General features: G+C 52.0%; 65 protein-coding genes (2 of these 65 only partly in view). 32 read left to right on the top strand and 33 right to left on the bottom strand.

Annotation, left to right across the window (positions count from 1 at the left end; translation table 11 throughout):
- From BM025_RS02365 to BM025_RS02375, 3 genes are all read right to left on the bottom strand, one after another.
- On the bottom strand, nt 1-636 hold the beginning of the coding sequence (locus tag BM025_RS02365; RefSeq protein WP_085847090.1) for a mechanosensitive ion channel family protein. The gene continues 720 nt to the left of window position 1, outside the view; 636 of the gene's 1356 nt are visible here — the first part of the coding sequence; its start codon is at nt 634-636; the stop codon falls past the left edge of the window.
- A 105-nt stretch (nt 637-741) separates the two neighbouring features.
- Entirely contained in the window at nt 742-1620 is an 879-nt protein-coding gene (locus BM025_RS02370) for a trypsin-like serine peptidase (RefSeq protein WP_170842092.1), read from the bottom strand.
- A gap of 112 nt (nt 1621-1732) precedes the next feature.
- A complete protein-coding gene (locus BM025_RS02375) occupies nt 1733-2557 on the bottom strand; it encodes an ABC transporter permease (RefSeq protein WP_244515393.1) in 825 nt (274 codons plus the stop codon).
- Between the two features lie 269 nt (nt 2558-2826).
- Here BM025_RS02375 and BM025_RS02380 point away from each other — a divergent pair, with 269 nt between their 5' ends.
- The 4 genes from BM025_RS02380 to BM025_RS02395 all read left to right on the top strand — a co-directional run bounded on the left by BM025_RS02380 (nt 2827) and on the right by BM025_RS02395 (nt 6067).
- Nucleotides 2827-3408, top strand: coding sequence for a GcrA family cell cycle regulator (locus tag BM025_RS02380; RefSeq protein ID WP_085847088.1), 582 nt, complete (start codon nt 2827-2829; stop codon nt 3406-3408).
- A 172-nt stretch (nt 3409-3580) separates the two neighbouring features.
- Nucleotides 3581-4507 carry an ABC transporter ATP-binding protein gene (locus BM025_RS02385; protein ID WP_085847087.1) on the top strand — a complete coding sequence of 309 codons (927 nt, stop codon included), beginning with the start codon at nt 3581-3583 and terminating at the stop codon, nt 4505-4507.
- Complete coding sequence (locus BM025_RS02390; RefSeq protein WP_085847086.1) at nt 4504-5265, top strand: ABC transporter permease; 762 nt, start codon at nt 4504-4506, stop codon at nt 5263-5265. Before BM025_RS02385 ends, BM025_RS02390 begins: the two co-directional genes overlap by 4 nt.
- Nucleotides 5266-5491: 226 nt before the next feature.
- Nucleotides 5492-6067, top strand: a complete 576-nt coding sequence (locus BM025_RS02395; protein ID WP_085847084.1) for a YceI family protein — start codon at nt 5492-5494, stop codon at nt 6065-6067.
- A gap of 141 nt (nt 6068-6208) precedes the next feature.
- On the opposite strand, the gene BM025_RS02400 is transcribed toward BM025_RS02395, so the two are convergent.
- Entirely contained in the window at nt 6209-7432 is a 1224-nt protein-coding gene (locus BM025_RS02400; RefSeq protein ID WP_244515394.1) for a cytochrome b/b6 domain-containing protein, read from the bottom strand.
- 194 nt (nt 7433-7626) lie between these two features.
- Here BM025_RS02400 and rimO point away from each other — a divergent pair, with 194 nt between their 5' ends.
- The 4 genes from rimO to BM025_RS02420 all read left to right on the top strand — a co-directional run bounded on the left by rimO (nt 7627) and on the right by BM025_RS02420 (nt 11182).
- Complete coding sequence (gene rimO / locus BM025_RS02405; RefSeq protein ID WP_085847082.1) at nt 7627-9033, top strand: 30S ribosomal protein S12 methylthiotransferase RimO; 1407 nt, start codon at nt 7627-7629, stop codon at nt 9031-9033.
- 96 nt (nt 9034-9129) lie between these two features.
- Nucleotides 9130-10233: an SIR2 family protein gene (locus BM025_RS02410; RefSeq protein ID WP_085847081.1), complete on the top strand. Its 1104-nt coding sequence runs from the start codon at nt 9130-9132 to the stop codon at nt 10231-10233.
- 124 nt (nt 10234-10357) lie between these two features.
- Nucleotides 10358-10750: a rhodanese-like domain-containing protein gene (locus BM025_RS02415; protein WP_085847080.1), complete on the top strand. Its 393-nt coding sequence runs from the start codon at nt 10358-10360 to the stop codon at nt 10748-10750.
- 36 nt (nt 10751-10786) lie between these two features.
- On the top strand, nt 10787-11182 hold the full coding sequence (locus tag BM025_RS02420; RefSeq protein ID WP_085847079.1) for a thiol-disulfide oxidoreductase DCC family protein: 396 nt from the start codon (nt 10787-10789) through the stop codon (nt 11180-11182).
- Here BM025_RS02420 and BM025_RS02425 read toward each other — a convergent pair.
- Both BM025_RS02425 and BM025_RS02430 read right to left on the bottom strand, forming a co-directional pair.
- Entirely contained in the window at nt 11179-11526 is a 348-nt protein-coding gene (locus tag BM025_RS02425) for a YigZ family protein (RefSeq protein ID WP_085847078.1), read from the bottom strand. The genes BM025_RS02420 and BM025_RS02425 overlap by 4 nt on opposite strands.
- A gap of 5 nt (nt 11527-11531) precedes the next feature.
- On the bottom strand, nt 11532-12365 hold the full coding sequence (locus tag BM025_RS02430) for a M48 family metalloprotease (protein WP_085847077.1): 834 nt from the start codon (nt 12363-12365) through the stop codon (nt 11532-11534).
- Nucleotides 12366-12462: 97 nt separating this feature from the next.
- On the opposite strand from BM025_RS02430, the gene BM025_RS02435 reads away from it, so the two are divergent.
- Nucleotides 12463-12702 carry a hypothetical protein gene (locus BM025_RS02435; protein WP_085847076.1) on the top strand — a complete coding sequence of 80 codons (240 nt, stop codon included), beginning with the start codon at nt 12463-12465 and terminating at the stop codon, nt 12700-12702.
- Here the strand turns inward: BM025_RS02435 and BM025_RS02440 are convergent.
- Nucleotides 12699-12986 carry a DUF167 domain-containing protein gene (locus BM025_RS02440; protein WP_085847075.1) on the bottom strand — a complete coding sequence of 96 codons (288 nt, stop codon included), beginning with the start codon at nt 12984-12986 and terminating at the stop codon, nt 12699-12701. The genes BM025_RS02435 and BM025_RS02440 overlap by 4 nt on opposite strands.
- Nucleotides 12987-13099: 113 nt before the next feature.
- Here BM025_RS02440 and BM025_RS02445 point away from each other — a divergent pair, with 113 nt between their 5' ends.
- Together BM025_RS02445 and BM025_RS02450 are read left to right on the top strand one after the other, a co-directional pair.
- Nucleotides 13100-13678, top strand: a complete 579-nt coding sequence (locus BM025_RS02445; protein WP_085847074.1) for a nitroreductase family protein — start codon at nt 13100-13102, stop codon at nt 13676-13678.
- A complete protein-coding gene (locus BM025_RS02450; protein WP_085847073.1) occupies nt 13678-14391 on the top strand; it encodes an EI24 domain-containing protein in 714 nt (237 codons plus the stop codon). Before BM025_RS02445 ends, BM025_RS02450 begins: the two co-directional genes overlap by 1 nt.
- Here the strand turns inward: BM025_RS02450 and BM025_RS02455 are convergent.
- On the bottom strand, nt 14388-14669 hold the full coding sequence (locus tag BM025_RS02455) for a DUF1467 family protein (RefSeq protein ID WP_085847072.1): 282 nt from the start codon (nt 14667-14669) through the stop codon (nt 14388-14390). The two genes, BM025_RS02450 and BM025_RS02455, sit on opposite strands and share 4 nt — an antisense overlap.
- Nucleotides 14670-14695: 26 nt before the next feature.
- A complete protein-coding gene (mce, locus tag BM025_RS02460; protein ID WP_085847071.1) occupies nt 14696-15100 on the bottom strand; it encodes a methylmalonyl-CoA epimerase in 405 nt (134 codons plus the stop codon).
- A gap of 196 nt (nt 15101-15296) precedes the next feature.
- Between mce and BM025_RS02465 the strand changes: the two genes are divergently transcribed.
- On the top strand, nt 15297-16016 hold the full coding sequence (locus BM025_RS02465) for a response regulator (RefSeq protein ID WP_090875140.1): 720 nt from the start codon (nt 15297-15299) through the stop codon (nt 16014-16016).
- Nucleotides 16017-16019: 3 nt separating this feature from the next.
- Here BM025_RS02465 and BM025_RS02470 read toward each other — a convergent pair whose 3' ends face one another.
- Together BM025_RS02470 and aspS are read right to left on the bottom strand one after the other, a co-directional pair.
- Nucleotides 16020-16535, bottom strand: a complete 516-nt coding sequence (locus tag BM025_RS02470; RefSeq protein WP_085847069.1) for a DUF1993 family protein — start codon at nt 16533-16535, stop codon at nt 16020-16022.
- A 94-nt stretch (nt 16536-16629) separates the two neighbouring features.
- Nucleotides 16630-18408 (bottom strand): aspartate--tRNA ligase, encoded by a 1779-nt coding sequence (gene aspS / locus BM025_RS02475; RefSeq protein ID WP_085847068.1) that lies wholly within the window; start codon nt 18406-18408, stop codon nt 16630-16632.
- 441 nt (nt 18409-18849) lie between these two features.
- Between aspS and carB the strand changes: the two genes are divergently transcribed.
- The 3 genes from carB to BM025_RS02485 all read left to right on the top strand — a co-directional run bounded on the left by carB (nt 18850) and on the right by BM025_RS02485 (nt 23802).
- Nucleotides 18850-22131, top strand: coding sequence for a carbamoyl-phosphate synthase large subunit (carB, locus tag BM025_RS02480; protein WP_085847543.1), 3282 nt, complete (start codon nt 18850-18852; stop codon nt 22129-22131).
- 70 nt (nt 22132-22201) lie between these two features.
- Complete coding sequence (locus BM025_RS19065) at nt 22202-22378, top strand: hypothetical protein (RefSeq protein ID WP_170842093.1); 177 nt, start codon at nt 22202-22204, stop codon at nt 22376-22378.
- Between the two features lie 110 nt (nt 22379-22488).
- Nucleotides 22489-23802, top strand: a complete 1314-nt coding sequence (locus BM025_RS02485; RefSeq protein WP_085847067.1) for a DEAD/DEAH box helicase — start codon at nt 22489-22491, stop codon at nt 23800-23802.
- Nucleotides 23803-23868: 66 nt separating this feature from the next.
- Here BM025_RS02485 and BM025_RS02490 read toward each other — a convergent pair whose 3' ends face one another.
- Nucleotides 23869-24327: a hypothetical protein gene (locus BM025_RS02490; RefSeq protein ID WP_085847066.1), complete on the bottom strand. Its 459-nt coding sequence runs from the start codon at nt 24325-24327 to the stop codon at nt 23869-23871.
- Between the two features lie 365 nt (nt 24328-24692).
- Here BM025_RS02490 and BM025_RS02495 point away from each other — a divergent pair, with 365 nt between their 5' ends.
- On the top strand, nt 24693-25283 hold the full coding sequence (locus tag BM025_RS02495; protein ID WP_085847065.1) for a thymidine kinase: 591 nt from the start codon (nt 24693-24695) through the stop codon (nt 25281-25283).
- A gap of 73 nt (nt 25284-25356) precedes the next feature.
- On the opposite strand, the gene BM025_RS02500 is transcribed toward BM025_RS02495, so the two are convergent.
- From BM025_RS02500 to BM025_RS02520, 5 genes are all read right to left on the bottom strand, one after another.
- Nucleotides 25357-26301: a 2-hydroxyacid dehydrogenase gene (locus BM025_RS02500; RefSeq protein WP_085847064.1), complete on the bottom strand. Its 945-nt coding sequence runs from the start codon at nt 26299-26301 to the stop codon at nt 25357-25359.
- Nucleotides 26298-26639: a tRNA-binding protein gene (locus tag BM025_RS02505; RefSeq protein WP_085847063.1), complete on the bottom strand. Its 342-nt coding sequence runs from the start codon at nt 26637-26639 to the stop codon at nt 26298-26300. Before BM025_RS02505 ends, BM025_RS02500 begins: the two co-directional genes overlap by 4 nt.
- Nucleotides 26636-27442: a pyrroline-5-carboxylate reductase gene (gene proC / locus BM025_RS02510; protein WP_085847062.1), complete on the bottom strand. Its 807-nt coding sequence runs from the start codon at nt 27440-27442 to the stop codon at nt 26636-26638. Before proC ends, BM025_RS02505 begins: the two co-directional genes overlap by 4 nt.
- Before the next feature lie 115 nt (nt 27443-27557).
- On the bottom strand, nt 27558-28058 hold the full coding sequence (locus BM025_RS02515) for a type III secretion system chaperone family protein (RefSeq protein ID WP_085847061.1): 501 nt from the start codon (nt 28056-28058) through the stop codon (nt 27558-27560).
- A 375-nt stretch (nt 28059-28433) separates the two neighbouring features.
- Complete coding sequence (locus BM025_RS02520) at nt 28434-28703, bottom strand: accessory factor UbiK family protein (RefSeq protein ID WP_085847060.1); 270 nt, start codon at nt 28701-28703, stop codon at nt 28434-28436.
- Between the two features lie 144 nt (nt 28704-28847).
- Between BM025_RS02520 and lgt the strand changes: the two genes are divergently transcribed.
- The 5 genes from lgt to BM025_RS02540 all read left to right on the top strand — a co-directional run bounded on the left by lgt (nt 28848) and on the right by BM025_RS02540 (nt 33168).
- Nucleotides 28848-29726 carry a prolipoprotein diacylglyceryl transferase gene (gene lgt, locus BM025_RS02525; protein WP_085847542.1) on the top strand — a complete coding sequence of 293 codons (879 nt, stop codon included), beginning with the start codon at nt 28848-28850 and terminating at the stop codon, nt 29724-29726.
- Nucleotides 29723-30820 carry a class I SAM-dependent methyltransferase gene (locus BM025_RS02530; protein ID WP_085847059.1) on the top strand — a complete coding sequence of 366 codons (1098 nt, stop codon included), beginning with the start codon at nt 29723-29725 and terminating at the stop codon, nt 30818-30820. Before lgt ends, BM025_RS02530 begins: the two co-directional genes overlap by 4 nt.
- 27 nt (nt 30821-30847) lie before the next feature.
- Nucleotides 30848-31606 (top strand): peptidoglycan editing factor PgeF, encoded by a 759-nt coding sequence (gene pgeF, locus BM025_RS02535; RefSeq protein ID WP_085847058.1) that lies wholly within the window; start codon nt 30848-30850, stop codon nt 31604-31606.
- A gap of 281 nt (nt 31607-31887) precedes the next feature.
- Nucleotides 31888-32040 (top strand): hypothetical protein, encoded by a 153-nt coding sequence (locus BM025_RS19070; RefSeq protein ID WP_170842094.1) that lies wholly within the window; start codon nt 31888-31890, stop codon nt 32038-32040.
- Nucleotides 32041-32340: 300 nt separating this feature from the next.
- Nucleotides 32341-33168 carry a Hint domain-containing protein gene (locus BM025_RS02540; protein ID WP_085847057.1) on the top strand — a complete coding sequence of 276 codons (828 nt, stop codon included), beginning with the start codon at nt 32341-32343 and terminating at the stop codon, nt 33166-33168.
- Between the two features lie 81 nt (nt 33169-33249).
- Here BM025_RS02540 and BM025_RS02545 read toward each other — a convergent pair whose 3' ends face one another.
- Nucleotides 33250-33750, bottom strand: coding sequence for an Lrp/AsnC family transcriptional regulator (locus BM025_RS02545; RefSeq protein ID WP_085847056.1), 501 nt, complete (start codon nt 33748-33750; stop codon nt 33250-33252).
- 269 nt (nt 33751-34019) lie between these two features.
- Between BM025_RS02545 and trxB the strand changes: the two genes are divergently transcribed.
- Nucleotides 34020-34964 (top strand): thioredoxin-disulfide reductase, encoded by a 945-nt coding sequence (gene trxB, locus BM025_RS02550; RefSeq protein ID WP_085847055.1) that lies wholly within the window; start codon nt 34020-34022, stop codon nt 34962-34964.
- A gap of 219 nt (nt 34965-35183) precedes the next feature.
- Here the strand turns inward: trxB and BM025_RS02555 are convergent, their stop codons facing one another.
- A complete protein-coding gene (locus BM025_RS02555; RefSeq protein WP_085847054.1) occupies nt 35184-35411 on the bottom strand; it encodes a DUF1150 family protein in 228 nt (75 codons plus the stop codon).
- 5 nt (nt 35412-35416) lie between these two features.
- Entirely contained in the window at nt 35417-35830 is a 414-nt protein-coding gene (locus BM025_RS02560; protein WP_085847053.1) for an Hsp20 family protein, read from the bottom strand.
- A 175-nt stretch (nt 35831-36005) separates the two neighbouring features.
- Here BM025_RS02560 and BM025_RS02565 point away from each other — a divergent pair, with 175 nt between their 5' ends.
- From BM025_RS02565 to BM025_RS02575, 3 genes are all read left to right on the top strand, one after another.
- The gene (locus tag BM025_RS02565; RefSeq protein WP_085847541.1) at nt 36006-36224 is read left to right on the top strand and encodes a YdcH family protein; all 219 of its coding nucleotides are present in this window, start codon (nt 36006-36008) and stop codon (nt 36222-36224) included.
- Nucleotides 36225-36308: 84 nt separating this feature from the next.
- Complete coding sequence (gene purE, locus BM025_RS02570; RefSeq protein WP_090875142.1) at nt 36309-36797, top strand: 5-(carboxyamino)imidazole ribonucleotide mutase; 489 nt, start codon at nt 36309-36311, stop codon at nt 36795-36797.
- The gene (locus BM025_RS02575) at nt 36790-37863 is read left to right on the top strand and encodes a 5-(carboxyamino)imidazole ribonucleotide synthase (RefSeq protein ID WP_085847051.1); all 1074 of its coding nucleotides are present in this window, start codon (nt 36790-36792) and stop codon (nt 37861-37863) included. Before purE ends, BM025_RS02575 begins: the two co-directional genes overlap by 8 nt.
- 4 nt (nt 37864-37867) lie before the next feature.
- Here BM025_RS02575 and BM025_RS02580 read toward each other — a convergent pair whose 3' ends face one another.
- From BM025_RS02580 to BM025_RS02600, 5 genes are all read right to left on the bottom strand, one after another.
- Complete coding sequence (locus tag BM025_RS02580) at nt 37868-38695, bottom strand: DMT family transporter (protein WP_085847540.1); 828 nt, start codon at nt 38693-38695, stop codon at nt 37868-37870.
- Nucleotides 38696-38908: 213 nt separating this feature from the next.
- The gene (locus BM025_RS02585; protein WP_085847050.1) at nt 38909-39415 is read right to left on the bottom strand and encodes a GNAT family N-acetyltransferase; all 507 of its coding nucleotides are present in this window, start codon (nt 39413-39415) and stop codon (nt 38909-38911) included.
- Nucleotides 39416-39611: 196 nt separating this feature from the next.
- Nucleotides 39612-41258 (bottom strand): chaperonin GroEL, encoded by a 1647-nt coding sequence (gene groL, locus BM025_RS02590; RefSeq protein WP_085847049.1) that lies wholly within the window; start codon nt 41256-41258, stop codon nt 39612-39614.
- Between the two features lie 84 nt (nt 41259-41342).
- Nucleotides 41343-41630 carry a co-chaperone GroES gene (locus BM025_RS02595; protein ID WP_085847048.1) on the bottom strand — a complete coding sequence of 96 codons (288 nt, stop codon included), beginning with the start codon at nt 41628-41630 and terminating at the stop codon, nt 41343-41345.
- Between the two features lie 209 nt (nt 41631-41839).
- On the bottom strand, nt 41840-42508 hold the full coding sequence (locus BM025_RS02600; protein ID WP_170842095.1) for a DUF2161 domain-containing phosphodiesterase: 669 nt from the start codon (nt 42506-42508) through the stop codon (nt 41840-41842).
- Nucleotides 42509-42635: 127 nt separating this feature from the next.
- Between BM025_RS02600 and BM025_RS02605 the strand changes: the two genes are divergently transcribed.
- The 6 genes from BM025_RS02605 to BM025_RS02630 all read left to right on the top strand — a co-directional run bounded on the left by BM025_RS02605 (nt 42636) and on the right by BM025_RS02630 (nt 47584).
- Complete coding sequence (locus BM025_RS02605; RefSeq protein WP_085847047.1) at nt 42636-43556, top strand: manganese-dependent inorganic pyrophosphatase; 921 nt, start codon at nt 42636-42638, stop codon at nt 43554-43556.
- Nucleotides 43557-43695: 139 nt separating this feature from the next.
- Entirely contained in the window at nt 43696-44571 is an 876-nt protein-coding gene (locus BM025_RS02610) for a TIGR01459 family HAD-type hydrolase (RefSeq protein ID WP_085847046.1), read from the top strand.
- Nucleotides 44572-44701: 130 nt separating this feature from the next.
- Nucleotides 44702-45145, top strand: a complete 444-nt coding sequence (locus BM025_RS02615; protein WP_085847538.1) for a MaoC family dehydratase — start codon at nt 44702-44704, stop codon at nt 45143-45145.
- Nucleotides 45146-45174: 29 nt separating this feature from the next.
- Nucleotides 45175-46101: a bifunctional riboflavin kinase/FAD synthetase gene (locus BM025_RS02620; protein ID WP_085847045.1), complete on the top strand. Its 927-nt coding sequence runs from the start codon at nt 45175-45177 to the stop codon at nt 46099-46101.
- Nucleotides 46098-46547: a YcgN family cysteine cluster protein gene (locus BM025_RS02625; protein ID WP_085847044.1), complete on the top strand. Its 450-nt coding sequence runs from the start codon at nt 46098-46100 to the stop codon at nt 46545-46547. The genes BM025_RS02620 and BM025_RS02625 overlap by 4 nt, the downstream gene beginning before the upstream one ends.
- On the top strand, nt 46547-47584 hold the full coding sequence (locus BM025_RS02630) for a threonine aldolase family protein (protein WP_085847043.1): 1038 nt from the start codon (nt 46547-46549) through the stop codon (nt 47582-47584). Before BM025_RS02625 ends, BM025_RS02630 begins: the two co-directional genes overlap by 1 nt.
- Nucleotides 47585-47599: 15 nt before the next feature.
- Here the strand turns inward: BM025_RS02630 and BM025_RS02635 are convergent, their stop codons facing one another.
- Nucleotides 47600-48202, bottom strand: a complete 603-nt coding sequence (locus tag BM025_RS02635; protein ID WP_085847042.1) for a 2-hydroxychromene-2-carboxylate isomerase — start codon at nt 48200-48202, stop codon at nt 47600-47602.
- 110 nt (nt 48203-48312) lie between these two features.
- Between BM025_RS02635 and BM025_RS02640 the strand changes: the two genes are divergently transcribed.
- On the top strand, nt 48313-49329 hold the full coding sequence (locus BM025_RS02640) for a ribose-phosphate pyrophosphokinase (RefSeq protein ID WP_085847041.1): 1017 nt from the start codon (nt 48313-48315) through the stop codon (nt 49327-49329).
- Between the two features lie 131 nt (nt 49330-49460).
- On the opposite strand, the gene BM025_RS02645 is transcribed toward BM025_RS02640, so the two are convergent.
- The 7 genes from BM025_RS02645 to BM025_RS02675 form a co-directional block, all read right to left on the bottom strand.
- On the bottom strand, nt 49461-49808 hold the full coding sequence (locus tag BM025_RS02645) for an H-type lectin domain-containing protein (protein ID WP_085847040.1): 348 nt from the start codon (nt 49806-49808) through the stop codon (nt 49461-49463).
- Between the two features lie 185 nt (nt 49809-49993).
- Nucleotides 49994-50404, bottom strand: coding sequence for a F0F1 ATP synthase subunit epsilon (locus BM025_RS02650; RefSeq protein ID WP_085847039.1), 411 nt, complete (start codon nt 50402-50404; stop codon nt 49994-49996).
- Between the two features lie 136 nt (nt 50405-50540).
- The gene (atpD, locus tag BM025_RS02655; RefSeq protein ID WP_085847038.1) at nt 50541-51965 is read right to left on the bottom strand and encodes a F0F1 ATP synthase subunit beta; all 1425 of its coding nucleotides are present in this window, start codon (nt 51963-51965) and stop codon (nt 50541-50543) included.
- Nucleotides 51966-51983: 18 nt separating this feature from the next.
- Nucleotides 51984-52856 carry a F0F1 ATP synthase subunit gamma gene (locus BM025_RS02660; protein ID WP_085847037.1) on the bottom strand — a complete coding sequence of 291 codons (873 nt, stop codon included), beginning with the start codon at nt 52854-52856 and terminating at the stop codon, nt 51984-51986.
- A 21-nt stretch (nt 52857-52877) separates the two neighbouring features.
- Nucleotides 52878-54413 carry a F0F1 ATP synthase subunit alpha gene (gene atpA / locus BM025_RS02665; RefSeq protein ID WP_085847036.1) on the bottom strand — a complete coding sequence of 512 codons (1536 nt, stop codon included), beginning with the start codon at nt 54411-54413 and terminating at the stop codon, nt 52878-52880.
- Complete coding sequence (locus BM025_RS02670; RefSeq protein ID WP_085847537.1) at nt 54413-54973, bottom strand: F0F1 ATP synthase subunit delta; 561 nt, start codon at nt 54971-54973, stop codon at nt 54413-54415. Before BM025_RS02670 ends, atpA begins: the two co-directional genes overlap by 1 nt.
- Before the next feature lie 393 nt (nt 54974-55366).
- Nucleotides 55367-55829, bottom strand: the 3' portion of a protein-coding gene (locus BM025_RS02675) for a methyltransferase domain-containing protein (RefSeq protein WP_085847035.1). It continues 296 nt past the right edge of the window; only the last 463 of its 759 coding nucleotides appear in the window; its start codon lies off the right edge, out of view; the stop codon is at nt 55367-55369.

The raw sequence follows: 55829 nt of genomic DNA on the forward strand, positions 1-55829 counted from the left end.
AGTGCGACTTTGCCCCGTGGACCACCGCCCCAACCAAAACAACACAGATCCCGCCAAAAGACCGCGGATCACAGATAGTAGTGAAAACTTGATATTCCCTGCGCCAACAATGGTTTGCGAAAGTTTGAGCACGGCAGGGTCCAATAGGCCCAGCGTGTATAGTATCATGATCGGCATCAGGGCATATTTGCCCAACACCTTAAGAAACGGGTCTTTAAGAATGGAATTGACCAAAGCGCGGGCGGCCAAAAGCAAAAACACCCGCTTGCCAAAAGCGATGACCGCACCGGAGCCAAAAATCGACCGCGTAACGTTCTCGCCCAGCCCCGTAAACACATAGGCCAAAAGCGGCAAACCAAGCGGCAAAAACCGCACAGCGACACGACGTGCCTCGCTCAAAGCGCCTTTGGCACCCGCATCAGCAGGGCGTAAAAGTGTTTCAACTTTGGGCAAAAACCGCGCGGCTAAAAAGCGGGCCACCAAATAGGCGACCACCAAAAGCGCGAATTGTGACCATGCAGCGGGGCTTAGAATCCAACCTTGCGCCACCTCAATACCCTCCCGCACATACCCGTAAGCCGTGTGAATGGATGGCGGCAGATCAGCGGGCAAAGGCGATGAAGGCGTCTGGGTCATAATGGGCTCCGAAGTGTGCATTGACACTTCGTTACATCAGACGCCGCCGGTGCGAAATGCTTAACCTAGCGTCTTGTGCTGCAAGACGGGGCCAATCTTGCTGCGTCAATTCGCAGAAATGAATTTTGAATTGCCCACCTTGCGCTTTTCCCCTGACGCATCGCCCACAACGCTGCGCCGCATGACCATAGGTTTGGTTGCAACGGCGGGGGACCCATTGGCAATTTCTCGTTTTAGGTCGGTGACAATATCGATCAAAGACATGCCATGCCCAATAGTGCGCCCGTCGCGCGAAGACATCGCTGACACCACCGATACAATCCGTTTGCGCCCACCATCCAATGCGAAAACTGGCGCGCCTGACGACCCGAACGTGATGTCGCAATCAAAGTCAAACAGGCCTCGTCCAGCATACAAAATATTGCAGGCACGCTGCACGGACAATGTTCCATTGCGCCCCTGCCCATATGAGGCGACAGCCAATTCTCCTTTTGAAATCATCGCACTGTGAATCAAAAAAGGCTGCGCAAGAGCGTTGGGGATAGGATTGGCCAATTGGATGACCGCCACATCACGGCGTACCATGTTGCCGGTGATCTTTTTGGGGTTGAAATGATAGTCAGCAGGGACAGCAACGCGCAGCCCCTTTGAGGATGCGATAAAGTCACCATTGCGCAGCCCTGCACGAAAATACAAATCGCTTGCGGGGACTTTATTGCTTTGATCATCCACCACGCAATGCGCCGCCGTCAGAACCAAATCAGCAGCAATCAAAGCGCCCGAACAGGTGCCCTTGCCTTTGATATCAATGCGCCCCACGGCTTCCCAGCCGATCAATTCTGCACGTCGATCCAGCCGGTCCAGATCTTTGGCCAACGTGTCTGCACTATGCATGATCTGCGGCGAGATCAGCATGACAACGAAGATCAATAAGCTAGATAAAAGCGCCCCGTATGAGGGCTTTAAGAAATCAAACGTCAACATGCCAAACCTGCGTCCCATAGTTTATGACACAGGTGTACTGTCGAAATCTGGCAATATTTGGGACGCAGCCGTGCTTTTATATGCGCACGCCCGCGCCAAAACATTGCTTAGATCAAGACTTCAGCTTTGTTCCGCGCTTGAACAACACCCAGCACGCCAGCAAGATCGCAAATGTCACACTGCCCACGACCAACAACCCAAACAAAGGCGACGTGTCAGAGCGCCCGATGATGCCATAGCGCACGCCATCAATCAGATAAAAAATCGGGTTGAAATGAGTGAGCGTCCGAAACCAACCAGGCAGACTTTCAACCGAATAAAACGTACCAGACAGAAACGACAAAGGCGTGATGATGAAATTGGTAATCGCAGCCATTTGGTCGAACTTTTGCGACACAATACCCGCAATCAAGCCCAGTCCGCCCAACAGCAAAGCACCCAAAGTGATGAACGCCAATGCGTAAATCGGATGCGCCAGCCCAAGCCCAAAGGCAGCGGCCATACCCGCCCAAATAGCAATAGCCACAACCAAGCCACGCGCCAAAGCACCTGCCATATAGCCCAGCACCAATTCCAGCGGTGACAGCGGGGGCATCAGCGTGTCAACAATGTTGCCTTGCACTTTCGACACCAGCAAAGAGGACGACGTATTGGCAAAGGCATTCTGAATCACCGTCATCGTTAAGATGCCCGGTGCTAGAAAGTGAATGAACGGCACGCCCATCACATCCCCACGATTGGGGCCAATGGCCAGCGTGAAGATCGTCAAAAACAGACCCGCAGTCATCAAAGGTGCCAGCAAAGTTTGCGTCCACACCGTCGTAAAGCGCAACACTTCGCGCAGGGCCAAGGTGTAAAGTCCCAGCCAATTCACGCGGCCAAAGCGCCGAACACCCATCCCTGCCTCTGAATGGGTCGAATTAATTGCTTTTGCCATCGGATATTCTCCTCTTGAGTCTGTGCACGCCTTGTAACCTGCGACAGCGTGCTTAAAATAGGGGGATAAAGAAGTCTTGGGGGGTTTCTTGTGCAAACGTGCTTTGCACAAAGGCTCAAAGCGCGGCAGTTTGCGCACAAGCGCTTGCCCGTCTGCCCTGCCCCGTGTAGGACTACAGGCCAATTGAGCGAGGAACCTCTCGCGGCTATTAAGATGCTTTGCCTACGGCACCGTGCCGTTTTGGTTTTGCCGAAGTACAAGGAACGACCATGTCCTGGACCGATGATCGCGTCGAGCTGTTGAAAAAAATGTGGGGCGAGGGCCAATCTGCCTCGCAAATCGCCAAGGAACTTGGCGGTGTCACACGCAATGCGGTGATTGGCAAAGTGCATCGGCTTGGCTTGTCCAACCGTGCGGGCACAACATCGCCAGCAAAGCCAACAGCGGCCAAACCAAAAGTTGCAGCAGCCAAGCCCAAAGTGGAACCGGCAGCACCTAAAGCAAAAGCAAAACCTGCTTCGGCCCCTGCTGAACCGTCAGCCCCCGCGCCAAAGCCGAATTTGCCTGCGCGCCGTGCAATTATCCCTGCGGGCCAGCCTTTGCCTCCACAGCCTTCTGCCAATGAAATTCCTGCCGAAGCATTGGCAAAAGTTTCTGAGATCGAAAAGAAAGCTAAAAAGATTTCCGTCATGGAACTCACCGAGCGCACATGCAAATGGCCCATTGGTGACCCTGCGACTGAAGATTTCTGGTTCTGTGGCCTGCCATCACAACAAGGCAAACCATACTGCGAAGCGCATGTTGGCGTGGCATTCCAGCCCATGTCATCCCGCCGCGACCGCCGCCGCTAACCCGCGCCGGATTACAGTTTGAAAAGCCGCTCTTAGGGGCGGCTTTTTTGTTGCAAAAACTTCTTGTGCGCAGGCAGCGTATAGCATGTGCACTGTGCGGGGTTATAAACATGCCGCGCAGTCATTAGTTTCCCCATACACAATCACAAAATTCAAGCGGGAAAGGCCCAATATGGCGCCCATTATCTCAATCAAAGACCTTACCAAGACCTATGCTTCGGGCACTTTTGCGCTTGATGCCGTCGATTTGGACATCTCCAAGGGTGAAATCATCGCGCTGCTTGGCCCCAACGGGGCTGGCAAAACCACACTGATTGGCGCGGTGTGCGGTATGGTCAAAATCACATCGGGAACAATCACTGTTGACGGCTTTGATGTGGTCAAAGAACCGCGCAAAGCTCGGGCTCAAATAGGCCTTGTTCCGCAAGAAATTGCGCTGGATATTTTCGAGACCGTCTGGAATTCAGTTAAGATGACGCGCGGCTTGTTTGGCTATAAACCAGACGACGCCTATCTCGAAGAACTGCTGAAATCCCTGTCTTTGTGGGATAAAAAAGATGCCAAAAACATGGCATTGTCTGGCGGTATGAAACGCCGTGTGATGATTGCGAAAGCTTTATCACATGAACCCAAGATCCTATTTCTGGACGAACCGACCGCAGGCGTCGATGTCGCTTTGCGCCGCGACATGTGGGACGTTGTGCGCAAGCTGCGGGATCGTGGCGTGACCATTATTTTGACCACCCACTACATTGAAGAAGCCGAAGAAATGGCCGACCGCATTGGTGTGATTAATGCAGGCAAAATACTGTTGGTCGAAGACACCGCAACATTGATGAAAAGCTTTGGCCGCAAGACGCTGAAACTCTCATTGGCAGACCCATTGTCGACCATTCCAGACGCGCTGTCGGACTATGATTTGCACCTGTCTGAAGACGGCAAAACTTTGACCTACGCTTATGACACCCGCGCCGCGCGCACGGGAATCACCCGTATGATTGCCGATCTGTCTGCTGCGGGCGTGTCGGTGCGTGATTTGGAAAGCCACCAAAGCTCGCTTGAAGATGTGTTCTTGACGCTCTTGGAGGAAAAAGCATGAATTGGCTTGCTATAAAATCAATCTATACTTCTGAAATGAAACGGTTCTTTCGCACTTTGAGCCAATCGATCATCTCACCTGTTTTATCCACCGTTTTGTATTTCGTCGTCTTTGGTGCTGCAATTGGCGGGCGCATTCAAGAGGTCGACGGCATCCAATATGGAGCCTTTATCGTACCCGGTCTTGTGATGCTCACCGTGCTGCAACAATCCCTGTCTAATGCATCTTTCGGGATTTATTTTCCCAAATTTACCGGCACAATTTTTGAACTGTTCACCGCGCCTATATCCTTTGTGGAAATCTTGATCGGATATGTGGGGGCGGCTGCCAGCAAAGCAATGCTCATTGCTTTCGTGATTTTATTTACGGCCACATTCTTTGTCGATATGCACATCATCCATCCGTTTTGGGCACTTGGATTTTTGGTTTTAACAGCCGTAAGTTTTTCACTTTTGGGCTTTATCATCGGCATTTGGGCAAGCAACTTTGAACAGCTTCAAATCATCCCGCTTTTGGTCGTCACACCGTTGGTATTTTTGGGTGGGGCATTTTACTCGGCGGATATGTTGCCCGGATTTTGGGAAACCTTGGTCAAATTCAACCCTGTGCTTTATCTGATATCAGGATTCCGCTGGTCATTTTTTGAGGTCTCTGATGTGCCTGTCGGCGTGTCCTTGGCCGCGATTTCGATATTCTTGTTTCTGTGCATCAGTGCTGTGGCTTGGATTTTCAAAACAGGATGGCGTTTAAAGGAATAAGCGCATCACATCTGCGTGACGATAAAGGGGCCATATGGCCCCTTTTTTTTGCAATTTTACGCAATGAACCACCGCAATTAACCCAAACGCACAGAGAAGCCTCTGTAATGTTCGCCAGCGCGCAGAACATGTTTGTACGCTGGGAATTGTTCATTCACATTTAATCTCTAAATATAAGATCAATGCAACCGACCTAAAACTATTTCAACAGAGAGCAACCTGACTTATGAAAAACCTTCTTCTTTCCACATTGATCGGCCTTGGCTTTGCGACTGCAGCTGTCGCAGACACATCCGAGTACACACTCGACGCGTCCCACAGCCAAATCGTGTTCACCTACAACCACTTGGGCTACTCATCCACCAGTGGTGTTTACTCTGGTTTCGACGGCAAAATCATGTTCGACGATGCCGATGCTGCGAACTCTTCTGTCGAAGTGTCATTTCCAACAGACAGCCTGTACACAGGTTGGGCAGAGCGCACAGCGCACTTCCTAGGCGATGACTTTTTTGGCGCACAAACCAACCCAACGATTTCATTCAAATCAACAGGCATTGAAGTGACTGGCGAAAAAACAGGCCTGATCACTGGTGATTTGACCATCAATGGCATCACAAAATCCATCGTCTTGGACGCCACATTGAACCAAATGGGCGACCACCCAATGGCGAAAACACCGTGGGCAGGCTTTGACGCGACAACAACCGTTTTGCGCTCTGACTACGACATGGGCATGTTTGCCCCCTACGTTTCTGACGAAGTTGAAGTAGCGATTTCAATCGAAGCCATGAAAGCTATGTAAGCCTGTCATCACACACTATAGACAAGGCCGCCGGATCAGTTCGGCGGCCTTTTTTTGTGATCATTTTTACAACGTGCTGACCCCAGTCATAATAAAGAGCGACCCTAAGAGCCGCTCTTTTATTTGAAGTGTAGTGAGTTTCTATTGAGACAGCTGAGCCGTCAGATTGACGGTGACATCAACGGCAAAACCAACCGTGCTTTCATCTGCATAGCCAGCCCCCATCCCGAAATCACGACGATCAAGCGCGGCCGTGCCACTCATTGTCGCGGTCGTGCCATCCGTTTCAAGTACAAACTCTAGTGTCACGGGCACGGTTTGTCCGATCAAAGTCAAAGTGCCGTTCGCTTGGTGCACAGGGCCAGCATCAAGCCGCACAATATCCGCCTCAAAAACAGAAGTCGTAAAGGCGCTGGTATTGAAAAACTCAGGGCCAATAGCTGTCGAGGTCACAGATCCAAGCGTCAAAGTCGTCGTGTCGATGTTGACCTGCGTGGTTCCCGCTCCAGTCTCTACATCATAAGCGATCTTGGCATTCCAAGTGCCAAACACCCCCTCAATAGGCGCACCTGATTGGGCGACTGAAAAGGTGAGACTGCCATCGGTGACAGTCCATTCTGGAACTTCTGATAAGACCTCACTCGGCGAATCGCTTGCTGACGATGTGGTACTTTCAGACGCATCTGTGGTTGCTGGCGCAGCCCCTTGGGCAGTACCAAACATCAAAGCACCGCCAATCACGACACCCCACATAAGCAACGCTGCAAAAGGCGCCAATTTATCATGTGCCACAACTGTAGGATCGCCTGCCTCGGCACCTTTTGTCATCCGCGCCAAAGTTGCATCTTTATCGATCACCACATGTTTCAGCGCCCCTGCGATGTGCGCTGCCACTGCGCCAAGCAAAACAAAAACAGCCGTGCCATGCACAGCTTTGGCAGCGTGTGCGACAAATTCAGATTTTGGCACGAACGGCAAACTTTGCCCAAAGGGCCACCAAATCGGCGCAAAGCCCACTTCGGCGGCATGCATGATCCAGCCAGACAACGGCACGACCACAAGTGTGCCATAAAGCGCCCAATGCACAATCTCTGCGGCAAGCGTCTCAAGCCGATTATCGGGATGCAACGGCACAGGACGTGGCTGGGACAAAGCCCACAAGATACGCAACACAGCCAGCAAAAAAACCGTCACTCCCATGGTTTTATGTACGGAGTATAGGGTTTTCAACGTGCCTATCGTGTCGGCGTTACGCGGCAAATTATCACCAATGATGCCCAGCGCAAAGGCCGTGACAATCAAAAGCGCAATCGTCCAATGGAAAAAACGGGCTACGCCACCGTATCTGGTTTTGGTATTGGTCATCATAGGATCACTATCCGAATAAAGTTAAAACATTTTTACCACCCTACGCCATTTCCGATAAATGCATCAGCGCTATTCGCGCACATCATCCGACACCTCATGCACACTGCGATGCCAACGACACAACGCGCACATCGTTACGACATCGTCAAAGCACGCTTCACCCAACCACCAAACCCGTGTATGGCAAGGATATGAGCACAAATCCTCCGAATCTCCGCCCCGATCTGGCCCCCAAAGCCATCTTTGATCCCAGCAAACGAGACGGCCAGCCGACCATCGGCATGGTGTCCCTCGGGTGCCCAAAAGCGCTTGTCGACAGCGAACGTATTTTGACGCGTTTGCGCGCAGAGGGCTATCAGATGTCCGCCGATTACACCGGCGCGGATGCTGTGATCGTCAACACCTGTGGATTTTTAGACAGTGCCAAAGCCGAAAGTCTTGAGGCAATCGGCGAAGCATTGCAAGAAAACGGCAAGGTGATTGTCACCGGCTGTTTGGGCGCGGAACCCGACTATATCACGGGCGTTCACCCGAAAGTTTTGGCCGTCACTGGCCCGCATCAATACGAACAGGTGCTGGACGCTGTGCACAAAGCTGTGCCGCCCTCGCCCAATCCCTTTGTTGATCTACTGCCTGCGCAAAGCGTGTCTTTGACGCCGCGCCATTTCAGCTATCTGAAAATTTCCGAGGGCTGCAATCACGCCTGTAAATTCTGCATCATCCCTGACATGCGCGGCAAATTGCAGTCGCGCCCTGTGCACGGGATTTTGCGCGAGGCCGAAAAACTGGTCGAGGCTGGCGTGAAAGAATTGCTGGTGATTTCGCAGGACACCTCGGCTTACGGTTTGGACCGTCGCTATTCGACGCATCCTTGGAAAGATCGAGAAGTGCGCTCACATATCACCGATCTGACCCGCGAGCTGGGGCAACTGGGTGCGGCGGATGATCTTTGGGTGCGTTTGCATTACGTTTACCCCTACCCCCATGTGCGCGACTTGATCCCGATTATGGCGGATACGTCGAATGCGATTTTGCCCTATTTGGACATTCCGTTCCAGCATGGCCACCCTGATGTGTTGAAACGCATGGCGCGACCTGCTGCGTCCGCTAAGGTTCTCGACGAGATTGCCGCGTGGCGTACGGATTGCCCAGACATCACCCTGCGGTCCACGTTTATCGTTGGCTACCCCGGTGAAACAGAAGCCGAATTTGACTATATGCTCGATTGGCTGAAAGAGGCCAATCTGGACCGTGTGGGCTGTTTCAAATACGAAAACGTCGCTGGCGCGCGCTCGAATGCTCTGCCAGATCACGTTGCGGAAGAAGTGAAACAAGAGCGCTGGGATCGCTTCATGGAAGCGTCGCAGGCGATTTCAGAGGCCAAATTGGCAGCGAAAGTCGGCCAAACGATACAGGTTATTGTCGATGATATCGACGAAGACGGCATCGCCACCTGCCGCACCAAAGCCGACGCGCCCGAGATTGATGGGAACTTGTTTATTGATGAGGGCACGCAAGCTTTGAGCGTGGGGGATTTGGTGACAGTCGAGGTCGATGAGGCTGGGGAGTATGATTTATGGGGGTGCATTTCGAAGTAGAAAACAGTCTGAGAGACTGTTTCCGAAATGGAAGATATTGCTTTCAAGGAAGTTTCTCCATAATTTCACAGGACATTTCTTAAGAGAATTTAACAGATGGATTTCAAAACCTTAACTGAGCTACTTGATGATGCTCCCGTAACTTTGGTCCTAGGCGCTGGCGCGTCGAAAGACTACGGACTGCCCGACTGGAACGAGCTCAAAACTCACATCATCGATGAAGCACGCGAAAAACCTCTGAGCCTTAACATCTCTGACGGGGTATTCGACATCATAATTCAAGCATTAGAAGAGGCCGGCGATAAGACTCTAGACAATGTCGCAGGAAGCTTGGGGCGCCAACTTGATGGTTTCGCAGCCAGATGCGGCCTGCAGAAGCTAATTGCTTATTGCCTTATCGACGCGGAAAAATCTTGTCTAGAAAAAAACGAACTCGGATGGATCGAGTTGTTTTGCTCTGAATTACAGAAATATTTAAGAAGTGCATCCGATCAAACACCCGAACGGAAATATGATAAACGCCTGCAGAACCTAAAGAATTTAAATGTAGTTTCTTTGAATTATGATCGTGTTTTCCTATATAATTTTTTCTATGCGGCAAGTCACACGCTAAACAACAATAACCAAAGCTTTCGCGAGCGAATTACGCTAGAGCGATCACCGCCATACGTATATTTTGGATTATGTCAACCGCATGGAGTTCTAGGAACCTTACCTAAGCTCTCGACCCCCTTAGCCAAGGTTACATCTTCAAACTTGAAGTTTTTTGGTGGAAAATCCTCAAATATTGGCTTCCAATGGCTTCCCTACTCGCCACTTTCATCCCGATCCTTAGCTGTAACTGCGTTGCCGTTCGGTGAGACCGCTGCCTTCTTAAAACTTTGCGAAGCAAACTCCATCGATGACCATATCGACTTAAATATCGCGGCTGTAGACGACTTTGATGACGAAGTAGACTCCAGAAACTATGTTCATTCAAACCAACAGATAAAGTCATCTCACGTAGTTTGCATTGGGCTCAGTGACTTGGGCTTCAATCAATCGCAACTCAACTTTTCAGCCGCTAAGTCGGTTACACTTACCAACACTTCCAAAGAACTAAGAAAATTTGATAATAACAGGCTGCCTACACCAAATGTTGTGTATTTTGACGCAGATGGAATCTACGCCACGCCTCTTATCAAAAAGATGGCCGAATAGCATTACAAACGCTCCTCAAAACAATCCCCCTAGGGTCAGGCGCTTAGCGATGCTAGCATCGCTAAGGTGATACACTTGACGGACATACAAACCTTCAAGCAAGCTCCCCCAAAGGGAGCGCATCATGACCAAGACCTATCAAGACCTGCTGAGTGAAGCTTACGACCAGATCACCACGATCCCGACAGAGCTCGCCATCGATCTGGCCGATGACCCCGACACCCTCATCGTTGATCTGCGCGACAGGCGGGAATTGGAGCGCGAGGGCAAGATCGCAGGCGCGTTTCATTGTCCGCGCGGGATGCTTGAATTTTGGATTGACCCCTCCAGTCCGTATCATAAACCCGCATTGGCCGAGGCGAAACAAATCGTGTTTTACTGCGCTTCTGCGTGGCGGTCCGCACTTGCGGCCAAAGCAGCGCAAGACATGGGATTTCAAAACATCGCGCATATTGAGGGCGGGTTTACCGCGTGGAAAGACGCGAGTGGTATGATCGAAAATGTCGCAGCGAAATAACGTGGCTCTTTGACGAATACGCCCTATCTTAACAAAATGACTGACACAGATATCGCTTCAGACACCCAAGTGCTGTTCAACGCGAATTGCCCCGTGTGCAATTTCGAGATTTCGCATTACGCAGACTACGCGGGGCGCAATGCTCTGCCGATCAGTTTTGATGATCTCAATTCTTGTGCCTTGGAACGATGGGATTTGACGGCGGATCAAGCCGCGCGACGGCTGTATGTGGCACACAAAGGTCAGCTTTTATCGGGCATCCCCGCGTTTCGGGTGCTGTGGCAACAAATGCCGAAATACCAATGGCTGGCGCGCGTGACGGGGTGGCCTGTGGTCTTGCCGATCAGTGAATGGCTCTATGATAACGTGCTGGCACCTGCCATTTACCGTTGGCACATTCGGCGTCAAAGCCGTGCTCAGCGCAAAACTTAGAGCCGATCCAGATAATAACGCACGGCGTCTTGGACGTGGCGAAACCGGTCACCGCCCAAATGTTTACCACCATACCAACGCGTCACAACAATGATGTGATTGCGCAACTCTTCGCGTTCAAGCATTCGCAAAATCACCATGCCAGCGCCACTTTCGCCGTCATCATTTTTGATCGGAGTATCGCCCGCCAAAAGCCCCCAAGTGTTATGGGTGGCCTTAGCAAACTTTTTGGTTTTGCGCAGGGTTTTGAGAAAGACCTTGGCCTCATCAGCAGAGGTACACGCCCCGCCTGACACCGCGTATTTTGAGCCACGATCAGATATGATGCCATCAAAGGTTTGCACGAGGCCTAGAGCGTTGCCATGGTCCGACGCACGGTTTCGATGCGTTGATCATTTGGCGGGTGCGAGCCAAGGAACTGATCGCCGGGATCAGGAATGCGGGTGAAAAATGCAGCGCCCCGTACAGGGTTGTAGCCCGCACGGTAAGCAATGATTGTGCCCAATTGGTCGGCCTCAAGTTCGTACGATTTCGAATAGCGCCGCGCACCGACAGTGGCACCAAGGTTTTGTGCAACCTCAACAGTCGAAGCATCAGCTCCAATCGCAGCAGCCAGAACCCCACCCAAAAGCCCACCGACAGTGGCGCTTTCTTGGGTTCGGTTCAAATGGCCTGCAATATGGTGTGACGCCTCATGGCCCAAAATAAACGCCAGCTCGTCAGAGTTTTGCACATCGGCCAGCAAAGCCACCGTGAACGTCAACACGGGGCGGCCACTGCTATCGACCGATTGATAGGCATTCGAGGGCGCTTTGGCGTTGCTGTCTACAACGATTTTGAAATCACAATTCGCGCCTTTTGTACGGTTGCGACACTCGGATTCGGCGATAGGTTCGATATGACGCACGAGGGCTGCAAAGCTTTCGACCGTCACAGGGCCATTGGTGCTGGCTGGCGCGGGCGAGACCTGCGGCGCATTCGAGGGCGTGGGCGCAGAGGTCATAGGCACATCAAGACAAGCACTGAGCGCTGCGATGGCGACACAGCCCAAAACCGCACGCGAGGCTTTCAATGAAAAACGATCAAACACAGCATATCCTTGTTTTGTACCGAATCTTGCAGGCAGATGCCCTGCCAAAGGCTGCGAGCGTTGCCACCAATCTAGGCGTTTCTCCCAGATCATACCAGTCGCATTAGCAAGAACAAGAGTGCGGTACATCAAACATAAACAGGCACGTTATGACGCTTGCAAATCTACTTTGCTGCGCTAGCATCAAGGCATGTTTACAATAGAACACGAATTTGATGCGACCATTATCACGTTGGTAGATGACGGCGCTGTGCCGTTGCAAGAAGACGTGGTTGTTGCCGCCTTTGCCGAATGCATCACTGTTGAGCAATATGACCCGCGCACGCGCAAGACGCACAAGATAACACTATCGATGGAACAACTGCGTGACCTTGGCGCGGCTTTGGATTTGCCAGAAGGGGCCTATACACTTAAGTCGCTGAAAGACTAAAGCCCTGTGATTTGAAATACCTTATCGCGGCTGATGGCCCCGCGCAGCAATGCGATTTGGGATTTTGACACCCCGAGAGTTTTGGCCAAAAGTTTCACCACCTCTTTGGTGGCTTTACCATTTTCAGGCACGCAGGTGACATACACACGCACAGCACCATCTTGCATCAAAACCGCATTGCGCGACGCTTTGGGTGTGACACGCACGTGCACAGTATTTTCTTGTACAGCAGCACGCAGGTCGGCTTGCAACTTATCTTTGTCACTCAGGGCTGTATTGCTCATGTTATACCCATTCACACTTCTGCCAAATTGCGGTTGAATCTACGCCGCAGAACACCGACATATCGCATAAGCTAAAACAAAATCTATAAGATCGTTCAACAGAAAGCCGCGTCATGCCCGCACCTAACCAAACTGCTCTCGATTTTTTGCTTTCACGTCGCTCACGCCCGGCCAAAACACTTGTTGCCCCTGCCCCAGATCGCGCAGCGTTACGCCCGCTTTTGACCGCAGCAGCACGGACGCCAGATCATGGGAAATTGGAACCTTGGCGGTTCATCGTTTTGGAAAAACCTGCTTTGACTCGCTTGTCCACATTGGTGGCCGAACTTGGTGCTGGTCGCGATTTAGATGCAGATCAAATGACCAAATCCATTTCGCAATATGCCAATGCGGATTTGGCTGTGGCTGTGATTTTTTCCCCCAAGCCATCGCCAAAAATTCCTGAAATAGAACAGATTTATTCGGCTGGCGCTGCCTGTCTTGCGCTGTTGAATGCGGCTTTGGCGGCAGGTTGGGGCGCGAATTGGCTGTCAGGCTGGGCATCACATGACCCTGAATTTCGCACACGCGGACTAAACCTTGCCCCACAAGAAACCATCGCGGGCTTCATCCACATCGGCACCGAAAAGACGGCCCCACCTGAGCGCCCGCGCCCAGACCTAGACGCGATCACAACTTGGGTCACGGATTGATGTTTGACGATTTTGCAAAAGCGCTTGGCCAGCTTGGCGACAGCCGATTTCAATCGGTTCTGTTCAAAGGCATAGGCCTGACCTTGGCGCTTTTGGTTGGCATCTACATTGCTTTTGTCTGGGTCTTGGGATTGTTTTTACCCGATACAGTCACTCTGCCCTTTGTGGGTGACATCGGCCTAGGGTTGGTTTTGTCCATCGGTTCATTTTTCGTGATGATCGGCCTATCCGTGTTCTTGATGGTCCCTGTCGCTTCGGCCTTTACCGGGTTCTTTTTGGATGAGGTCGCCGAAGCTGTTGAGGACAAACACTATCCAGATTTACCCCCCGCACCGCGTCAAAGCTTTGCTGATATGATGCGCGATACGATGGGCTTTTTGGGTGTTTTAATCGCAGCCAACATCATCGCCTTGGTGCTGTATATGCTTTTGAATATCGCAGCGCCGTTGATTTTTTGGGCGCTCAATGGCTTTTTGTTGGGGCGTGAATATTTTCAAATGGTCGCGATCCGTCGATTGGGACGCGAGGGAGCTAAAGCGGCACGCGCACGTCATGCGCCCAAAATTTGGCTTGCGGGCGCTTTGATGGCTGTGCCTTTGTCGATCCCTTTGGTGAACCTGCTGATCCCCATGTTAGGGGCTGCAACCTTTACCCATATGTTCATGCGTCTTGAGGGGGATCAGTTACAATTCCCCAAAGACACTCCGCTTTAGCTGTCGGAAACTTTCGGCAAATGCGCTGTCCAATCCACATCATGCCATGAAAACATTCCTGAATAGATCACGCCAATGATGATCCCCCAAATCACAAACGCCACCAAAGTGACAATGATCGCTTTGCGGCGGGGGTTATAATTGGCTGGCGCGCCGGCATGGGTGCCTTCGACGATCACACCTTCATCGCCTTGTGTGCGCAACCCTATGGGCAAGGCAATAAACATGGTCATGAACCAAGTCACAGCGTAAAGCACAATGGCAGAGACGATAGACATAAGCCGTTCCTTTTGTGGTGAGCAGCCTAGACTTGCTCGAGTTCGATGAGGCAGCCGTTGAAATCCTTGGGATGCAAGAACAGCACAGGTTTGCCATGAGCGCCAATTTTTGGCGCGCCGGTCCCCAAAACACGTGCGCCATCTGCCAGCAATTTGTCCCGCGCGGCCATGATATCATCCACCTCGTAACAGATATGATGAATTCCGCCCGCTGGGTTCTTGTCCAGATAGCCCGTGATCGGTGAATTGTCACCCAATGGATGAAGTAATTCGATTTTTGTGTTTGGCAACTCGATGAACACAACCGTCACACCGTGATCAGGTTCGTCTTGTGGCGCGCCCACATTAGCGCCTAGCGTGCCGGCGTATTGCGCTATGGCAGCGTCCAAATCGGGCACTGCAATCGCCACATGGTTCAAACGTCCGATCATCTCAAGCCCTCTCATTGAATTCTTAAGCGTTGTTATGGACTGCCTTGGTATGATCCCGCAAGCGGCGCTTCGACGCAGGTTTTTGCAGAAATGACCTTATGACATTCAAATTTCAAAGGCATTGCACCGCAAGGTTAACGCTCCTTTCACCAATTGTAGCGTTAACTCTAAACACAAACACTTGGGAGCTATGCAAATGCCAGATGATCTACAAAGCCTACTGCCGCCACAATCACCAACCCCCGAGCGTCCTTTGCTTGGGATAACCGCGCTTATTGTCGAAGACAGTCGGTTCGCCTCAGAAGCATTACGTCTTTTGTGTTTGCGCTCTGGCGCGCGCATTCGCCGCGCCGATAATTTGGCCCATGCCCGCAAACATTTGCGTGTTTACAGGCCCAATGTGGTCATTATCGACCTAGGCTTACCAGACGGATCAGGTGCAGAACTGATTGAAGAATTGGCACAATCCAGCGCGCGTGTTGATGTGCTTTTGGGCATGTCTGGCGATACGGGCGCTGAGAGCTTGGCGCGGGCAGCTGGCGCCGATGGCTTTATTGCCAAACCCATCGCAAACCTTGGTGAATTCCAAGAAATTATCCTAAGCGCGATGCCTGCAACGGCCCGACCTGCTGGCATTTACCCTGTCTCAAACGAAAACATCAGCCCAGATCCGATCGCGCTTCAAGATGATTTCGTACATATCTCAGACCTTATGACGCTCAATAAAGGCGATGATATGCTTGATTATATCGCACAATTCTTAGCAGGGATTGCCCGTACAGCCGACGATTCTGAATTGATCGACGCTGCAAGCACATTGGCCAGCCACCGCGAACAAGGCCTGCCCTTTGGCTCAGATGTCGCGCGCATCACAGGATTGGTGCATGACCGCATTGATCGCGCACGGGTTGTGTAACGCTCAGTCATCCAAGGTCTGTTCAAAAGAAAATCCCGTTGGATAGCTGTGCAGCCCATCAAAATCTGATTTGCCAATATTCATCCCAGCGGCCCGCAAAGGCACGTAGGCCATGGTGAAATGGAAAATCATATTGGGCAGAGCATAGCGCAAGATAAAATCGGTGCTGTCCTGGGTGAGTTTTGCAAATCCAGCCGTATGCGATACCTCAGACGCAGTAAAATCGGCAGGCGTGAGACCCAGCAACATTTCACGCACATCCTGCGCCAGAATGTGCAGCGCAGTAACTGTGGCCCTGTCTGGAAACACGGGCAGCGCGCGCCCTGTCACGGGGGCAACAGCACGCGCCGCAAAATTCAACGCGATGGCCAATTGTTGATTGGTGGGGAAAGCGTCTGGGGCAGCACGCGTGCTGAGCAGCGCCTTGCAATCAGGATGCGCCTCGACCTTGATCAACAGCGCCTCAATCTGACCCACATAGTGCAGTAACGTATCAAGAATGGTTTGCGTGTTTTGCATGGAAGCCCCTTTTCACACAAACTTAACCAGCGGCCCGCCATAAGAAAAGGCGCGAGGTTGCCCCCGCGCCTTAGTCTTTCAATCCGCTGAAAACTTAGTCTTCGGCAGGAATAGCGCGCAAATGCAATTCGCGCAGCTGTTCGTTCATCGGCTCGTTTGGCGCGCCCATCATCAAGTCTTCGGCACGTTGGTTCATTGGGAACATGATGACCTCGCGGATGTTGGCTTCGTCCGCCAAAAGCATCACAGCGCGATCGATACCCATAGCGCAACCACCGTGGGGCGGAGCGCCGAATTGGAACGCATTGACCATACCGCCAAAGCGTTTTTCAACTTCTTCTTTGCCGTAGCCCGCGATTTCAAACGCTTTGTACATGATTTCAGGCGAATGGTTGCGCACCGCGCCTGACACCAATTCATAACCGTTACAGGCCAAATCATATTGGTAGCCAAGCACTTTGAGCGGATCGCCCATCAATGCTTCCATGCCACCTTGGGGCATCGAGAATGGGTTGTGTTCGAAGTCGATTTTGCCAGTTTCTTCGTCTTTTTCGTAGATCGGGAAATCAACGATCCAAGCGAATTGGAAGCTGTCTTTATCTGTCAAACCAAGCTCTTCACCGATCACGTTGCGCGCACGGCCCGCAACGGATTCAAAGGCCTTCGGTTTGCCGCCCAAGAAGAACGCCGCATCGCCAAGGCCGAGACCAAGTTGCTGACGGATCGCTTCTGTGCGCTCTGGACCGATGTTTTTAGCCAATGGACCTGCTGCCTCAAGGCCTTCGCCTTGATCTCGCCAGAAAATATAGCCCATGCCAGGCAGGCCTTCTTGTTGCGCGAATTTATTCATGCGGTCACAGAATTTGCGTGAACCACCTTTTGGCGCAGGAATCGCACGGATTTCTGTACCTTCAGTTTCCAGCAATTTAGCAAAGATCGCAAAGCCGGAACCTGCGAAGTGCTCAGACACGATCTGCATTTTGATCGGGTTGCGCAGGTCTGGCTTATCGGAACCGTACCAAAGCGCCGCGTCTTTGTACGAAATCTGCGGCCAGTCTTTGTTGACTTTGCGGCCTTTGCCGAATTTTTCGAACATGCCGCCGATCACAGGCTCAACAGTGTCGAAAATGTCTTGCTGTGTGACGTAGCTCATCTCGACATCAAGCTGGTAAAAATCGGTGGGTGAGCGATCCGCACGAGGATCTTCATCGCGGAAACAAGGCGCGATTTGGAAGTATTTGTCAAAGCCAGAGACCATGATCAGCTGTTTGAACTGCTGTGGCGCTTGTGGCAGCGCATAGAATTTTCCGGGGTGCAAACGTGATGGCACCAAGAAATCACGCGCGCCTTCAGGCGAGGACGCTGTGATGATTGGCGTTTGAAATTCGTTGAAATCTTGCGCCCACATACGTTCGCGCAGATCTTTCACCACGTTCGAGCGCATGATCATGTTGTCGTGCAATTTCTCGCGACGCAGATCAAGGTAGCGGTACTTCAAACGCGTTTCTTCTGGGTATTCTTGATCGCCAAACACCATCAACGGCAACTCATCAGAGGCCCCCAAAACTTCCAGATCGCGAATGAACACTTCAACTTCACCTGTTGGCAATTTGGTGTTCACAAGGCTTTCATCGCGCGCCATGACGGTGCCATCGATCCGAATACACCATTCGGCGCGGACTTTTTCCATGTCCTTAAACACAGGGCTGTCAGGGTCACAAAGCACCTGAGTGATGCCGTAGTGGTCACGCAGATCGACAAATAAAATTCCGCCGTGATCTCGGATACGGTGGACCCAGCCAGAAAGACGAACGGTATCGCCCACATTGGCCTTGGTCAGTTCAGCGCAGGAATGGCTACGGTAGGCGTGCATATCGGAATCCTCAGGTCTTGGACTATAAACAGTCGTCGCGCCGATACACCTTTATAGGGCGAGAAAGTCAAGCCTTGCGGGGGCTTCGATGCTGTGATCAGCGGGAATTCATAAGTGCAAACGCCTGTTAGGACCAAAAATCGCACCGAAGCGAGACAAAACGCATAGGAATCGCCTTACAGCCTCGCCCGAGGCCTCCCCTGAGCAAACCAAGATTGACAGCAGTTTTCGCACAAAAGCACCACGATGCAGGCAGGAAAGGTATAGGGGCACAATGCAAGTGCGCTATACGCCGCCTCACCCAAAAGAATCCGTAAACTTTGTGCCAAAAGCCAACCCCAGCCCCTTGCACATGACTGCCCCATGCCTATAACTCACGACAATTTGCTTCCCCCGCTTTGTGCGGTGGGATTGCGCCTGCAAAAAACACTGGGGTCTGCCATGCCTAAAAGAACCGATATCTCATCCATCATGATCATTGGCGCGGGGCCGATTGTTATCGGTCAGGCTTGTGAGTTTGACTACTCTGGCGCCCAAGCGTGTAAAGCGCTGCGTGAAGAAGGCTACCGTGTCATTCTGGTGAACTCGAACCCAGCCACAATCATGACTGATCCCGGCCTTGCAGATGCGACCTATATCGAACCGATCACTCCCGAAGTGGTTGCCAAAATCATCGCCAAAGAACGCCCCGATGCGTTGCTGCCAACCATGGGCGGACAAACGGGTCTAAACACGGCGCTGGCCTTGGACGATATGGGCGTTTTGAAAAAGTACAACGTTGAGCTGATTGGCGCGAAACGTGAAGCGATTGAAATGGCAGAAGATCGCAAACTGTTCCGCGAAGCGATGGATCGCCTCGGCATTGAAAACCCCAAAGCAGAAATCGTTGCAGCCCCAAAATTGCCGAACGGTAAATTCGATATCGCAGCCGGCATGCAAGACGCGTTTGCAGCGCTCGAATATATCGGCCTACCTGCGATCATCCGCCCTGCGTTCACCTTGGGTGGCACTGGCGGCGGCGTGGCGTACAACCGCGACGATTATGAACATTTCTGTCGCTCGGGTTTGGAAGCCTCCCCAATGGCGCAGATCCTTGTGGACGAGAGCCTGCTGGGTTGGAAAGAATTCGAAATGGAAGTTGTGCGCGACACAGCTGACAACGCCATCATCGTTTGTGCGATTGAAAACGTTGATCCCATGGGCGTGCACACAGGCGATTCTGTCACGGTGGCCCCTGCGCTGACCTTGACCGACAAAGAATACCAATTGATGCGCACCCATTCGATCAACGTCTTGCGCGAGATCGGCGTGGAAACGGGCGGCTCAAACGTGCAGTGGTCTGTGAACCCTATCGATGGCCGCATGGTTGTCATCGAGATGAACCCCCGCGTGTCGCGCTCGTCTGCGCTGGCTTCCAAAGCAACCGGTTTCCCAATTGCGAAAATTGCTGCGAAACTCGCTGTTGGTTACACATTGGACGAGTTGGACAACGACATCACCAAAGTGACGCCTGCCTCGTTCGAGCCAACCATCGACTATGTCGTCACCAAGATTCCACGCTTTGCGTTTGAAAAATTCGCAGGCTCAGAACCAAACCTGTCGACCGCGATGAAATCCGTGGGCGAAGTCATGGCGATTGGTCGTACGTTCCACGAATCCATGCAAAAAGCATTGGCCTCAATGGAAACGGGCCTCACAGGGTTTGACGAAATAGAAATCGAAGGCGCACCCGAGAAATCTGCTGTGATCAAAGCGCTGTCCAAAGCCACGCCAGATCGTTTGCGCGTTATCGCCCAGGCTATTCGTTTTGGATTAACCAACGACGAAATCCAAGCAGCCAACTCGTATGACCCATGGTTCATCGAGCGCATCCGCGAAATCGTCGACGCCGAAGCCGTGATCCGCAAAGAAGGCTTGCCTGTCTCAGAAGACGGTCTACGCCGCGTCAAAATGATGGGCTTTACCGATGCGCGCCTTGCGATCTTGACAGGCCGCGACGAAGCAAACATCCGCCGCGCCCGCCGCAACTTGGGCGTCAATGCTGTGTTCAAACGCATCGACACTTGTGCTGCAGAATTTGAAGCACAAACCCCATACATGTACTCCACCTACGAGGCCCCGATGATGGGCGAAGTGGAATGCGAAGCGCGTCCATCAGATCGCAAAAAAGTTGTGATCTTGGGCGGCGGTCCAAACCGGATCGGCCAAGGGATTGAATTTGATTACTGCTGTTGTCACGCCTGTTTCTCACTGACGGAGCAGGGCTACGAGACGATCATGATCAACTGTAACCCTGAAACGGTGTCCACCGATTATGACACCTCTGATCGCTTGTACTTTGAGCCGCTGACATTTGAACATGTGATGGAAATCCTGCGCGTAGAGCAAGAAAACGGCACCCTGCATGGCGTGATCGTGCAGTTCGGTGGTCAAACACCATTGAAGCTCGCGAACGCACTGGAAGCCGAAGGTATTCCGATCCTTGGCACCACACCTGACGCCATCGATTTGGCCGAAGACCGTGAGCGGTTCCAAGACCTCGTGAACCGTCTTGAATTGAAGCAGCCGAAAAATGGCATTGCGTCCACGGATGCGCAAGCCGTTGAAATCGCAGCTGAGATCGGGTTCCCACTCGTCATCCGCCCGTCTTATGTTTTGGGTGGCCGTGCGATGGAAATCGTGCGCGATATGGAACAACTCAAACGCTACATTTCCTCTGCGGTTGTGGTCTCTGGCGACAGCCCTGTGTTGCTTGACAGCTACCTTTCTGGTGCGGTTGAGATCGATGTGGATGCGCTGTGTGACGGCACAGATGTGCACGTTGCAGGCATCATGCAGCACATTGAAGAAGCCGGCGTACACTCTGGCGATTCCGCGTGTTCCTTGCCGCCATATTCTTTGTCGGATGAAATCATCGCAGAATTGCATCGTCAAACACGCGCCCTGGCTTTGGCTTTGAACGTCGTGGGCTTGATGAACATTCAGTTCGCGGTGAAAGACAACGAAATTTACTTGATCGAAGTGAATCCGCGCGCATCGCGCACCGTGCCATTTGTGGCCAAAGCGGTGAATTCACCAATTGCCTCCATCGCAGCGCGCGTCATGGCGGGTGAAAAACTCAACACATTTGACCTGGTCGACAGCTCAAAGACTGGTCGCTTTGCGGTGAAAGAAGCGGTTCTGCCATTCGCGCGCTTCCCCGGTGTTGATACGATTTTGGGCCCAGAAATGCGGTCCACTGGCGAAGTTATGGGCTCTGACAAAACCTTTGCCCGCGCGTTCTTGAAAGCACAACTAGGCGCCGGTACAGAGCTGCCCACGTCAGGAAAAGTGTTCTTGTCGATCAAAGACATGGATAAAACCGACGCGACAGTCGAGGCAGCTAAAACGCTCGTTGAGATGGGATTTGAAATCATCGCGACCCGTGGAACGGCAGCCTTTTTGACTGAAAATGATGTTGTCAGCACCATCGTGAATAAGGTCTACGAAGGCCGCCCGAACATCGTGGACATGCTGAAAAACGATGACATCGCGCTGGTTTTAAACACGACTGAAGGCACGCAAGCCGTTGAAGACAGTCGCGAAATCCGCAAAGTCGCACTTTACGACAAAATCCCATACTTCACCACTGCTGCGGGAGCACATGCCGCTACCATGGCGATGAAATCACGCGAAGAAGGCGAGATTGAAGTGGAAAGCTTGCAAGAGCAGGCTTTGTCTTAAGCTTTCAAATCTACGACACACTTTGGGCATCCTTCGGGGTGCCCATTTTCGTTTGCCGTATGGCACGGCCGTGAAACTTCTTGACATAGACGCCGCAGTGCCGCATGTGCTGCGTATCGACATCCTATGCTGCCGCGTGAGCAGCCGCGATTGGGCCTTGCCCACGCCTCAGGTGTTGATGTCGGGCGATGTGATCGCCCATAGGTTCCCACATTCACGCGAGGGGTCCGGCGGGATAACGGACTAGGGCGCGACGCCCAAGGCCGGTGACCTTTCCCGCGACCATTGATCCGCATGGCCAATATTGGCGCATGTGGTGTTCCGCGTGTGGGAATTTTTTCTCACAGAAAGAGATACATGACAGATTTTACTATGCTCGGCCTCAAGCCGCGTCTTTTGACTATGCTCAATGAAATGGGCTTGAAAGAGCCAACTCCGATCCAAGCACGGGCCATTCCCGAAGTGATGAACGGTCGCGACGTAATGGGCTTGGCGCAAACAGGCACGGGCAAAACACTGGCCTTTGGTCTACCATTGATGGACCAACTTTTGGGCGCAGGCACAAAACCGAATGCAAAAACAGCACGCGCTTTGATCTTGGCGCCAACACGCGAGTTGGTGAATCAGATCGCTGACAGCCTGTTCCCGTTCATGAAAGACACCCACCTTAAGATCAACCGCGTCGTTGGCGGTGTGTCGATCAATGCACAGATCAAACGCCTTGAGCGTGGTACTGATGTTTTGGTTGCGACCCCTGGTCGTTTGATGGATCTCATCGATCGCCGCGCCATTCGTTTGGACGAAACCTCATTCTTGGTGCTCGACGAAGCGGACCAAATGCTTGACATGGGTTTCATCCACGCGCTGCGCAAGCTGGTGCCGATGTTGGCCAAAGAGCGTCAAACCATGTTGTTTTCAGCCACGATGAACAAGCACATGAACGAAATGGCGCAAAGCTATTTGACGTCTCCTGTGCGCATCGAAGTGTCCCCTGCCGGTAAGGCAGCGGATAAGATCGAACAAGAAGTTCACTATGTTGGTCAATCCGACAAGCCTGAGCTGCTGAAAAAGCACCTGAGCGCCCACAAGGGTGAATTGGCTCTGGTCTTTGCCCGTACAAAACACGGTGCGGAGCGGATGTCCAAACAGTTGGAAGCTTCTGGATTTAAATCTGGCTCAATCCACGGCAACAAATCCCAAGGCCAACGTGAGCGCACGCTCAAGATGGCCCGCGATGGTCAATTGGATGTGCTTGTGGCGACAGATGTTGCGGCACGCGGTATCGATATTCCATTGGTGCGTTACGTCTATAACTACGAGTTGCCAAACGTACCTGAAAACTATGTGCACCGTATTGGTCGGACAGCGCGTGCGGGTCGCGACGGCAAGGCTGTAGCGTTCTGTTCACCAGCTGAGTTGGGCGAGTTCCGCGCCATCGAGAAAGTGATGAAAATCTCTATTCCCGTGGCGACACCGGCCTCTTGGTCCGATGATGCTGCAATGCCTGGTCCAAAACGTGGCGGCGGCGGTGGCAATCGTCGTGGCGGCGGTGGTGGCGGTGGCGGCCAACGTCGTGGTGGCCCAGGTGGCGGCTTTAAATCTGGTGGCGGTCGTCCCGGTGGCCCAGCCAAATCTGGCGGACGTCCACGCCGCAGCAAAGCAACAGCTTAAGACATAAAAAAACGGCGTCTCAATCGAGGCGCCGTTTTTCAATATAAGATAGAGGGCAAAGCGCGGTTAAGTCGCTTCGTCTTCCAGATGCATTTTCATAGACACAAGCACTTGCTGCAATTCTAACGTTTCGCGCAAAAGTCGCTTGGCTTCATTGATTGTGATGATCCCGTCTTCCATCGACATAGTGTACTCCCCCATCAACATGGCAAAGCGTTGGGACAACGCAATCACATCGTGGTTCACACCACCCTCTTTGGGTGCATTCTTTTTGGAGCTATCATAGGACAGCGTGATGCCGCGCAGTTCTGCCAAAGCCGATGTCACATGAGGATAGCTTGCCGCCGCTTCCAGTTGGGCCACAGCATCGACGGGCATAAAGCGATCTGAGTGTTCATCAGATGTCGAATAATAACGACCCAAAGTCGCTTTTGACTTTCCGGTCAAAGCGCAGGCGGCTTCAAGCCCCACATCTTTTACGAGCGCTTCAGCATGCTTTTTTAGGTAATTGCCAGCAGCATTCATCGTGAACCTCAATTCAAACAGTCGACGTTTCCGTTAGGGGGGAATTCTCGTCATCGTTTCCCATTCATATTTTTATTATCACATGGCAAAGTATAGTCTACCTGCTGTTGCAAGGGTTTATGAGTTTTGGCGCACGTTTTTGCCAAACGGTAGCAGTCGGGTGAAGTCTTTGTGTGGTTCGCGCCACAGGTGTTTAACGAGTATGTCGATCTTGCGTCCCTCATCCCAACTGTCCGCAAGGTGGCGAATAAAACTAAAAATTTTACCAGTAACAAAGTCTTCATTCGGCTGTTTTTCGTATTTTTCACAAGGGAATTTGGCCCACCCCCTTGATCAAATGGCAGCCTTTCGGCAAACCATAATCCATGGCTAAACTCTATTTTCAATACTCCACAATGAACGCTGGCAAATCCACTTTGCTGCTGCAAGCCGCCCACAACTATCGTGAGCGGGGCATGGACACCTATTTGATCACAGCGCAGTTTGACAACCGCGCGGGCGAAGGGCGCATTGCCTCGCGGATCGGCATTGGTGAACCCGCAGATACCTTTGGTAAAGGCGAAGATTTATTCGCAAAAATCCAAGCCCGCTTGGCACAATCGCCCATATCTTGCATTTTCATCGATGAAGCGCAGTTCTTATCCAAAGACCAAGTTTGGCAACTGGCGCGGGCTGTCGATGATTTGAATGTGCCTGTTATGACCTATGGGTTGCGTCTTGATTTTCAGGGCAATTTATTTCCGGGCTCTGCTTCATTGCTGGCACTGGCGGACGAGATGCGCGAAGTCCGCACGATCTGTCACTGCGGCAAAAAAGCGACGATGGTTGTGCGCACATCTGAGGATGGCACAGTGCTGACCACAGGGGCGCAGGTCGAAATTGGCGGCAACGAACGCTACGTGTCCTTGTGTCGTCGTCATTGGCGGCAAGAGACAGGCGACCAGACGCCAGAGTAAGCTAACACAAACAAGCAAACGGGGCTCTCTAGCCCCATTTGTTTAAAATTATTCCGTTACGTCAAAAAATCGATTAAATTGCGTTTGGCAGCGAATTGCCCGCCGCAAAGGCAATCAAATTGTCCATCGCCATAAATCCCATAGAGTCGCGCACTTCCAAAGCAGCCGTGCCAAGATGCGGCAACAATGAGCAATTTGACAGATCAATCAACGCCTGTGGGATGCGTGGTTCATGTTCAAACACGTCCAACCCAGCCCCTGCAATTTGCCGATTTTGCAACGCCTCAATCAAAGCAGCCTCATCCACGATGTCGCCGCGGGCAATATTGATCAAAATAGCGTGGGATTGCATTTGCGCCAATGCCTCGGCTCCAATCAAATGACGTGTGGCAGGCGTGGCGGGCAAAGCCAAAACCACCACATCGGCAAATTCAAGCACCTCTTGCACGCTATCAAGCTGATGACAGGGCACCTCGAACTCCAGTACTTCAGAGCGATTGTAACACACGACATTCATGCCAAAACCAAAATGACAGCGCTTGGCAACGGCTTTGCCGATCCGCCCCATTCCGATCACCCCAAGCGTTTTTCCTGACACGTGCAGTCCCAAAAGTTGCGTTGGGGCCCAGCCCGTCCAGTCACCTTTGCGCAACATCGCCTCGCCCTCGGACGCACGGCGTGCGGTCATTAAGATCAAGGTCAAAGCGATATCAGCTGTGGCATCAGTCACCGCGCCCGGCGTATTGCTCACCAAAACCCCAGCCGCCTTAGCAGCCTGCACATCGATGTGATTGTATCCCACACCAAAATTGGCCAGCATTTTGCAGCGCACCTCGCCTTGAAAAGCATCCGCTGTGAATTGATCACCTAGTGTGGCAAGAATCATGTCATAGTTTTGCAGCGCCTCTCGCGCCTCGTCCGCGGTCATCGGCGGGCCTGCGCGAAACTGCGTATCGAAACGCTGTGCAAGTGCGGCCTCCACGGCATCAGGCAGGGTTTGTGTGATCAATAATTTCAATGGAGGCGCCCTCCGATTGGAACTGTCATATCAGGTCGAGCCAAGACAACCTCGCCATCTGCATCTGGAAATCCCAGCACCAAAACCTCGGACATAAATTTGCCGATTTGACGAGGTGGAAAATTAACCACGGCCATGACTTGCGTACCGATCAAGGCTTCGGGGGTGTAATGCGTGGTGATCTGCGCTGATGACTTCTTGACCCCAAGGTCGCCACCAAAATCAACCCAAAGCTTGATCGCGGGCTTGCGCGCTTCGGGATAAGGTTCAGCGCGAGTTATCACGCCTGTGCGGACATCGACTTTCAAAAAGTCATCAAAATCAATTGCATTGCTCATTTCGCCAACTCCGCATCGCGCTGCATTGCAGCTTTGATGGCGCGGTCCAACAACGGTGGAAAGCCATCTTTTTCATTCATCAAAACCCGTAAAGCTTCGGCCGTCACGCCATTTGGCGAGGTCACATTGATGCGTAATTGTGTTGGGGTTTCATCTGATTCTTCGGCAAGGACACCTGCCCCTGCGACCGTGGCTTTAGCCAATTGCAACGCCATTTCTGCCGTCAAACCTGCCGCCTCACCCGCCGCAGCCATAGATTCGATCAAATGAAACACATAAGCTGGGCCACAGCCGGACACCGCCGTCAACGCGCGGATTTGTGTCTCATTTTCCAACCGCACCACCTGCCCCACAGCTTGCAACAATTGGTCAGCCAAATCGACATGCGCAGCACTGGCCGACGCGTTTCCAACAATCCCTGTCACCCCGCGACCAATCGCAGAGGGCGTGTTGGGCATAGCGCGAATGATCGGCGTGTTTGCCCCCAGCATCTCTTCATAGGTGGCCAAAGTGATCCCCGCAGCCACCGACAAAAACACAGTGTCGCCATTCCCCAAACCGCGCAGTGCAGGCAGGGCTTCAGCCATTTTTTGCGGCTTCACCGCGAGTAAAACAATGGCGGGATTTTTCGGAAGTTCCGTGTTTAAATTCACGCCTGTGGCTTTGAGCCAATCTGAGGGGCGTGGAGTCAAGACCGTGACAGAGGACGCGGGCAAACCGCCATCCAGCCACCCTTTGAGCATAGCCGACCCCATTTTTCCGCACCCCAAAAGCACCAAACCGCGCGTCTTTAGATCATCCATGACCTACTCCACTTCCAAGTAAAAGAAATACCCCCTGAGGGTGTCAGGAGGCAGTTTAACTTGTCTGTGACGCTGTGCAATACGAACCCGTCAGACCCGCAACGCAGTGAGGCGCTTAAGCGCGTCCGTAGGCTTCACGAATCGCAATATCCATTGCGTCTTTGGGATCACGTTCAGCCCACGCAACCAATTGAAACGCTGGATAAAAACGCTCTGCAGCCGCGACAGCACCATTGATCATGCGGTCAACCTGTTCGCTGCTGGCGATTTGCCCGCCATCAAGAATAAGCCCGTAGCGGTACACCATCAAATGTTGATCTTGCCAATAGGTGAAAGCTCCCGCCCAGCATTCGTCATTGGCGCGATTCAATACCTCATAAACCTGCCCTAAGCGTTCTGCGGGTGGCTCCATTTCAAAGGTGCAAATCAACCGCAGAGTTTCATCATAATCTGACCACGCCAAGGTAATAGAATAGGTGCGCCATTGCCCCACGACGGCCATCGCGATTTGATCGTCTGTAACGCGGTCAAAGGCCCAATCGTGAGTGACCGCAAGCGTTTCGACAAGATCGATTGGGTGTAGATCGTCGGAAAAAGATGGCTCGTTCAGCGACATGTGCAGCCTCGCTTTGGTTGTCGTCTTTGGCTTTGCGATGTTCCCCGACACCGCCACCAAGACTTGGTGCCTGCTCTATGGGCGGCGGGATAGCTATCGCCCCATACAAGATATGGTGTGACAAAAGATAACCAAGTGTAAAGAAAAACTTTTGGGTTATCCCCAGCAATCGTGGTTACCCACAGGGAAAACGACAATCGGGTTGCCCCAAAACAACTTTGCGGTACTTATCCACAAGACATTGAGAGGTTTGGGAAAAACGGCACGATCAAGTGACAGACTGCCCGCAATCACACTGTGACGTACTGCTCCGAAGCATTAGACATGCAAAAGGGCGCACGCAGCGCCCTTTTCAACATCAACTGTTCTGCCAAATTAAGACTTGGTTGGTTTTTTCGTAGGCTTTGCCGCAGCTTCAAGCGCGTCCAAACGAGCGCTCAATGCAATGTTTTCTTCGCGTGCTTTTTGCGCCATCAAACGCACCGCTTCAAATTCATCACGGGTGACAAAATCACGGTCAGCAAGCCAGCGATCCACAAGACTTTTCAACGCGGTATCCGCTTCGTCTTTTGCCCCTTGCGCCACGCCCATAGCGTTGGTCATCAATTGGGAAAAATCATCAAGAATTTTATTGCGCGTCTGCATGGGCTCTCCAGTGCATCAATGGTTCAGCGTGGCAGACATCCTAGGTCCAAACACGCAAATTTGATCTTCGTTTGTTGATATATGGGGGGATATGCAGCAAATCACAAGGTTGACTCTTACCCTTTCGCCAAGACAGATGCGCGCATGTATATTTTACCCGCCGTGATCCGATTTCCCGATATTTCACCTGTGCTCTTCACGCTTGAGCTTGGGCCAATCCACTTTTCACTACATTGGTATGCCTTGGCCTATATCGCCGGTGTTCTGATCGCATGGGGCTTGGTTGTACGCGCGCTCAAAGCCACGCGGCTTTGGCCAAACGGCACGCCCCCAATGGACCGCACACAGTTTGAAGATTTACTGTCATGGCTGGTCTTGGGCGTTATTGTCGGCGGGCGTTTGGGCTATGTACTGTTCTACAAACCAGCCTACTTTCTGGCCAACCCCATTGAAATTCCAATGGTTTGGCAAGGCGGCATGGCCTTTCATGGTGGTTTTTTCGGCGTTGTCGTTGCAGCCTTTTTGTATGGGAAAAGCCGCAAAATAGCGCTTTTGTCGCTGGCTGATCTTTTGGCGATGTCGGCACCTGCGGGGCTATTACTGGGGCGCACCGCAAACTTTGTGAACGCAGAACTATGGGGCCGTCCCTCGCAGGTGCCTTGGGCTGTCATTTTCCCTGGTGAAGCCGCACAGGCTTGCGCCACCGCCACAACCTATTGCGCCCGCCACCCGTCGCAACTCTACGAGGGTCTGCTGGAGGGTGCAGTGCTTGGCACGTTTTTGCTGGTCTTGGTTTGGCGTTTTGGGGCGTTGAAAAAGCCGGGTCTGATCGCAGGGTTGTTTGTAGCGGGCTACGGCATATCGCGCTTTATCGTTGAATTTTTCCGCCAAGCGGACGCACAATTCATCACACCAGACAATCCACTGGGCCATGCCTTTATCGGTTTATCGATGGGACAAATTTTGTCTGTGCCGATGATATTAATCGGCCTTTGGCTTGCCGTGAAAGCCAAACCTGCATGACACCGCTTTACGATATTTTCGCGCGCCGCATTTCCAAGACGGGCCCTATTTCGCTCGCGGAATATATGGCCGAATGCCTGCTGCACCCAGAGCACGGCTATTACACCACACGCGACCCTTTGGGGGTACAGGGCGATTTCACCACAGCCCCTGAGATCAGCCAAATGTTTGGCGAACTTTTGGGCCTGTGTTTGGCACAAGCTTGGACAGATCAAGGCAGCCCTGCCCCCTTTACACTGGCTGAACTTGGTCCGGGCCGCGGGACATTGATGGCTGATATTTTGCGCGCCACATCCGCGGTGCCGAACTTTCACAGCGCGATGCAACTGGTACTGATAGAAGCCTCGCCCACGTTGCGTGCCAAGCAAAAAGAAGCCCTTTCAGGTCATCAAATCACTTGGGGAAACAACGTCGCTGAGCTGCCAAATCAACCGTTGTTCTTGATCGCAAATGAATTTTTCGATGCCCTGCCCATACGCCAATTTGTGCGCAGCCCACAAGGCTGGCATGAAACGCAAGTGGGCATGATTGACGGTAAACTCGGTCTTGGCCTATCGCAACCCGCGCCCATCGCGTTGTTGGATCACCGACTTGCCGACACGTCTGAGGGTGATGTGGTTGAAACTTGCCCCAGTGCAGCACCTATCATTGACGAAATCGCCACGCGCATTGCACAGCATGGCGGCACAGCGATTGTGGTGGATTATGGTGGCTGGCATTCGCAGGGCGATACATTCCAAGCGCTGGAAAATCACACGATGGTTGACCCGCTCGACAAACCGGGCTTTGCCGATTTAACCGCACATGTGGATTTCGAAGCGCTTAGTATAGATGCGACAAATGCAGGTGTGCAGGTATCAAAAATGATCCCCCAAGCAGAACTTTTAGCGCATCTTGGAATTGTCCAGCGGGCCGAAAAACTAGCCGAAAAACTGAGCGGCAGTGCATTGGAATCGCACATTGCTGCATTTGATAGGTTGACCAACGCTGATAAAATGGGCTTGCTTTTCAAAGCCATTGCAATTGCGCCAAAGTCTGCGTTGTTGCCACCAGGATTTGCCGACCAAACACCAAACCCTCTGTGTAGGCCCTGATGGGCCCAATCGAAAGCCAAGTTTGATATGACCTTAGAAGTGATCACAGCAGACGCCTTGGACGGCATTGAGCACGGTTTTTTCACCCGCAAAGGTGGTGCATCTTCTGGCGTCTACCAAGGGCTAAATTGTGGATCAGGGTCGACCGATCAATCAGATATCGTCGCCATCAATCGTCGCCGCGTCGCTGTCGCCTTAAATGTAGAACACGACCAACTGTGCGGCCTGCACCAAGTGCATTCAAGCGATGTCGTGCGCATCACGAACACGCCAGTTGGTGCAGCCCCTCGTGCCGATGCTTTGGTCACGGACAGGCCCGGCTTGGCTTTGGTCATTCTCACGGCTGACTGCCAACCCGTTTTATTTGCAGACAAAAACGCCTGCATCATCGGGGCAGCCCATGCTGGATGGCGCGGCGCTGTAGACGGAATTTTGGAACGCACCCTCGACGAGATGGAGGCATTGGGGGCCAAACGCACAAATATCACCGCCATCATCGGCCCAAGCATTTCGCAAAGCGCCTATGAAGTTGGACCAGAATTTTTAGACGAATTCATTGCAAACGATCCAGACAATGTACGCTTTTTCGCGAATGGTGACGGCGACCGATATATGTTCGACCTACCATCCTTTGGACTACATAAGCTACGCGAGGCAGGCGTCGGATACGCAGAATGGACGGGCCACTGCACCTATTCCGACCCAGCGCGTTTCTATTCCTACCGCCGCTCGGTGCACAAAAAAGAAGCAGACTATGGTCGTTTGCTATCTGCGATCCGCCTGTAAAGAGTGCAATACGGCGAAAACGAAGCGCGACTTTTGCCTTATTTTCGCCCGAAACAATGACACTCAAAGAGATTTGGTTGTTTTTAAAACTGCAAATCTTAATATTTTCAATGCGGTATAAGAATGCTCTGCGCGACCCAGCTGCGCTGGCATATTTTTATAGTCTTCACCTGTATGACACCTATCTGCCCCAAAAGGGCCGCAGCCAACCATCATACCTATTGTCAGAAAGCCCAACCACACGCCCCTAATCTCATGGGGCATTAGAAAGAGAGCAAAGCATGACAAAGACACGCCGTTGGTTAACATCCGCCATCGCAGAAGCTAAAAAAGATGACACCACTTTGCCGTGGGCGCGTCGCGCAAACCGTGCGGACTGGAAAGCTGCAGTTGCTGCGCGTATCGCCGAGCCAAAGCTGAAAGCCTCAGCCTGACAACGGTTTGCTGCGGTCTACTGCGATCTGGCCCTGCCCGCTTTGGGTCGTGGCCACTCACCGAAAGCCTGAGAGAGCCACAAATCTCTTTCAAAGGTGCGAGATTAATTCATCTCAAAACATATGCCACAAGCCTCTTCATTATTTCACGCGAGCTTGGAAATAAATTTATACAACACTGCGCACGAATTCCGCATTCACAGTTAATATTACGAACATTTTGACAATGCCCCCAAGGACCAACAAGCGTTAACCTATTAGTATCGGTGGGGGCCGACACAGTGACCACAGGAGTGTTCAATGTCGCACCCTCAATTCAGCGCAAACTCTGCGCCTCAGACGCCAAATGCATCCGTGCCTATTGGTAAAGCACATCACTCCAAGCCACAAACGGCGTGGACCGTGCGTCGTACCCGTGCACAGCAACGTACTGTGATCCCGACACGCACCTATGACATGATGTGGCTGGCACCCAATGGGGATATTATGGACCTGCGCACAAAGGCCCCCGCCGTTTCAGTGTTTGAAGACGCCTTTAGCGCCTTTGCACGCGGCGCTTTGATTCCTACAAAGCGGGGACCTGTTGCAATCGAAGATGTATTGCCAGGCGACCACATTGAAACCGTTGGTGGGGATGTTCTGCCAATCAAGTGGATCGGTTCTATGCAGCTGGATGCAACGGGTATCCGCAAGCGTGGCGCCGCGCCCGAATGCCTATATCGATTGATGGCAGATAGTTTCGGCTATGGTCGCCCTGCGCCTGATTTACTTTTAGGCCAAGGCGCACGCTATTTGCATCACACCCATGCACTTAAATCTTTTTTGGGCACACCTGAGGCTTTGGCGCCTGTGTCCAGCTTGGTGGATGGGCAATCGGTGGTCAAAGTAACGCCCATATCATCTGTGCGCACCTATCACATCTGCTTGCCACAACACCGCGTGATCCGCGTCAACGGCGTGGAATTGGAAACATATCATCCCGGCACATCTGCATCTGGGCAACTGCTCGGCGGACTGCGTGACACTTTTATGGAACTCTTTCCACATCTGTCCGAGCTTGGGGATTTTGGCGCAATGATCCATCCGCGTTTGTCAGCAAGAGATTTGTTGGCGCTCAATACAGCTTAAATCCGCGAGTTAGAGACACGCCATAAAAAACAGCCCTCCTGTTTTCAGGGGGCCGCTTTATTCAAGCTGCCAGATGTTAATCTAAGCGCGCTGCGCCAAGCGTGCTTCAAGCACATCAAATGGCACACCCGGTTCATCTTTGGCACCGCGGATCACAAGTGATGTTTTCACGCTGGCCACATTGGGCGTCGACAAAAGCTGTGAAGTCAAAAAAGTCTGGAACGTTGATAGGTCGGGGGCAACACATTTAAGGATAAAGTCCACCTCACCGTTGAGCATGTGACACTCGCGGACCAGCGGCCATTCGCAGCACTTAGCCTCAAAAGCCGACAGATCAATCTCGGCTTGGCTTTGCAGCCCAACCATCGCAAAAACCTGAACTTCAAAGTTCAATGCGCGCGCATCCACCACGGCATGATAGCCCGTGATATAGCCAGCCTCTTCCAAAGTACGCACACGGCGCAGGCAAGGCGGCGCGGAAATTCCGACTCGTTTGGCCAATTCAACGTTTGTCATGCGCCCATCGGCCTGCAATTCGGCCAAAATCTTGCGGTCGATTTCATCAAGTTTATGGACGGGCATTCAAATCTCCAGATATTGGGCAAACGACGCAATATTTTTGAAACAACTAAAAACACCCCTTTGGGCGCAATGATGTGTCTCATTTAGCGACGATAAATTCAAGAACATTCCACAGCGCAACCCCAAAGGATCAAAAGAGCGTCCATAAAAACGACAACATATACATGAGAGGTTTAGATAGATGGCCTTTTAAAGCGCCTTGGGGTTTGCGTGCGCGGAGTGGCGTGTCTATATCGAGATTAACGCAAGAACAATGACAAGAGGCCAATATGTCTGAGACAAAACACACAAAAGTTCTGATCATTGGATCTGGCCCTGCGGGCTACACGGCAGGCGTCTATGCTGCGCGCGCGATGCTGTCCCCTCTGCTGGTGCAAGGCATCGAACCCGGCGGGCAATTGACCACCACCACAGAAGTGGAAAACTGGCCCGGCGAAAAAGAAATCCAAGGTCCGCAGTTGATGGTCAACATGCAAGAACACGCGGCGGCCATGGGATGCGAAATCAAGCAAGATATCATCACCAGCCTTGATACGACCAAGCGACCATTTACGGCCATGGGCGACAGCGGCACAACTTACACTGCAGATGCGGTGATTTTGGCGACAGGCGCGCGGGCCAAATGGCTTGGCCTTGAGTCGGAAGAAGCGTTCAAAGGCTTTGGTGTCTCTGCCTGTGCCACCTGTGACGGGTTCTTTTACCGCGGCATGGAAATCGTTGTGATCGGTGGCGGCAACACAGCCGTTGAAGAAGCGCTGTTCTTGACCAACTTTGCCTCGAAAGTGACGCTTGTACACCGTCGCGACAGCCTGCGCTGTGAAAAAATCCTAGAGAACCGCTTGTTCAAGAATGAAAAGATCGAAGTGCTTTGGGATCACCAGCTCGACGAAGTATTTGGCGACGAAGCGCCCATGCGCGGCGTCAACGGCGTTCGCGTGAAGCATGTCAAAACCGGCGAGATCAAAGAAATTCCTGCCAAAGGCGTGTTTATTGCGATTGGCCATGCCCCAGCCAGCGAATTGGTGTCTGACGTGTTGGAAACACACAACGGCGGCTATGTCAAAGTAACCCCCGGAACAACACACACATCGATCCCCGGTATTTTTGCTGCTGGCGATTTGACTGACCACACATACCGCCAAGCTGTGACCTCTGCGGGCATGGGCTGTATGGCCGCGCTAGACGCTGAGCGTTTCTTGGCAGAACAAGAGTAGCCAAAGCGCGGTAACGGTAAACCTTGCGCAACTGCCCCTTTTCGGGGGCAGTTAAATGTCAGCACAGACGCTGGCAACGGTGCGCATCAGGTGACGATGAAACTCGACAACATGGGACTTATCGCGGGCATCCAAGCCGCATTCACCTCAGCCATAAAAACGCCCCGATCATTTGGTCGGGGCGTTTTTATGCATTCAACGTTTTTTAACGGAAGTGTATTAATGTACGTTCACGGGCGAAAAATCATGCTCACGCGCAAGCGCAAAGGCCAGTTTGCGATCAGCGACAAGCGCCATACGGTCGCCGTCTGAATTGTGGACAGCAAAAAGGCGTTCTATATCGCCAGCTTTTTCGCGCAACTCATCAGGCAGATCCGCAACAAGTACAGGGCGAACATAAACGATTTTGGCATCCGCGTTCGGGATATTATCGTAGTTAGCATCCATTGGGATTATCCCTTTTTTATTTCTATGGTTTCAACAACACTGTCAGGCGTAGCGCGCGACAGATCAATGTGTAGCAATCCGTTTTCCATTGTGGCCCCAGCCACATCAACGCCATCCGCAATCACAAAAGAGCGTTGGAATTGTCGTGCAGCGATTCCGCGATGCAAAAATGATCGCCCTTCACTGTCATCGTCTTGACGCCCACGGATCACCAAATGACGGTTTTCAAGCGTGATCGACAAATTATCTTCGGAAAACCCAGCCGCAGCCAAGGTAATTCTGTAAGCGTTATCAGATGTTTGCTCTATATTATACGGAGGGTATCCACCGGAATCCGCCTTTGCAGTGCGCTCAACCAGCCGTTCTAATTGATCAAATCCAAGTAGAAATGGATGCGATCCAAAACTTATTTTTGTCATGAACACGCCCTTTCAAAGCAAGCGACAGTGCAGATTTGGCCCCAAACTTGGCGGCTTCTTTAACAATATGGGGATTACTGCGCAGGCTTCAAGTGATGGTCCGCAACGCTTTGATAATTGGTGTTTTGCGCGTAGGATACACACAACACCAAACCCTGAGTCGAATGATCTACATATGAACACCTCCTCCCGCCTGGACCTCAAAGAAGTACTGCGCATCGAATTGGCTGTGCTAAAGCGCGAACACGGCGATTTGGATGAGGCGATCGATGCAATTCAAGCCAAACCCATGCCTGACGCTCTGCGGTTACAACGCATGAAACGGCAAAAATTGTCGCTCAAAGATCGTATTGCCCAGATCGAAGACCAAATCACCCCAGACATCATAGCTTAGATGCGAAATTAAATCTGCACTTTATTGCGCCCACCCGCAGGCCCGCTATAGTGCCCATTCTCAAACGGCCCCAATGAGGACAGCATCGTGAGCGTCAAAGTCGGTATTATAATGGGCAGCCAATCTGATTGGCCAACCATGAAACTTGCAGCTAATATTTTGGATGAACTTGGCATCGCATATGAGACCAAAATCGTCTCAGCGCATCGCACCCCTGACCGCCTTTGGGCCTATGGCAAAACAGCGGCAGAACGCGGTCTGAAAGTCATTATTGCTGGTGCCGGCGGCGCGGCGCATCTGCCCGGTATGATGGCATCAAAAACCCGCGTACCAGTTGTCGGCGTGCCTGTGCAAACACGCGCCTTGTCTGGTGTGGATAGCCTGTATTCCATCGTGCAAATGCCCAAAGGATTCCCCGTTGCCACAATGGCGATTGGCGAAGCTGGGGCAGCAAATGCAGGTCTCATGGCCGCAGGTATTTTGGCCACGTCAGATGATGCATTAGCGGAACGCTTGGACGCATGGCGTGATGCTTTAGCTGCCTCAATTCCAGACGAGCCCACCGATGATTGATGTTCTTGCCCCCAATGCCACGATTGGCATCTTAGGTGGTGGTCAATTGGGCCGCATGCTGTCTGTTGCCGCCTCTCGTTTAGGCTTTAAAACCCATATTTTTGAACCAGCGGCCAACCCGCCAGCGGGCCATGTGGCGGATGTCATCACGACAGCATCTTACGAAGATGAAATCGCGCTCAAAGCCTTTGCTGCCTCGGTCGATGTAATCACTTATGAATTCGAAAATGTTCCCACATCCGCCCTTGATTTACTGGAATCCATCAAACCTATTCGACCAAATCGTCGTGCCTTAGCGGTATCGCAAGATCGGATCACCGAAAAAAAGTTTCTTGTTGATCTTGGTCTGACTGTTGCACCATTTGCAGCCGTGGACACGGCCGCAGACTTGGATAAAGCTCTGTCAGATATTGGTGCCCCCGCCATCTTAAAAACCCGCCGTTTTGGGTATGATGGCAAAGGCCAAGCGCGCATTATGGATGCCGCAGAGGCCCCCAAAGCCATCGCAGATGTGGCAGGCGCCCCAAGCGTCTTGGAAGGCTTCGTCGATTTCACACATGAGGTCTCTGTGATTGCAGCCCGCGGCCAAGCAGGCGATGTGTCTTGCTTTGACCCAGGCGAAAATGTCCATACCAACGGTATTTTGCACACCACCACCGTGCCTGCCACGTTGACAGGCGCGCAACGGATGGATGCAGTGCTTTTGGCAGCAAAAATTCTGAACGAGCTCGAATACGTTGGCGTCATGGGCGTGGAATTATTCGTGACAAAACAAGGTCTTGTGGTCAATGAAATTGCCCCCCGTGTGCACAATTCAGGACACTGGACGCAAAATGGCTGCATTATAGACCAGTTCGAACAACACATCCGCGCCGTGGCAGGATGGCCTTTGGGCGACGGAAAACGGCATTCAAATGTCGAAATGCTCAACCTGATAGGCAATGATGTGGACCGTATTCCAGAGTTCGCCAAAGACGGGTCTGTCGCGATCCATATGTATGGCAAAGCTGACGTAAAACCGGGCCGCAAAATGGGCCATGTGAACAAAATCACAGGCGCAGCCTAAATAGTCAGGGTCGGCGTAGCATTGAAACGCCGATCCCACCCAACACCAAAACGCTGGCAATCACAAATTTGAACGTGATGCCTTCGCCTAGAAAAACAAAGCCCCCCAACATTGCCAAAACCGGTACTGACAGTTGCGCCACGCCGGCGCGGCTGGCGCCAAGTTGCGGTAAAACCCGATACCACAAGGCATAGCCGAACCCAGATGTCACAACGCCTGCGACTATGGCAAGCACCGCCCCCATGCCCGTGAGCGCTCCTTGCGTGAGCAGCCAAACAATGCCCGTCGGGATGGTGGACAAGGCGAAATTGAGTGCTGTGTCGGCCAAAGGATCACGAGCGCGGCGACCGATCAAAGAGTAAATTCCCCAGCCTACCCCTGCAGAAATCATCGCAAAGACAGCAAAAGCGGGGAACTGCGCAGTCGCGTCAGGCCATAGCAAAAAGACCAATCCTCCAAGCGCCAGCATTCCGCCAAGCCAACGCTGCACAGGCACAGGTTCTTTCAAGAAAAGTGCGCCAGCAAACATTGATATTTGCACACTGCCAAATAAAATCAGCGCGCCTGCGCCAGACGGCAAAGACAGATAAGCCAATGAAAACCCAAGCATATAGACAGTCAATGCAAGGGACGACGGTACGCGCGTTGGCAGTTTAAGCGGCAAAACACTGCCACGCAGATACACCAACACAAGTAACGCCAAAGCGCCTGACATCACACGCAAAGCGGCAAAAGCAAACGGATCTGACGCGCCTGTCAACGCAACGCGAGTCAAAACAGAATTGGCGGCAAATGCCACCATTGCAAGGATCGTCAGCCAAAGCAGTCTCATACACAATCCAATGCAAAAGCGTTTATTTTGGACAGCATAGGCTGGCTTTAAAGAAAGAGCAGTCGTGAAAGCACCATCTCGCAAGAATGTGAGCATCTGGTCACATTCCTTTGATGCACACAATGTATCTTATGCCAGATATACATTTAGCACGAGATAAAGAGGTAAAACGACAGCGCCCCCTGCAGGACATCTCACTGAAATGACTATTAATTATACTGCCGTTGTCACGACATCATTGAATGGCACAAATGATTCAGGATATTGTAAAGTATGTTTCGATAAACCTGTTTTAGGGGCGATGGGATACAGCGATGTCAAAGCTTGCGCAAATGGCAGTGATAGGTTTTTCACTGCTGATTGGGAAAAGCCCATTTGAGCAAAATAAGCTGGGTCTCCGACCACGACCACGGCGGGTGCTTTTGCACGGCGCGCATCATCCATACCGCGACGAACCAAGTCACGTCCAATACCTTTTCTGCGAGAATTAGACGACACCACAAGCACAGACAAAACCCACCAATCGGCAGGGTTGATCATTTTCGCGCAACACAAATATCCAACAATTTGATCTTCATCGAATGCGATCCGTTCCATCGCGACCATTTGTGTCTCGCGCAGATTTAAAACTGTACGGTACATTTGTGAACTGCCGCATTCACTGTCCAAAAAAATAGACAGCGCAAGATTATCAGAGAGAGCGAGAGGGCGAAGATTCATATATAAATTCCATCGACTAATTACCCTACTGATCCCGCTTTGCAAAAACGCCACAAGACAAAATTCACCAAGATCGTGATTAACGAAAGATTAATGACGTGCAGGCTGAATTCTTATGCACATCCCTTAAAAACGCAAAAACGGGGGGCGCAATATGCACCCCCCGTCTAATAGTGTCAGTCAGATGACCGGCTGATTACATCATGCCGCCCATGCCGCCCATGCCGCCCATGTCAGGCATGCCGCCACCGGCGCCGCCATCTTTGGATGGTTTGTCAGCAACCATAGCTTCGGTTGTGATCAAGAGACCAGCGATAGACGCTGCATCTTCCAAAGCTGTGCGAACAACTTTAGCTGGATCGATCACGCCGAATGCGAACATGTCGCCATACTCTTCGGTTTGAGCGTTGAAGCCGAAAGATGTGTCGTTAGATTCGCGTACTTTGCCAGCAACAACAGCGCCATCGACGCCTGCGTTTTCAGCAATTTGGCGAAGCGGTGCTTCGATTGCGCGACGAACGATTGCGATACCAGCGTTTTGATCAGCGTTCGCGCCAGTCAGACCTTCAAGGCCTTTTGCAGCTTGAACCAGAGCAACACCACCGCCAACAACGATGCCTTCTTGAACAGCAGCACGTGTTGCGTTCAATGCATCGTCAACGCGATCTTTGCGTTCTTTAACTTCAACTTCAGTCATGCCACCAACGCGGATCACTGCAACGCCGCCTGCGAGTTTAGCAACACGCTCTTGGAGTTTTTCACGATCGTAGTCAGAAGTTGTTTCTTCGATTTGCGCGCGGATTTGGCCCACACGTGCTTCGATTTCTGCTTTTACGCCAGCGCCTTCAACGATTGTTGTTTCGTCTTTGGTGATGGAAACTTTCTTGGCAGAACCGAGCATGTCCATAGTGACGTTTTCAAGTTTCATGCCGAGGTCTTCGGAAATCACTTGGCCGCCAGTAAGGATCGCGATGTCTTGCAACATGGCTTTACGACGATCGCCGAAACCAGGTGCTTTCACAGCTGCGATTTTCAAGCCGCCGCGCAATTTGTTCACAACCAAAGTCGCAAGCGCTTCGCCTTCAACATCTTCTGCGATGATGAGAAGTGGTTTTTGTGATTGGATCACGGACTCGAGAAGTGGAACCATCGCTTGCAAAGAAGAAAGTTTCTTTTCGTGCAAGAGAATGACGCAGTCTTCGAGATCTGCAACCATTTTGTCTGGGTTCGTCACAAAGTAAGGGGACAAGAAACCGCGGTCGAACTGCATGCCTTCGACGACTGTTGTTTCTGTTTCCATGCCTTTGTTTTCTTCAACAGTGATAACACCGTCGTTGCCAACTTTTTGCATTGCGTCTGCGATTTGACGACCGATTTCAGCTTCGCCATTGGCAGAAATTGTACCAACTTGCGCAACTTCAGCGGAATCATTCACTGGGCGAGATGCCGCTTTGATCGCTTCAACAACGTTCAACGTTGCAAGATCGATACCGCGTTTCAGATCCATTGGGTTGAGACCAGCTGCAACCTGTTTGAGACCTTCTTTGATGATCGCTTGAGCCAAAACAGTCGCGGTTGTTGTACCGTCGCCAGCTTCGTCATTGGTGCGTGAGGCCACTTCTTTGACCATTTGCGCGCCCATGTTCTCGAATTTATCTTCGAGATCGATTTCTTTCGCAACAGACACACCGTCTTTGGTGATGCGCGGTGCGCCGAAAGATTTGTCGAGCACAACGTTGCGGCCTTTAGGGCCGAGTGTCACTTTTACAGCGTTTGCAAGAATGTTAACGCCGCGAAGCATCGCATTGCGGGCGTCTGTATCGAACTTGACTTCTTTAGCCATGAGTTCTCTCCTTAAGTCGAATTAAATGAGTGAAAGAGACATCTGCGCCATCAGCCCAAAGGCGTGGCGCGACGGGAAAATCGCTTAAGCGATGATACCCAAAATGTCGGATTCTTTCATGATGAGCAGCTCTTCGCCATCGACAGTGATTTCTGTACCGGACCATTTGCCGAACAGAACTTTGTCGCCAGCTGCGATAGACGGTGCGATCAATTCGCCGCTGTCTTTGCGTGCACCTTCACCAACGGAAACAACGATAGCTTCTGCGGGTTTTTCTTTTGCGGAATCAGGAATAATCAACCCGCCAGCAGTTTTTTCGTCGCTCTCAACGCGGCGAACAACCACGCGGTCATGAAGAGGTTTAAAGGCCATTTCGTACGGCTCCTTGCACAAAGTTTCAATTTCGGTCTCTGCCTAAACGGCAAAGGTAAATGCATCGTTAGCACTCAAGGGTATCGAGTGATAACGATGAATAGTTAGGGAGCGTGAGAGGCCAAGTCAACTGATTGGAGTAATTTTTTTCAATTGTTTGAGGTCAACGGACCAAAGCAAGCGGAAGCGCGCTGAAACCCCAATAAAACTTAAGGGTTTTCACCCTTAGCGCCAAGTTCTGTTATGCCGTAAATTCCCTTGGAGACACGTTCAAACCACTGATAGTGATTGGCCGCCATAATAGCCCGTGCCCGCTCTACCCCTGTCGCCTTGGCCACTTCGCTGGCTTTTGATGCACCGTTTTCAAAGATGTAGCTGCGGCATTTTTCGGCATCTTGGCGATAGGATGTCACGCGTCCACCACCGGGTGTTCCACCAATATTGGGATCGCCGATCCGTGTGTCGAATTCTTTGAGCAAGACATCTTTGCGTTTGGTGTTTTTGCGCGGCTTAAACGGCTTTGGGTCATTGTGAACCTGCACCGTGCCCTCATCTACATTCACCGACAGCACCCCAACCCCCAAACGTTTGCACAACGAAATGTTGCCTTTAAATGTTTTCCAAGCAGCCCTGCCCTTCCACCGCGGCACAGCGACATAGACTTGATCGGTGATGGATTGGCGTGCGATGGCTTGGTGCAGCAATATCAGCGAAAAGCCAGTTTTCAACTCGATGATCACAGGCGGCGTATCATCTGGCGCATCGGGGTGCATCGCCATCACATCGGCGTCTTTGACTTCGGCTTTCACGACATAGCCCAGCGCCACGAAATGCGCTTTCACAGGGGGGTATAAATCTGTCTCAAGAATACGGGGCATCTTGACGTGATACACATTTATCAAAGGGCGACCAAGAGCGCAGGTACACCAAACCGACAAAATGGTGACAAGCCATGCTGCACTGCCTATAAGAACGCAAAATCACCCTTTTGATGGATAGACTCACATGACAACGCTCGTATTTGGCCACAAATCCCCTGATACAGACTCCACTGGTTCCCCGCTTATCTGGGCGTGGTATTTGTCTGAAATCAAAGACACACCTGCTAAGGCTGTTTTGCTTGGAGAACCAAACACAGAAGCGGCTTTCGTGATTGAGAAATGGGGTTTCGAGAAACCTGAAATCATCACATCCGTTTCTGCTGGCCAAGACGTTGTCATCGTTGACACCAACAACCCAGCAGAGTTGCCAGAGGCGATCAACGACGCAAACATCACCGCGATCATCGACCACCACAAACTCGTGGGCGGCTTGGAAACAAAAGGCCCAATTGATATCACAATCCGCCCGTTGGCTTGTACTGCGACAATCATGTTTGACCTGATGGGTGATGATGCGGCAAAAATGCCCGACAACATCAAAGGCGCTATGTTGTCTTGCATCTTGTCCGACACGCTTGAATTCCGCTCACCAACCACGACAGACCATGACAAAGCTTTGGCCACCAAATTGGCGTCCGAGTTAAACATCGATATGGCTGTTTATGCGGCGGAACTGTTTGAAGCAAAATCAGACGTATCCGAGTTTTCTGACGCTGAATTGATCCGTATGGATTCCAAAGAATTCACAGTCGATGGCACTGCATTCCGCGTATCCGTTTTGGAAACAACCGCGCCGAAAATCGTGCTCGACCGCAAAGCCAGCTTGCTGACATCTATGGTTGATGTGGCCAAAGAAGACGGCGTGGATCACGTGCTGTTGTTCGTTGTCGATATCTTGAATGAAGAAGCCACATTGTTCATCCAAAACGACGCCGTGAAATCCGTGGCTGAAAAATCATTCGGCGCGACAGTGACCGGTGATGCGGTTGTTTTACCTGGCATCATGTCCCGCAAAAAACAAATCATCCCGAACCTTAAAGTCTAATCGGTTCGGCATAGATCAAAAGGGCGCTCCATATCAGGGCGCCCTTTTTTGTGGCCACAACGCCAATCCAAAACCGCGTCTCTTTCCTTTTACACGCCCAGACTATACCAAACACATACCTGCAATTTATGAGGCTGCCATGACCCGTTTGATCCAATCCCTGTCCGAGATATCCACCAATTACGACGCTTTGTTCGTTGATCTTTGGGGCTGCGTTCACAACGGAATCCAAGCCTTTCCCGAAGCGGTAAAAGCCCTGCAAGACTACCGCAAAGGCGGCGGTATCGTAATTTTGGTGACAAACTCTCCACGCCCATGGAAAGCCGTCTCTGAGCAAATGCTCAGTTTTGGCGTACCCAAAGATGCCTATGATGCGATTGCCACCTCGGGCGATTCTGCGCGCACCGCGATGTATTTGGGTGCAGTTGGTCAAAAAGTGTACCACATCGGCACCCCAGAAGAGGTCGACGTGTTCTTTGCCCCAAGCGACATTTTGGACAACGCGGTTGAAATCACAACAGTGCCGCTTGAAGAAGCAGACGGCATCGTATGCACAGGCCCGCGTCACGCCACAGCAGATGTCGATGTGCATCGTCCCGAATTTTTATACGCCAAGCAAAAGGGCATGAAACTTCTCTGTGCTAACCCTGATATCGTTGTGGATCGTGGCGAGGTCCGCGAATGGTGTGCGGGTGCAGTTGCAGCGCTCTATTCCGAAATGGGCGGCGAAAGCCTGTACTTTGGCAAACCACATCCCCCCATCTATGACCTTGCACGCCGTCACCTTGCGCAGTTGGCAGACATTGAAGACTCAAAAATCATGTGTATCGGCGATGGTATCGGCACCGATGTTATGGGCGGCATTAGCGAAGGGTTGGACGTTTTGTTCATCACAGGCGGTTTGGCTGCCCATGAGTTTGGTGATGATCCCGAAACCCCAGACCCCACACGTTTGAAATCATGGCTTGCAGAGCAAAACCTTTCGCCAACAGCTGCGATTTCATTATTGCGCTAAACTCAAACATTTTCGATAGAAACTTAAATTCACAAAATATAAATATGGCGAAACAATCTTGCGCGCAGGATTGTTTCGCCATCAACCTTGTGTTATGCTGCAACGCAACATGACCAAGGAATCGCATCATATGCTCGACAATTTTCCCCGTGGGACGATCTGTATCGAAGACATCGAATTCGGTATGACGCGATCCTTACGTAAAGTGATCACCGACCGCGACATCGAACTGTTTGCCGAAGTGTCGACAGATAGAAATCCTGTGCACCTTGATGAATCCTACGCCCAAGACACCATTTTCCAAGGCAGAATTGCCCACGGCATGCTCACAGCGGGGCTGATTTCTGCCGTGATTGGAGAACAGCTTCCGGGGCATGGGACAGTTTATCTAGGTCAAACGCTTAAATTCCTTGCACCTGTACGTCCTGGTGATTTGGTTTTAGCCGAAGTGACTGTGACCGACATCATCCACGCAAAACGCCGCGTTGCTCTTGAATGTAAGTGCACCGTAGGCGATACCGTTGTCCTAAAGGGCGACGCCATGGTGCTGGCGCCCAGTCGCAAATTTGATTGACGCGCGGGGGCCCGCCCGCGAGGAGCCCCATGAAAACGCACACTCACTGGACCAATACCCCTGACACTGCCCGTGGGGCAAGTGCCGCCATCGGCAACTTCGATGGCGTACATCTGGGCCATTGCGCCGTGATCGACATCGCGCGCACACACGGACCGCTTGGCATTGTCACGTTTGAACCGCATCCACGGGAATATTTTGCCCCCCACGGCAAATCGTTTCGGCTGATGAACGCGGAATCCAAAAAGAACCGCCTTGCCAAAATCGGTGTTGAGCACCTGTTTCAACTGCCTTTTGACGCGGAACTGGCAGCAATGCCCCCCGAAGCGTTTGCCCGCACAGTGTTGAAAGACGGGCTTGGCCTCAGCCATGTCGTTGTCGGCGCTGATTTCTGCTTTGGCCAAGGGCGCGCAGGCACCGCCCAAGATCTTGTACGGTTTGGCAAAGAAATGGGGTTTGACGTGACCATCGCCCCGCTGTTGAAAACCGACGTCGGCATTTCATCATCTTCAGCCATTCGCGAAGCATTGGCCGATGGGCGGATGTCTCATGCAAAAGACATGCTGGGCCACTGGCATCGCATCGAGGGTGCAGTGAACCACGGAGATAAACGCGGGCGCGATCTGGGATTTCCAACCGCAAACATGTCTATCGATGGGCTGCATGCGCCGAAATTTGGCGTCTACGCTGTCTTGGTTGATGTGCTCACAGGCGACCACAAAGGCAGCTACCACGGCGCGGCGTCGCTTGGGGTTAAACCCACATTTGGCGCCAATGTGCCCTGCCTTGAAAGTTTCATTTTTGACTTTGATGGCAATCTTTACGATGAACATTTGTCTGTCGCGTTTGTCGAATTTCTACGCGGTGAAGAAAAGTTTTCGAACCTAGATGATCTCATCACCCAAATGCATGCGGATTGCGACAAAGCACGGCGTATTTTGGGTGCTTTGACATGACCAAACGCGATAAGTTTTGGGAAACTGTTCCGCTCAAAAATATGAACGATGCGGAATGGGAAGCGCTGTGCGATGGGTGCGGAAAATGCTGTCTCAACAAGATCGAAGACGAAGATTCAGGCGAGGTATTTTTGACCCGTGTGGCCTGTAGGCTGCTTGACGATCAAAGTTGCCAGTGCGGCCAATATGAAACCCGCAAAAGCCTTGTGCCCGAGTGTATCATTTTGCGACCCAGCACCATCGACAAACACATTTATTGGATGCCGCAAACCTGCGCTTATCGATTGTTGCACCAAAACAAACCCTTACCCGAATGGCATCCGCTTTTGACGGGTGATCCACAAAGCGTTCATGCGGCAGGTGTTTCAGTTATGAACATGACCGTATCCGAACTCAACGTCGGCGAAGACGATTGGGAAGGCCATATCATCGAGGAACCTGTCTAATGTTTTTTGCCTCCGACAATACCTCTGGCGTGCATCCGAAAATCCTAGAAGCTTTGAGCCAAGCAAACGATGGCTTTGCGCCAGCATATGGTGCGGACAGCTACACAAGCGCCCTGCAAGAACGTCTGCGCGATATATTTGATGCGCCTGACGCGCGGATCTATCCGATGACATCAGGCACTGGGGCAAATGCGGCGCTTTTGGCAGCGATGACCCCACCTTGGGGCGTGATCTATTGTCACAAAACAGCACATATTGAGATGGATGAACGCGGCGCTGCGGGCTTTTACGCTGGCGGAGCTAAACTGAAAGCGTTGCCATCGAAAGACAGTCGCATTGATCCCAATGCCCTGCGCGCTGAAATCATGGCCGATGCAAATGGGAACGACATTCACGCGATGCCACCGGCCGCTGTGTCGCTGACCAACATCACGGAATTTGGTGAGCTTTATTCCCCTGTTCAAATCGCAGAACTGGCCAATGTATCTGGCTTACCACTGCATTTTGATGGCGCGCGCTTTGCCAATGCCATAGCTGCAAGCAAGATCAGCCCTTGGGAAATGACCCGCGAATTGAGCACGCTGTCATTGGGGGCCACCAAAACCGGCGCGATGGCAGCAGAGGCTGCGGTCTTATTTGATCCCGCGCTTGTGGAAGCCTTTGAAAGCCAACGGATGCGTGGAGGACACAACCTATCCAAAGCACGGTTCGTATCGGCCCAAATACTGGCATGGCTTGAGAATGATCTGTGGCTTGAATTGGCCACCCACGCCAATGCTATGGCAGCGCGTTTGGCTGCGGGTCTGGTCGACTTAGGCGGCTCGCTCAGCTATAGCGTTGATGGCAATATGGTTTTTGCCACCCTGCCCCGCGCTATGCACGCACGGGCCAAGGCAAAAGGCGCAATTTATCATTTATGGGGCACAGATACCGCCTTGATAGGTGATCCTGAAACCCCACAAATGGCGCGCTTTGTGGCAAGCTGGTCCACAACGCCAGCACATGTGGACGCTTTGTTGGCTGCTTTTGAACCCTAAGCAGAACGAGCGGTTCTAGAGCTTTCCTGCGAGGTGTAGATCAAGATCTTCTAAGCTGCTTTGCCCCCAAAATCGCTCGTCAGTATCGCGCACAATATAAAAGGGTGATCCGAACACCCCAGCCACAAAAGCGTCTTCTAGGTTGCGCGTGAAAGTTTCCGCGCCCTTAAGCATCCCTGACATCGACAACATCGGATCAAAGCCAGCACCTTTCAGTGCCGCAGTGATCACCGCATCGTCGGCGATATCTTGGTCATCCACCCACATGGCGCGGTTGAGTCCCGCAATCAAAGCGGGCACATCACCACCACCAGCCTGCGCTGCGGCGATAATCGCATAAGATGCAGGGGCCGCATTCGTAGGCCAAAACTTAGCATTAAGCTTAAGCGGCAGACCTGTTTTTTTGGACAACCGCGTCAACTCTTGGGTGCGATAAACTTTGCGGCCCTCTGGTCGGTCTGCTGGTTTTTGAGCCCCAAGGCGATCAAACAGCGCACTGATATCATAAGGTTTGTAACTGATCGTTGCGCCGTGTGTGGCCGCAATTTTTTCCAATCGATCCCCTGCCATGTAGGCAAAACCCGAAAGTAGGGAAAAATAGTAATCTATATGAGCCATATTGCATCTCTCCTGATGAGCGCTGTTTTCAAGACGGTAGCGGGATGGTAAGCGGTGTCAACATCACGATTCCATGACATTTGGCCAAATAACTGATCGGGAATGCTGCAATGGCGTACACTTCTGAACCTAAATTAATCTCAGGCAATGCGAACAGACCGCTTGCCACTTCTGTCGCGCGGCGCCTTTCTATGCATCGCGGCATGAACGTACAACTGTGTGACGCACGCGTTGAGCGTTTCAACGATGGCGAGATATTCGTCGAAGTCTATGAGAACGTGCGCGGCGAAGACATGTTCATCATTCAGCCGACATCAAACCCCGCCAATGACAATTTGATGGAGCTTTTGATCATCACCGATACGCTGCGCCGCTCGTCAGCGGGCCGCATCACGGCTGTGATCCCCTATTTTGGCTATGCACGCCAAGACCGCCGCACCAAAGCTCGCACACCTATTTCAGCCAAGCTTGTTGCAAACATGATGGTCGAAGCTGGTATCGAACGCATTTTGACCATGGACTTGCACGCGACGCAGATCCAAGGCTTTTTCGACATTCCCGTAGACAACCTCTACGCGTCTCCCGTGTTTGCGCTTGATATTAAGCATCACTTTAAAGACGGCTTAGAGGATGTAATGGTGGTGTCGCCTGATGTAGGCGGTGTGGCACGCGCGCGCGAGCTTGCAAAGCGTATCAACGCACCGTTGTCTATCGTCGACAAACGCCGTGAAAAAGCTGGCGAAATTGCTGAAATGACAGTGATCGGTGATGTTAAAGGCAAAAAGTGTATCATCGTTGATGACCTTTGCGACACGGCTGGCACGCTGTGTAAGGCGGCAGAGAACTTGTTGGATCATGGCGCTGAGGAAGTTCACGCATATATCACCCACGGAGTTCTGTCTGGTCCCGCTGTCGAGCGTGTGACCAACTCAGTGATGAAATCTTTGGTCATCACGGACACCATCGAGGCCTCAGATGCGGTGAAAAATTGCCCAAATATTCGCATCGTGCCAACAGCGCCATTGTTTGCGCAGGGCATTATCAACACTTGGAACGGCACATCTGTGTCATCTTTGTTTGAAAACGAAACTTTGGTGCCTTTGTATGAGGGCCTCTACCACCTGTAAGGTGACATAAGCCCGAGCCCCAAAGCGCAGCGCTCTCCGCTGCGCTTTTTGCATTCTAAATGGGGTGTTATGGCTGTTTGGCAGCAACCCTAATCTACGCACAAGACCTCAATCAGAGTGATAATTTGGGGCTAGACGTTCCAGTCATCGACATGGCGGACTGGACCTAAAGCCATCCAGTCGGCCCGCACACGCGCCACGCGCGTATCGCCCCAAGTCCGAAACACGATTACAAAGCTGTCTTCCGTCACCATTTCTGCGCAAATATCAACGCGGTGATTGCTGGCTTGGTCCATGTCGAGCATAGACAGGCCAACAGTGATGACAGGTGGACGGGCAAACGGTTCATCAAAATCAATCACACGCCTCAACTCGCGTGGCCCCTTGCCGGTCCACATTGCACCGCCGTCTTGAAAGTCAGAAAACAGTAAAAGAGAATCCTGCTCGACTCCCAGTTGGTGCGTATCAATTCTTTGCATAAGTCAGTGTATCTTTGCAGTTTCAATAGATAAAATTAGGCGCCATGGCCCTGCTCACCCTAAGCTGGGAAATTAACCTTGCCAAGAGCGCCGTGCAGCGGGCAAGTTTTATCATCTTGCCCCAAAATGCGAAAAGGCCCCTTGGTCAAACCAAAGGGCCTTTAAAATTCACAATCGGGCCTGATTTACAGGTGCGCGTCGAAGCCCAGATGTTCCGCGATGTGGATCAGATCCGCGAGAAGTTTTTGCGTCTCGTGCTGCGTATCAACCGCTGCGGTTTCATGGGCTTGCGTTGCAGTGGACACGAGTTCCGCGAGGATCTCAGGCGTCACTTCACTGGTTGGCAAAGCCATTTCCGCCAAAACGGAAATAGCATCAGCGGACAATTCCGCAAACCCACCGGTTACAACGAACTGCTCTTCTCCGTCTGCGCCCTTGATGGTCAAAAAACCAGGCCGCAAAGACAGAATGGTCGGCTCGTGGCCAGCCATCGCAGTCAAGTCACCATCAGCACCCGGGATCTGCACCTCGGTTGCCACCACAGAAGCAAGTTTGCGCTCTGGAGAGACGAGATCGAATTGGACAGTATTAGCCATGAAGGCCTCCTTTAAAGCGTTTTGTCCCAAGCACCTGTGCAATGATGCTTCAAACGCTTGGGTCAAATTGAGATGGCGAACGATCCGAGATCAAGATCTAAATGATCCCGACCTCGGGTCGTTTTAAGCTACAGACTTAAGCAGCGTCAGCCGCCATTTTCTCAGCTTTAGCAAGCACTTCGTCAATGCCACCCACCATGTAGAAAGCGCCTTCTGGAAGGTGATCGTACTCACCAGCCACAACAGCTTTAAACGATTTGATGGTGTCTTCGAGAGGAACCTGTTTACCGTCAGCGCCGGTGAACACTTTCGCAACGTCGAATGGCTGGGACAAGAAACGCTCGATTTTACGGGCGCGAGTCACAGTCATTTTGTCGTCTTCTGACAATTCGTCCATACCAAGGATGGCGATGATGTCTTGCAAAGACTTGTAACGCTGCAAAATTTGCTGGACGTCCGTCGCAACTTTGTAGTGCTCTTCGCCGATGATCAAAGGATCGAGCAAGCGTGATGTTGATCCAAGTGGATCAACCGCTGGGTAGATACCTTTTTCAGAGATCGAACGATCCAGAACGGTTGTCGCATCCAAGTGAGCAAACGATGTCGCTGGCGCAGGGTCAGTCAAGTCATCCGCAGGAACGTAGACGGCTTGAACGGACGTGATGGAACCGTTTTTCGTGGATGAGATGCGTTCTTGCATCGCGCCCATGTCGGTCGCCAAAGTTGGCTGGTAGCCAACCGCAGATGGGATACGACCCAAAAGCGCAGACACCTCGGAACCCGCCTGCGTAAAGCGGAAGATGTTGTCGACAAAGAACAGAACGTCTGAGCCGGATTCGTCGCGGAATTGCTCGGCCAGTGTCAAACCAGTCAAAGCAACACGCATACGCGCACCGGGAGGCTCGTTCATCTGACCGTAAACGAGAGCAATTTTAGACTCTTCGAGGTTGTCAGGAACGATAACGTTGGATTCGATCATCTCGTGGTAAAGGTCGTTACCTTCACGCGTACGCTCACCCACACCAGCGAACACAGACACACCAGAGTGCACTTTCGCGATGTTGTTGATGAGTTCCATGATCAAAACGGTTTTGCCAACACCGGCACCACCGAAGAGACCAATTTTACCACCTTTTGTGTAAGGCGCGAGAAGGTCGATGACCTTGATGCCTGTCACGAGGATTTCAGTGGCTGTGGACTGTTCGTCAAACGCAGGCGCGTCGCCGTGAATTGGGCGGCGGTCTGTTGTGTTCACAGGACCTTTTTCGTCAACAGGATCGCCTGTGACGTTCATGATGCGGCCCAAAGTCGCTTTACCAACTGGAACAGAAATCTGGTTGCCAGTTGCTGTGACGGCTTGACCACGTACGAGGCCTTCAGTCGCATCCATAGCGATGGTACGAACTGTACCCTCACCCAGGTGCTGAGCGACTTCGAGAACCAAACGGTTGCCATTGTTGTCTGTTTCGAGCGCGTCCAAAATCGCCGGCAATTCGCCGTCGAACTGAACGTCAACAACGGCGCCAATCACCTGGGTGATTTTGCCTTTTGCTTGTGCCATGTTTCGTTACTCCGGTTCTTAGAGCGCTTCAGCGCCCGAGATGATTTCGATAAGCTCATTGGTGATGACAGCCTGACGCGAACGGTTGTATTGAATGGTCAGTTTGTCGATCATGTCGCCTGCGTTGCGTGTGGCGTTGTCCATAGCGGACATCCGCGCACCCTGCTCGGAGGCAGCATTTTCCAAAAGAGCTGCAAAGATCTGCGTGGCGACGCCGCGCGGCAGAAGGTCTGCGAGGATGGCTTCTTCGGAAGGCTCGTAATCGTAGAGCGCCCCAGCGTCATCATCGTTTGCTTCATATGCCGCCGGAATAACCTGCAAAGCTGTCGGAATTTGGGAAACAACGTTGACGAATTTCGAGTAGAAAATCGTCGCAACATCGAACTCTTCGCCGTCAAAACGACCAAGGATATCCTTGGCGATTTCTTGTGCGTTGATATAGCCCAGACGTTTTACGCTGCTCAGATCGACGTGGCCGATCAAAAGCGCACCAAATTCACGGTTCAGCTGTTCACGGCCTTTTTTGCCAACAGTGAGAACTTTCACTGTTTTGCCAGCAGCTTGCAATTCGGCGATGCGTGTTTTTGCGAGTTTCACGATCGAAGAGTTGAAGCCACCACATAGGCCGCGTTCTGCAGTCATCACGACGAGCAATTGCACATCGTCTTTGCCCGTCCCGGCAAGAAGCCGGGGCGCGCTATCAGAGCCACCTACTGATGCGGACAGCGCCCCCAGAACAGCGTTAAACCGTTCTGTGTAGGGCCGTGACGCTTCAGCAGCATCTTGGGCGCGGCGCAATTTTGCGGCCGCGACCATTTGCATGGCTTTCGTGATCTTGCGTGTGGATTTCACACTCGCGATCCGATTTTTTAGGTCCTTGAGATTAGGCATTTAACTGTCCTTTTCCCAGGGTTAAGCGAAGGTTGCTGCGAATTCGTCCAGAACAGCCTTCACCTTGTCAGCGGCATCGCCTTTGATTTTTGGATCTTCATCAGAAATCCAAGTCAAAAGATCAGCGTGCTTGCCGCGCAAGAACTCAAGAAGGCCTTTCTCGAAACGGCTCACGTCGGATACAGCGATTTTATCGAGGTAGCCGTTTGTACCTGCAAAGATAACGCAAACGATTTCTGCGTTAGACAGTGGAGAGTACTGAGCTTGCTTCATGAGTTCTGTCAAACGCGCACCACGAGCCAGCAATTGCTGTGTGGAGGCATCAAGGTCAGAACCAAACTGAGCAAAAGCAGCCATCTCACGGTACTGAGCGAGTGAAAGTTTCACTGGACCAGCAACAGAAGACATCGCTTTTGTTTGCGCAGATGAGCCAACACGAGACACGGAAAGACCAGTGTTCACCGCAGGACGAATGCCTTGGTAGAACAATTCAGTTTCCAAGAAGATCTGACCATCTGTGATCGAAATCACGTTGGTTGGAATAAACGCAGAAACATCACCGCCCTGAGTTTCAATGATAGGCAAAGCCGTCAAAGAACCAGAACCGTAGTCTGCGTTGAGTTTCGCAGAACGCTCAAGAAGTCTGGAGTGAAGGTAGAACACGTCACCAGGGTAAGCTTCACGTCCTGGTGGGCGACGCAAAAGCAAAGACATTTGGCGGTAAGACACAGCTTGCTTTGAAAGGTCATCATAGATGATCAAAGCGTGGCGACCGTTGTCGCGAAAGTGCTCAGCCATAGCGGTCGCAGCGTAAGGCGCAAGGAACTGCATTGGTGCAGGATCGGACGCAGTCGCAGCCACAACGATAGTGTACTCAGACGCACCGGACTCTTCGAGCTTTTTAACAAGCTGAGCCACTGTGGAGCGTTTTTGACCAATCGCTACGTAGATACAGTACAATTTGTCATTTTCAGACTTTGCAGCATCGTTGTAGGATTTTTGGTTGAGGATCGTATCAAGCGCCACAGCTGTTTTACCAGTTTGACGGTCACCAATGATAAGCTCACGCTGGCCACGGCCAACTGGGATCATCGCGTCAACAGACTTAAGGCCTGTCGCCATTGGCTCGTGAACGGATTTACGCGGGATAATCCCCGGCGCTTTCACGTCAGCTACGAGGCGTTTGGATGTTTTAATCTCACCCTTGCCATCGATTGGGTTGCCAAGGCCATCAACAACGCGGCCCAAGAGCTCGTCGCCCGCAGGAACATCCACGATGGACTTCGTACGTTTAACTGTATCGCCTTCTTTGATGTCTTTATCAGACCCAAAGATAACGATACCTACGTTGTCGGCTTCAAGGTTAAGTGCCATCCCGCGGATGCCGCCGGGGAACTCAACCATTTCACCAGCCTGAACGTTGTCGAGACCGTAGACGCGGGCGATACCATCACCAACGCTCAGTACACGACCAACTTCAGCAACTTCGGCGTCTTTGCCAAAGTCTTTGATCTGATCCTTGAGGATCGCAGAAATTTCGGCTGCTTGGATTCCCATTATCCGACCTCTTTCATTGCATTCTGGAGGGAAGAGAGCTTGGAGGCGATTGATGTATCAATCATCTTCGAGCCCACTTTAACGATAAGACCGCCGATGAGGGACTCATCAACGGTCGCATTGATTGTAACGTCTTTGCCAAACTGGGCAGACAATGTCTTAGCCAGTTTGTCACTCTGCGTTTTGGTCAAAGCCTTTGCAGAGGTGACGTCCGCAGTCACTTCGCCGCGCTCGTCTGCGAGCATGGCGTTCAATGCGTCCACAAGTTGTGGCAACACAAAAAGACGACGGTTTTGCGCCAGCAAAGCCAAAGTATTGGCCGTGATGGGCGAAAATTTTGCTTTTTTCGAAATTGCTGCAACGACAGCACCATGTTCCTCACGCGAGACAACAGGTGACGCGATAACAGCGTTCAAATCAGCACTATCGGCCAAAGCCGAGCCAAGGGCGGCGACATCGCCCTCAAGCGCTTTTAGCGTTTTGCTTTCCTTGGCCAGATCAAACAAGGCCGTGGCGTAGCGTGCGGCAATACCGCGGGAAATCGAAGCTGGTTCGGACACGTCCACCCTTCCGATGTCGTTGGGCCTTTCCCCCTCAACTCACTGATTTGTGAACATCAAAGGTAGGGCATATTGAGAAGCCCGTGCGAATGCACAGGCAGCAAAAATCGCGCTGGGTATAGCTGAGCATTCGCCACCTCGCAACCTTGTTACTGCGCTTTCGTGCCAAGATGTCGCGGGGGCATTTAAGCAATATCAATCACTTAAGAAAAATGAGGCGTTTAAACATGAAAAAAAAGTTACAAGACACACCTTTTTTATCACTCATTTCAACGAATCCAGCGTCAAACTGCCAGCGTGACTCGATAATCTATAGAAGAAGACACAATAGATTTCCCCTTGTGAGAGCCCCTGTCGGCTGGGCTGTTCCCATTGCGGGAATACCACCCAGAACTACGGATTTAAGACTGGCTTGGCCTCGGGCACAGGCCGCAACCCACCCAAGACCCCTTTGGCACGACTGAGTGCTTGCGGACTGCCCGTTCCTGTTTGCGCGTAGACCTGTTTGGACACCTCAAGCATCAAGACACCGCCCGCCAGATGATCTGTCACTTGGCGTCCAATCCGTTCCAACATAGGCCCAGACCGCAGCCAAAAGCGTTTGTGTGACGGCGGTTGAAACAGCACAGCCTTGTGACGTTCAGGTACAAAATTGGCAAGTTTAAGCTGGGCCTCAAGCTGCCCCAACGAATAAGGCCGCCCATAGCCAAACGGCGTCCCATCTGAGCGTGACCACACGCCACCGCGATTGGGCACGATGAACAAAGCTTTGCCCCCAGGCCCCAACACACGCCAGCATTCTTCCAGCAAAGCGGATTGATTGTCAGAGGTTTCAAGCCCGTGCATCACCACCAGC

Source organism: Pacificibacter marinus, from assembly GCF_900109555.1.
GTDB lineage: Bacteria > Pseudomonadota > Alphaproteobacteria > Rhodobacterales > Rhodobacteraceae > Celeribacter > Celeribacter marinus_C.

Coding starts and splice junctions, on each gene's coding strand:
- BM025_RS02370 (WP_170842092.1), bottom strand. CDS start 1,620: ATGTTGACGTTTGATTTCTTAAAGCCCTCATACGGGGCGCTTTTATCT.
- BM025_RS02375 (WP_244515393.1), bottom strand. CDS start 2,557: ATGGCAAAAGCAATTAATTCGACCCATTCAGAGGCAGGGATGGGTGTT.
- BM025_RS02380 (WP_085847088.1), top strand. CDS start 2,827: ATGTCCTGGACCGATGATCGCGTCGAGCTGTTGAAAAAAATGTGGGGC.
- BM025_RS02385 (WP_085847087.1), top strand. CDS start 3,581: ATGGCGCCCATTATCTCAATCAAAGACCTTACCAAGACCTATGCTTCG.
- BM025_RS02390 (WP_085847086.1), top strand. CDS start 4,504: ATGAATTGGCTTGCTATAAAATCAATCTATACTTCTGAAATGAAACGG.
- BM025_RS02395 (WP_085847084.1), top strand. CDS start 5,492: ATGAAAAACCTTCTTCTTTCCACATTGATCGGCCTTGGCTTTGCGACT.
- BM025_RS02400 (WP_244515394.1), bottom strand. CDS start 7,432: ATGACCAATACCAAAACCAGATACGGTGGCGTAGCCCGTTTTTTCCAT.
- rimO (WP_085847082.1), top strand. CDS start 7,627: ATGAGCACAAATCCTCCGAATCTCCGCCCCGATCTGGCCCCCAAAGCC.
- BM025_RS02410 (WP_085847081.1), top strand. CDS start 9,130: ATGGATTTCAAAACCTTAACTGAGCTACTTGATGATGCTCCCGTAACT.
- BM025_RS02415 (WP_085847080.1), top strand. CDS start 10,358: ATGACCAAGACCTATCAAGACCTGCTGAGTGAAGCTTACGACCAGATC.
- BM025_RS02420 (WP_085847079.1), top strand. CDS start 10,787: ATGACTGACACAGATATCGCTTCAGACACCCAAGTGCTGTTCAACGCG.
- BM025_RS02430 (WP_085847077.1), bottom strand. CDS start 12,365: ATGATCTGGGAGAAACGCCTAGATTGGTGGCAACGCTCGCAGCCTTTG.
- BM025_RS02435 (WP_085847076.1), top strand. CDS start 12,463: ATGTTTACAATAGAACACGAATTTGATGCGACCATTATCACGTTGGTA.
- BM025_RS02440 (WP_085847075.1), bottom strand. CDS start 12,986: ATGAGCAATACAGCCCTGAGTGACAAAGATAAGTTGCAAGCCGACCTG.
- BM025_RS02445 (WP_085847074.1), top strand. CDS start 13,100: ATGCCCGCACCTAACCAAACTGCTCTCGATTTTTTGCTTTCACGTCGC.
- BM025_RS02450 (WP_085847073.1), top strand. CDS start 13,678: ATGTTTGACGATTTTGCAAAAGCGCTTGGCCAGCTTGGCGACAGCCGA.
- BM025_RS02455 (WP_085847072.1), bottom strand. CDS start 14,669: ATGTCTATCGTCTCTGCCATTGTGCTTTACGCTGTGACTTGGTTCATG.
- mce (WP_085847071.1), bottom strand. CDS start 15,100: ATGATCGGACGTTTGAACCATGTGGCGATTGCAGTGCCCGATTTGGAC.
- BM025_RS02465 (WP_090875140.1), top strand. CDS start 15,297: ATGCCAGATGATCTACAAAGCCTACTGCCGCCACAATCACCAACCCCC.
- BM025_RS02470 (WP_085847069.1), bottom strand. CDS start 16,535: ATGCAAAACACGCAAACCATTCTTGATACGTTACTGCACTATGTGGGT.
- aspS (WP_085847068.1), bottom strand. CDS start 18,408: ATGCACGCCTACCGTAGCCATTCCTGCGCTGAACTGACCAAGGCCAAT.
- carB (WP_085847543.1), top strand. CDS start 18,850: ATGCCTAAAAGAACCGATATCTCATCCATCATGATCATTGGCGCGGGG.
- BM025_RS02485 (WP_085847067.1), top strand. CDS start 22,489: ATGACAGATTTTACTATGCTCGGCCTCAAGCCGCGTCTTTTGACTATG.
- BM025_RS02490 (WP_085847066.1), bottom strand. CDS start 24,327: ATGAATGCTGCTGGCAATTACCTAAAAAAGCATGCTGAAGCGCTCGTA.
- BM025_RS02495 (WP_085847065.1), top strand. CDS start 24,693: ATGGCTAAACTCTATTTTCAATACTCCACAATGAACGCTGGCAAATCC.
- BM025_RS02505 (WP_085847063.1), bottom strand. CDS start 26,639: ATGAGCAATGCAATTGATTTTGATGACTTTTTGAAAGTCGATGTCCGC.
- proC (WP_085847062.1), bottom strand. CDS start 27,442: ATGGATGATCTAAAGACGCGCGGTTTGGTGCTTTTGGGGTGCGGAAAA.
- BM025_RS02515 (WP_085847061.1), bottom strand. CDS start 28,058: ATGTCGCTGAACGAGCCATCTTTTTCCGACGATCTACACCCAATCGAT.
- BM025_RS02520 (WP_085847060.1), bottom strand. CDS start 28,703: ATGCAGACGCGCAATAAAATTCTTGATGATTTTTCCCAATTGATGACC.
- lgt (WP_085847542.1), top strand. CDS start 28,848: ATGTATATTTTACCCGCCGTGATCCGATTTCCCGATATTTCACCTGTG.
- BM025_RS02530 (WP_085847059.1), top strand. CDS start 29,723: ATGACACCGCTTTACGATATTTTCGCGCGCCGCATTTCCAAGACGGGC.
- pgeF (WP_085847058.1), top strand. CDS start 30,848: ATGACCTTAGAAGTGATCACAGCAGACGCCTTGGACGGCATTGAGCAC.
- BM025_RS19070 (WP_170842094.1), top strand. CDS start 31,888: ATGACAAAGACACGCCGTTGGTTAACATCCGCCATCGCAGAAGCTAAA.
- BM025_RS02540 (WP_085847057.1), top strand. CDS start 32,341: ATGTCGCACCCTCAATTCAGCGCAAACTCTGCGCCTCAGACGCCAAAT.
- BM025_RS02545 (WP_085847056.1), bottom strand. CDS start 33,750: ATGCCCGTCCATAAACTTGATGAAATCGACCGCAAGATTTTGGCCGAA.
- trxB (WP_085847055.1), top strand. CDS start 34,020: ATGTCTGAGACAAAACACACAAAAGTTCTGATCATTGGATCTGGCCCT.
- BM025_RS02555 (WP_085847054.1), bottom strand. CDS start 35,411: ATGGATGCTAACTACGATAATATCCCGAACGCGGATGCCAAAATCGTT.
- BM025_RS02560 (WP_085847053.1), bottom strand. CDS start 35,830: ATGACAAAAATAAGTTTTGGATCGCATCCATTTCTACTTGGATTTGAT.
- BM025_RS02565 (WP_085847541.1), top strand. CDS start 36,006: ATGAACACCTCCTCCCGCCTGGACCTCAAAGAAGTACTGCGCATCGAA.
- BM025_RS02575 (WP_085847051.1), top strand. CDS start 36,790: ATGATTGATGTTCTTGCCCCCAATGCCACGATTGGCATCTTAGGTGGT.
- BM025_RS02580 (WP_085847540.1), bottom strand. CDS start 38,695: ATGAGACTGCTTTGGCTGACGATCCTTGCAATGGTGGCATTTGCCGCC.
- BM025_RS02585 (WP_085847050.1), bottom strand. CDS start 39,415: ATGAATCTTCGCCCTCTCGCTCTCTCTGATAATCTTGCGCTGTCTATT.
- groL (WP_085847049.1), bottom strand. CDS start 41,258: ATGGCTAAAGAAGTCAAGTTCGATACAGACGCCCGCAATGCGATGCTT.
- BM025_RS02595 (WP_085847048.1), bottom strand. CDS start 41,630: ATGGCCTTTAAACCTCTTCATGACCGCGTGGTTGTTCGCCGCGTTGAG.
- BM025_RS02600 (WP_170842095.1), bottom strand. CDS start 42,508: ATGCCCCGTATTCTTGAGACAGATTTATACCCCCCTGTGAAAGCGCAT.
- BM025_RS02605 (WP_085847047.1), top strand. CDS start 42,636: ATGACAACGCTCGTATTTGGCCACAAATCCCCTGATACAGACTCCACT.
- BM025_RS02610 (WP_085847046.1), top strand. CDS start 43,696: ATGACCCGTTTGATCCAATCCCTGTCCGAGATATCCACCAATTACGAC.
- BM025_RS02615 (WP_085847538.1), top strand. CDS start 44,702: ATGCTCGACAATTTTCCCCGTGGGACGATCTGTATCGAAGACATCGAA.
- BM025_RS02620 (WP_085847045.1), top strand. CDS start 45,175: ATGAAAACGCACACTCACTGGACCAATACCCCTGACACTGCCCGTGGG.
- BM025_RS02625 (WP_085847044.1), top strand. CDS start 46,098: ATGACCAAACGCGATAAGTTTTGGGAAACTGTTCCGCTCAAAAATATG.
- BM025_RS02630 (WP_085847043.1), top strand. CDS start 46,547: ATGTTTTTTGCCTCCGACAATACCTCTGGCGTGCATCCGAAAATCCTA.
- BM025_RS02635 (WP_085847042.1), bottom strand. CDS start 48,202: ATGGCTCATATAGATTACTATTTTTCCCTACTTTCGGGTTTTGCCTAC.
- BM025_RS02640 (WP_085847041.1), top strand. CDS start 48,313: ATGGCGTACACTTCTGAACCTAAATTAATCTCAGGCAATGCGAACAGA.
- BM025_RS02645 (WP_085847040.1), bottom strand. CDS start 49,808: ATGCAAAGAATTGATACGCACCAACTGGGAGTCGAGCAGGATTCTCTT.
- BM025_RS02650 (WP_085847039.1), bottom strand. CDS start 50,404: ATGGCTAATACTGTCCAATTCGATCTCGTCTCTCCAGAGCGCAAACTT.
- atpD (WP_085847038.1), bottom strand. CDS start 51,965: ATGGCACAAGCAAAAGGCAAAATCACCCAGGTGATTGGCGCCGTTGTT.
- BM025_RS02660 (WP_085847037.1), bottom strand. CDS start 52,856: ATGCCTAATCTCAAGGACCTAAAAAATCGGATCGCGAGTGTGAAATCC.
- atpA (WP_085847036.1), bottom strand. CDS start 54,413: ATGGGAATCCAAGCAGCCGAAATTTCTGCGATCCTCAAGGATCAGATC.